We start from the raw sequence: 56,347 nt of genomic DNA on the forward strand, positions 1-56,347 counted from the left end.
GGATCAGAATCCGAACGCCGAGCCGCGCTACCCGCCTGGCTACACACCTACAATCATCACAGGCACCACTCCGCAGTCGGAGCCGCACCCATCAGCAGACTCAACAACCTGCCTGGACATCACACTTAACCGAGCTTTTCGGCAAGCTCCAGCCAGGCCATCTCCAACTCGTCAGCCTCAGCTTCGATGTTTGAGATTTCCGTCATCTTGTTGCCGAGCGCGACGTAGTCACCCTGGTCCATGTCAGCCAAACCCGCACGGGCCGTCTGTGCCTGTGTGCGCAACTTCTGGAAGCGACGCTCGAGCGACGCCATCTCTTTCTCCGCCTCGCGCGCTTCCTTGCCCGACAGCGCGGGCGTCGCGGGAGTCGTGACGGATGCGGATGCGGAACTACTGGTTCCGGAACCAGGGACGGCGGATCCAGCACGGTCTTCGGCAGCACGTAGCTTCAGATATTCGTCAACACCGTTGGGCAAGTGGCGCAGGCGCTGCCCGAGGATCGCATATTGCTGGTCGGTGACGCGCTCGAGGAAGTAGCGGTCGTGCGACACCACGATGAGGGTGCCGGGCCACGAGTCGAGCAGGTCTTCGAGCGCGGCGAGCATGTCGGTGTCGAGGTCGTTTGTCGGTTCGTCGAGGATCAGCACGTTCGGCTGGTCAAGCAGAATCAGCAGCAGCTGCAAGCGACGCTTCTGACCACCCGAAAGATCCTTTACCGGCGTCGACAGCTGGGCGCTCGAGAAGCCCATGCGCTCCAGCAACTGGCCGGGCGACAACTCGGTCGCCTTCGACCCGGTGCCGAACGTGTAGGTCGTCCGCAACCCCCTGATGATGACGCGCACCGGGTCGTTCAGGTGCGGGTCAAGCTCATCCATGCGCTGCGTGAGCGTGCGCACCTGTACCGTCTTGCCCCGCTTAACGGAACCTGCGGTCGGCTTCGTGGTTCCGGAAATCAGACCCAGCAGGGTCGACTTTCCGGCACCGTTGACACCGAGAATGCCGGTGCGTTCCCCCGGCGCGAGACGCCACTCGATGTCGCGCAGCACGGTCTTGTCGCCAAAGCTGACGCCGGCGTCGATCAGGTCAACGACGTCTTTGCCGAGTCGCGACACCGACAGCGACGCGAGTTCGGTCTTGTTACGAATCTCCGGCACATCGGCGATGAGCTCGTTGGCCGCATCGATGCGGAACTTCGGCTTCGACGTGCGCGCGGGTGCGCCGCGGCGCAGCCACGCGAGCTCCTTGCGGGCGAGGTTCTGACGCTTCGCCTCGACGGTCGCGGCCTGGCGGTCACGCTCGACGCGCTGCAAAATGTACGCCGCGTAGCCGCCCTCGAAGGGCTCGACAATGCGGTCGTGGACTTCCCACGTGTAGTTGGCAACCTCATCAAGGAACCAGCGGTCGTGCGTCACGATCAGCAGGCCACCAGAGTTCGCCGGCCAGCGACGCTTGAGGTGCTCGGCGAGCCACGCGATCGCTTCGACGTCGAGGTGGTTCGTGGGCTCATCGAGGAACATCACATCGTGGTCGCCACTAAGCAAGTGCGCCAGCGCGACACGACGACGCTGACCACCCGACAGATCGCCGATACGCGCGTTCCACTCAATTCCGCGCAGCAGGCCCGCGATGACATCGCGAATGCGGGCGTCACCGGCCCACTCGTATTCGGGGCGTTCGCCGACGACTGCGTTGCTCACGGTGTCGTCGTCGTCGAGCTCATCCTGCTGGGTGAGCACGCCAATACGTACGCCACCGCGAACGGTCACGCGGCCGCTGTCAGGCTCGAGAACGCCGGCGAGCATCGCCAGCAGGCTCGACTTACCGTCGCCGTTACGACCAACGATGCCGATACGGTCGCCTTCGTTGATGCCGAGGGTGACGGAGTCGAACACGACTTTGGTCGGGAATTCTAGGTGGAGGGCTTCAGCCCCAAGCAAGTGCGCCATCCCTCTCAGCTTATCGCCGAGACCTGAGCGAACCCCTCGCAGCTACACCGCCGAAATGATGCGTGCGCCCGGCACCGGGCCGTGCGCGTGGAAGCTGTCGTAACCCGCCGCGATCATCGCAACCTGAACGTCGAGCGCCGACTCCGGGTTCGCGCACAACAGCGCGATCGTCGGGCCCGAACCCGACACGATTCCAGCTAGCGCGCCCTCGTGCAGGCCCAGTTCAATCACGGCCGCCAGCTCGGGCCGCAGCATTAGCGCAGCCTGTTGCAGGTCGTTGTGTAGCGCATCGGCCAATCGCACCGGGTCGCCAGCACGCAACGCGTGAAACAGATCGGCATCTAGGTGTGGCTGCACCGGAACCACGGGAAGATCGGCGCGCAGGCGCTCACGAATCGCATCGAGTTCGCCATAGACGCGCGGCGTCGACAGCCCCTCATCATTCGTGACGAGCACCCAGTCGAACCGCCCCTGCGAAAGCATGGGGCTCAGTTCGTCACCACGCCCGGTTCCCATCGCCGTGCCGCCGTGCAGACTGAATGGCACATCCGCGCCGAGTTCTGCCGCGAGCGCGTGCAGTTCGGCGGGCGACAGGTTCGTGCCCCACAGTGCGTCGCACGCGACGAGCGCGGCTGCCGCGTCAGCGGAACCACCACCCATGCCACCAGCAACCGGAACGCCCTTGTGAATGCTGAGGTGCACGCCTTCGGTCACACCGGTGCGCTCCTGCAGCAGGAGCGCCGCCTTGTAAGCCAAATTCGATTCGTCCAGCGGCACGCCCGCGTAATCAACGGTTCCGCTCACCGACAGTGAGATGCCATCAGCCCGCGTCGCGGTGATCTCTTCGGTGAGCGAAAGCGCTTGAAAGGCGGTTGCGAGCTCGTGGTAGCCATCTTCCTGTAGCTCACCGACGGCAAGCACGAGGTTGACCTTGCCGGGCGCGCGAACGCGCACGGCTACGGGAGTCGGCTCGCTGGTCACAGGTCTGAAGACACCGCCCACTTGTTGACGTCGATCGAGTCGCTCAGTGCGTCAATCGCGGCGAGCTCGACGGCGTCAAACGGCGCACTGTCGAGAGCCTTGATGTTTTCGTCGAGCTGCGACGGACGCGACGCACCGATCAGCGCGGACGACACCACGGGGTTGCGCAGAACCCACTGCAGCGCCATCTGGGCGAGGCTCTGGCCGCGCTCCTGCGCGATGGCGTTGAGCGCGCGCAGCGCGTCGCGGCCCTCTTCGGAGATGTCGTCGGGCAGGGATCCGCGCTTCACGTTGCGGTCTGCCAGACCGGTACCAAGGTACTTGTCGGTGAGGTAGCCCTGCGCGAGCGGCGTGAAGGCGATGGCGCCCATGCCCTCGGCCTCAAGCGTCTCCGTGAGACCGCCCTCGACCCAGCGGTTCAAAATCGAGTACGACGGCTGGTGGATGACGAGGGGCGTGCCGAGCGAGCGGGCAACGGCCTTCGCCTCGGCCGTGCGCTCAGCGGAGTACGACGAAATACCGACGTACAGCGCCTTGCCCTGACGCACGAGTGTGTCGAGAGCACCAATGGTCTCTTCGACCGGGGTGTCCGGGTCAACGCGGTGCGAGTAGAAGATGTCGACGTAGTCGAGGCCCATGCGTGTCAGCGATGCCTCAGCGCTCGACAGAATGTACTTGCGCGAGCCAAAGTCGCCGTGCGGGCCCTGCCACATGTCCCAACCGGCCTTCGACGAAATGATGAGCTCGTCGCGGTACGGGGCGAAGTCTTCGCGCATCATGCGACCGAAATTGGTTTCTGCGGAACCATAGGGCGGGCCGTAGTTGTTGGCCAGGTCGAAGTGCAAAATACCGTTGTCGAACGCGTGGCGCAGCAGCGCGCGCTGGTTGTCGAACGGAACGTTGTCGCCGAAGTTCCACCACAGTCCGAGCGAAATCGGCGGCAAGTAGAGGCCACTGTTGCCGACACGGCGGTAGTCGGTGTTGTTGAAGCGCCCCTCGGCTGCGACGTATGGGCGGTGCGTGTCGGGCGTGCTCAGATTGAGGCGAGGATGCGTCATGTTCCCACCGTAGCGTGGGCGTCACTCAAGTGAAACGCGGCCGCGTCGTGTCGCTTCGTTCGCGTTACGCGATCGTGCGCGCGATGCGCAGATAGTCGTGCACCGTGAGCTGTTCACCACGAAGCGTCGGGTCAACGCCGGCGCGTTCGAGCACCTCGCTGGAAGCCGCAGCGGAACCACCGAGCAGTGACGAAAGCGCCTGACGGAGCATCTTGCGGCGCTGCTGGAATGCGGCATCAACGATCGTGAACGTTGCCTTGCGTTCCTCTTCGGTGCCGAGCGTGTCGCCCGAGCGCTGGAAGCCGACCAGCACCGAGTCAACGTTGGGTACCGGCCAGAACACCTGACGAGACACGTTGCCCGCGAGCTTCCAGTCGCCATACCAGGCGGCCTTGACGCTGGGCGAACCGTAGGTCTTTGACCCGGGAGGGGCCGCGAGCCGCTCGCCGACCTCGGCCTGCACCATCACAACACCACGGTCGAGTGTCGGGAACGTCTCCATGAAGTGCAGCAACACCGGAACCGACACGTTGTACGGCAGGTTTGCGACGAGCACGGTGGGCTCGCCCGGCAACGCGGTGACCTTGAGCGCATCGTTCTGGATGATCTGGAGGGCGCCTTCCGGCACCCGGTGCTCGGCAGCGGTCTGCGGTAAGCGCGCAGCGAGACGCGGGTCAATCTCGACGGCCGTCACTGTCGCGCCGGTTTCGAGAATCGCAAGGGTCAGCGAGCCCAGGCCCGGGCCGACCTCAACGACGCGTTCGCCGGCTTCGACTCGTGCAACCTGCACGATGCGTCGCACCGTATTGGCGTCAACCACGAAGTTCTGGCCCCACTTTTTCGTGGGGGTGACGTCAAGCTCGGCGGCGAGGCGACGGATTTCGGAAGCACCGAGAAGAGTGACGGTCATGGTTCCATTCTCGCGCATACCGCGCCCCTTCACTTTCAGGTGCTTTTCTCGGGCGTCACACGCAGACGAGAAGTTCAGAATCCATACAAACCGTCCGCACGTTCTCATAAGATCGACCGGTGGCTTCCCTCGGTGAAATGATTGCGCCCGCACGGCTCGGGCGGGACTTTCGCTGGCTTTTGGCGTCGTCGTGGACGAGCAACATCGGCGATGGCATCGCCCTCGCCGCCGCTCCCCTGCTGATCGCATCGATGACGTCGTCGCCGATTCTGGTGGCGTCAGGAGCAATCCTGCAGTTTCTCCCGTGGTTGCTCTTTGGCCTTCATGCGGGCGCGATCGCCGACCGTCTGAATCGCCGCATGCTCGTGATCGCCGGTAACGCGTTGCGTGGTGTCGTGATCCTCGGCCTCGTGATCTTCCTCATCACCGGCACCGCCAACATCGCGATCGTGCTGGCTGCCGCGTTCATCTACGGCACAGCAGAAGTCTTCGTTGATACCTCGGCGCAAACCCTGTTGCCGATGATGGTCAAGAGTGAAGACCTCGGCGTCGGTAATACGCGCCTGCAAGCCGGATACCTCGTCGCCAACCAGTTCGCGGGCCCGCCGCTGGGCGCCTTCCTGTTCGCGATCGGGTCGTTCTGGCCGTTCCTGTTGCAGGTGCTGTGCGTGTTGCTCGCCCTGACCCTCATTTCACGCATCACCGACACCAAGCCGACGCGCGACCCGGATAAACACCAGGCCGTTCATACCGACATCGCCGAAGGCTTGCGCTGGCTCGGCAAGAACAAGCCGGTACGCACACTCGTCATCATCATCCTGACGTTCAACGTGACGTGGGCTGCACCCTGGGGCGTGCTCGTGCTGTACGCGACCGAGCACCTCAATATGGGCGCCGTGGGATACGGCTTCCTTACTTCCGCTGCGGCGATTGGCGGCCTACTCGCGTCGCTCAGCTTCGGCTGGCTGGAAAAGCGCTTCTCGTTCGCGCTCCTGATGCGCATTTGCCTCACGTGCGAAGTGCTCATGCACCTGTCATTCGCGCTCACCACGAACGGCGTCGTCGCCCTCGTGATCATGTTCTTCTTTGGCGTCTATGCGTTCCTCTGGGGAACGATCTCCACCACCGTGCGCCAGCGCCTGGTTCCGCGTGAACTCCAGGGCCGCATCGCGTCCGTCAATATGGTCGGCGTGTTCGGCGGCCTCGTGATCGGGCAAGCCCTCGGCGGTGTGATCGCGCAGGTATGGGGCCCGACCGCACCGTGGTGGTTCGCGTTCGCTGGTGCCGCGATTACACTTGCGCTGGTGTGGAAGCCGATCTCCTCGATCATCGCCGCCCGCCCCGTCACCGATCACCCACAAGACGATGACCCCAACGTCGCACCAGGAGCACCGCTCGCCGTCTAGCGCGGCCGCGAGCGCCCGCCCGCCCGGCGAGTACGCGCACCGACCTATCGAATTCGGTTACTCGAACGAGCCGTAGACGCGCAAGGTATTTTCGGCGAGCTGCGCAGCCAACGCGTCGGCGTCCATGTTCAGCTCGGCTGCCATAAATCGCACCGTGATCGGAATCAGGTACGACGCATTCGGACGGCCGCGGAAGGGCATCGGCGTCAAGAACGGGGCGTCCGTCTCGACCAGAACCCGCTCGAGCGGTGTCACCTTGAGCGAATCGCGCAGGTTCTGCGCATTCTTGAACGTGATGTTGCCGGCGAACGATAGGTAGTACCCGGCGTCTGCGCACTCGAGAGCCATCGCCTCATCACCGGAATAGCAGTGAAAGACGGTGCGCTCCGGAGCTCCCACCCGAGTCAGGGTGTCAAGCACGGCATGGTGCGCGTCACGGTCGTGAATCTGCATCGCAATGTCGTGCTTCTTCGCGAGCGCAATGTGCGCCTCAAACGAGCGGAACTGCGCGGGCATACCGTCTTCATCGGTACGGAAGAAGTCGAGGCCCGTCTCACCAATCGCGCGCACGCGCGGCCGGGCGGCGAGCTCATCGATAACGGCAATCGCCTCATCAAGCTTGCCCGCCTGCTCGTACAGCGGTGCATCATTCGGGTGAATCGCCACGGCTGCCAGCACCCGCGGGTGCCGTTCGGCAGCGTCAGCGCACCACCGCGACGAATCAATATCGCCGCCCGCGTTGATCACCCCGATCACGCCGGCCGCGGCCGCACGCTCCATGTGCTCATCGAGCGACAGCGGCTCATCGCCGTCGAGAATCTCCAGGTGCGCATGGTTGTCGTATACACCCACACCTAATGGTTCCGGAATCTCCGGGTACCGCAGGTCGCGCCCATCGGCGCGACGCTGCGTTACGTATGAAGAGATTCCGTCACCGGTGCCGCCATTTCCAGCGGCGGCAGCTGCACTCACGCAGTGGCCTCCACGCGCGGGAACAGCGGCTCGAGTGCCTGCACCGAGGTTCCGGCAACCAGCTGACCCCAGGTTCCGGCTTCGCGCAGCGGCTGCTCCTGCAGCACGCCCAGCGAGTCGGCGGCACCGAGTGCGATCCACAGCTTTGCGGTCGACTTCGGCATCACTGGCGAAAGCAGCACGGCCAGCGCGCGCAGACCCTCAGCGGCCGTGTACAGCACGGCACCCAGGCGAGCGCGGTTAGCCTCGTCCTTTGCAAGCGCCCACGGTTCGTTTTCAGTGATGTAGCCGTTGAGAGCTTCAACGATGGTCCAGATGGAACCAATGGCTTCGTCAATACGGAAGCGCTCGATCGCCTCATCAGCGTTGGTCGCAGCGTCCGCAACGATCTTCTGAATCGCGAGGTCACTGTCGGTGTAGTCCGAAGCCGCCGGAATGACGCCGTCGAAGTACTTCTGAATCATCGCGACGGTGCGCGATGCGAGGTTACCGAAACCGTTCGCAAGCTCCGCCTGGTAGCGGGCGGACAGGTCTTCCCACGAGAACGAACCATCTTGGCCGAATGCGATGGCGGAGAGGAAGTAGAAGCGGTAGGCGTCAGAGCCGAAGACGTCGGTGATCTCGGTCGGTGCGATACCGGTGAGCTTCGACTTCGACATCTTCTCGCCGCCGACGAGGAGCCACCCATGTGCGAAGACGCCGCGCGGCACCTCGAGGCCCGCAGCCATCAGCATGGCCGGCCAAATCACCGCGTGGAAGCGCAGGATGTCTTTACCGACGACGTGGTAGGCGGGCCAGCGACGAGCAAACTGCTCTTCGTCTTCGCCGAAGCCGACGGCCGTGGCGTAATTGAGGAGCGCGTCAACCCACACGTAAATAACGTGCTGCTCGTCCCACGGCACCTTGATGCCCCAGTCGAACGCGGAACGCGAAATCGAGAGGTCTTTCAGACCCGAGCGCACGAACGAGACAACCTCGTTGCGGGCGGAGTCGGGGCGAATGAAGTCGGGCTCGTTCTTGTAGAGCTCAAGAAGCTTGTCTTGGAACTCGCTCAACTTGAAGAAGTAGTTCTTCTCCTGCAGCAGCTCGAGCGGCTTCGAGTGAATCGCGCACACCTTGAGACCCTCGAACGGGCCGGTGCCGTCGACAATTTCGCTGTCGGGCTTGAACTCTTCACAGCCAACGCAGTACAGCGCCTCGTACTCGCCCGCGTAAATGTAGCCGCGGTCGTAGATGGCCTGCACGAACTTCTGCACGCGGTCTTCGTGACGCGGCTGGGTCGTGCGGATGAAGTCGTCGTTCGCAACGTCGAGCGTCTCCAGCTGCGGGAACCACGCCTCAGTGACGAGACGGTCTACCCACTCCTGTGGCGTGACGTTGTTGGCTGCCGCAGCACGAAGCATCTTCTGCCCGTGCTCGTCGGTGCCGGTGAGCATCCAGGTGTCATCACCCGACTGACGGTGCCAGCGCGCGAGAGTGTCGACGGCGACCGTGGTGTATCCGTGCCCGATGTGCGGAACATCCGACGGGTAGTAGATCGGCGTGGTGATGTAAAAAGACGAGGAATCGCTCACCCCTTGATTCTAGGCAATTCGGCGGCGACGTTTTCCCGGTTACGAAATAGACGCGCTCTGGGTTACGAAATACCCGACCGCGCGGCGAGCACCGCCTGGTACAACTCCCGCGACGATGCGCCGGTTTGCTCCGCAACCTGCGCGCACGCTTGCTTGAGACGTTCGCCGCCGGCGACGAGCTGTTGCACTGCCGCGAGCGCGTCGTCGAACGGAACCACGACGGCGTCGGCTCCGGCGATGACGAGGCAGATTTCACCGCGCACGCCTTCGGCCGCCCACGCGGCAAGCTCGTCGAGCGTGCCGCGACGCACCTCTTCATGCAGTTTCGTGAGCTCTCGCGCCACAACGGCACGCCTGGTTCCGCCCAGTGCTTTCGAGGCATCCTTGAGGCTGTCGGCGAGGCGATTGGGTGAGTCGAAATAGACCATTGTGCGTTGTTCGCGGGCAACGGCCGTGAAGGTCGCGACGCGTTCCGACGATTTGCGCGGCAAAAAGCCTTCGAAGCTAAAGCGGTCGGTCGGCAGCCCGGAAACGGCGAGTGCGGTGATGACAGCGCTTGGCCCCGGAATAGCGGTCACAGTGACGTCTGCCTCAGCCGCGGCCACCACGAGCGCGTAGCCCGGGTCAGAGACCGTCGGCATGCCCGCTTCGGAAATCACCAGCACGTCACTTTCGCGTGCGCGCTCGACGACGTCAGCCGCCTTGTGCTTCTCGTTGTGGTCGTGCAGCGCGATCAGCTGGGGTCGGTTAGTGACGCCGAGCGCAGCCATCAGCTTTTGCGCCGTGCGGGTGTCTTCGGCCGCAATCACCTCGGCGTTCTCCAGCGCTTCGACCAGCCGGCGCGAGGCGTCAGCGAGATTTCCGATGGGAGTCGCAGCGAGAATGATCACGCTCTCAGCATATGCTGGGGCGGTGACGACCCCGGAGACAGGCGCCAACGCCACCGCAGACAAGCGCGCCATCGACACAGATGTCGACACCGCTGATGAGATGGTGGCATTGTTCAACCCGGCTGACGAAGCGCCGCAAACACGACGAAGCCGTCGCGAGCCGCGGTCCGCGCACGACGAGTTCCCCGACGAACCGCTGCCACGCACGCCCCTCAACTACCTGGTTCCGCTCGGTCTCGTCGCCTTAGCCGCCGCCACCCGCTTCATCGGACTCGACCACCCGCACACCCTCGTATTCGACGAGACGTACTACGTCAAAGACGCGTTCACGCTGTCGCAGCTCGGGTACGAAGGCAAGTGGGGCGATGATGCCAACGCCGGATTCGTCGCGGGTAAACCAGACTTCTCCACCGACGCCGCGTACGTCGTGCACCCGCCGCTCGGTAAGTGGATCATCGCGGCCGGTCTCGGCCTGTTCGGTGCTGACAACGGCTGGGGTTGGCGTGGCGCCGTTGCCCTCGCGGGCGTCATCACGGTGTTGCTGACGTACTTCCTCGCGAAGCGCCTCACCCGCTCCGTCCTGTGGGGCGGATTGGCCGGCTTCTTCGTCGCGATCGACGGCGTGGCGATCGTCATGAGCCGCATCGCGCTGCTCGATGGCATCCTGACGATGTTTATCGTGCTCGGCGTCTACTTCATCGCCCTCGATCGGCGATATCTCAAACAACTCGAGTACCCCGCACGCACGGCGATCGGCTCCATCTTGTGGAACCGCCCGTGGATCATTGCGGCGGGCGTCGCGTTTGGTGCTGCCTCAGCCGTCAAGTGGTCGGGTGCCTACGCACTAGCCGGTTTCGGCATCTACCTCGTCGTCACCGACGCGTTCGCCCGCTACCAAACGGGCGCCACCCGCTGGTGGTGGGGTTCGCTCTACCAGGGCGCGATTTCGTTCGTCTATCTCGTTCCCACGGCGATCCTCACCTACCTTGCGTCGTGGACAGGTTGGTTTGTCACGTCGGGCGGCTTCAACCGCGACCGGGAAGGCGGCGCCTTTGCGGCACTGCTGGACTACCACCGGCAAATGTTGGAGTTCCACAACGGCCTAAGCTCGAGCCACACCTACATGAGCCCGGCGTGGCAATGGCCGTTCCTGATTCGCCCGACAGCGATGTACTGGGAGTCCGAAGCCGAGGGCGTCGTACAGGCAATCACGCCGATTCCGAACCCGCTGCTGTGGTGGGCCGGTGTCATCGCCGTGTTCTACCTGCTCTACCGCTTCGCATACAAGCCGACGTGGTCAATCCCGATCGTCCTGACCGCCATTGCCGTCGCCTACTTGCCGTGGCTGGCGCTCCCCAACCGCACAATTTTCCAGTTCTACACCGTCGTGATGGTGCCGTTCCTGGCGATCGCGTTGGTGATGGCGATGAAACAACTCGCAGGCACGACGAAGGATCCGTCGCCGCCGACAAAGCGCTGGCGCATCGCGATCATCGTGTTCATCGCGGTCGCGACACTGCTGTCGATCTTCTTCTTCCCGTTGTGGACCGGCATGGAGATTTCACGCGACTTCTGGAAGATCCACATGTGGTTCCCGAGCTGGATCTAACCCAGTTCTGACACGTCTGTCACCGGGAGCGCGCACGCGAAGTTCTCGCACCGGTACAGGGCTTGCTGCTGCTTGCCTGCAAAGAGACCAAACCCCGCGTCGGCAAACGCCTGTGCCTGCTCGGCCGTGACGATCGCGGTGACGTCTGCGGTCATCCTGCGGGCCGCCACGGCGAGCGGAACCTCGGGGCTGGGCGCGATGACGACAAGTTGCGTCGCAGGGCGGCTGAGCAGAGCGGCCGCATAAAGCGTTGACCCGGCAGCGAGCGGTGACGCAGAAGCGCGCGGCCACCGTTGTCGCACGATGGTGCGAGCCAGTTCACGATACTCCTCCCCCGCTCCCAGAGTCGCAAGCTGAATCGCAGCCAACGCGAGCGCCGCGTGCGCGGACGGCTCATCGCCATCGCCGCTGTCAGGTGTTGGCGGTACGCCCAACCCCGTCAGCACCGCATCTGTCTGCGCGGCGCGTGGCGTGGTTCCGTCGCGGAGCCCATCGATAATGTCGCGCGCGGCCGTCGCATAGGCGACCGTGCCAGTCGCGGCGGCGAGTGCAAGGAGTCCTCCAGCGAGCTGTGCCAGGTCAGCCGTGGTGGCTGCCGCGCGTGAGGCGATGTCGCCGAGCGAAGCCCGAATCCACCCGGTTTCGGTACGGTTTTGGGCCATCACCGCGGCCGCGGCGTCTTCGGCCAGCTCGAGCCACTGCGGGTTGCCGGTGCGTTGGGTGAGTCGGGCAAGCGCCCCCATGGCGAGGCCGTTCCAGCCCGTGATGACCTTTTCATCAACGCGTGGAGCGTCGTACGCGCGGCGTTGCCCAGCGGTCAGCGCGTAGTACCCGCCCTCGCTGGGTTGGCCGTCGATGATCGATTCGGCGTCTTGTGCCGCACCGAATCCCCCCGACGGCTGCACGAGCACATCACGGAGGAATGCGGCGATGCGCTCAGCCGTCGCAACATCGTCTGCCGCGAGTGCAACGTCAATGAGCTGCGCATTGTCGACCAGCATGCGTTCGTAGTGCGGCGTCATCCAGTCCCGCTGCGTGGCGTAGCGAAAGAATCCGCCATCGACAGAATCGAACAGCTCCGAGCCCCGCATCGCTCGCAGCGTGAACGTGCCGACGTCGCGGGCACCCGGCGACACTTCGTCGACACCCGGGGCCAGCAGAAACTGCAGCGCGGTGGCAATCGGAAACTTCGGCCCCGTGGTTCCGAAGCCCCCATACTCGGCGTCTTCAGCGGCGATCAGGGCGCGCGCCGCCGCCGCGATGTCGGCGGGCGCAACCTCGACAGCGGCCGCCTGCTTACCCAGCTTTTCGAGCGCGGAGCGCACCGCGGTTCCGGTCTCTTCCAGCCCGGCACGCTTGTCTTGCCACGCCCGCGCAACGGCCAACAAGACATCAGGAAAAGCGGGCATACCCCCGCGAGGCTCCGGCGGCCAATAGGTGCCAGCGAAGAAGGCGGAACCATTGGGGAGCGCGAATACGTTGAGTGGCCACCCGAGATTGCTCGTAAAGGCCGAGGCTTGCGCCATGAACGCGGCGTCGACGTCTGGGTGCTCTTCGCGGTCAACCTTGATCGCAACGAAGTGGGCGTTCACAATCTCGGCGATGGCAGAGTCGGCGAAAGACTCTCGCGCCATCACGTGACACCAGTGACACGTGGAGTAGCCGATCGAGATCAGCACGGGCACGTCGCGTTCACGGGCGACGGCGAATGCTTCGTCTCCCCACGGGAACCACGCGACCGGCTGGTCAGCGTGGGAGCGCAAGTAGGGGCTTGCCGTGTCACCGAGGCGATTCATGGCTCCTATCTTCCTCCCCCGGGGAACGAAAAATCCCGGGGTCTGTGCGGCAAGCCACACCAGACCCCGGGACCGAGAAATTAGTTCACTTCGCGCGGGTCGGCCGAAACGCGGCCGTCATCGCCCTTGTCTGCCGAATCGATCGTCGCGATCTCGTCAGGCGTCAGTTCAAAGTCGAACACGTTGATGTTCTCCTGCAGACGCTCGGTGCGCACCGACTTCGGGAACACAATGTTGCCCTTCTGCAGGTGCCAGCGCAGCACAACCTGTGCCGCCGACTTACCGGTGCGTGCGGCAGCGTCTGAAACGCCAGCGATCTCAGTGAGGTCGTACTTGCCCTGGCCGAGCGGACCCCAGGCCTCGATCTTGATGTTGCGCTCAGCGCACCATGCCACGGTGTCGCGCTGCTGGTGCAGCGGGTGCAGCTCGATCTGGTTGACGGCCGGCAGCACGCCGACCTCCTTCTCGAGGCGCTCCAGGTATTCCACGATGTGGTTGGAGACACCGGCCGAGCGGGTCAGGCCACGATCGCGAATCGCAACAACCTTCTCCCAGGCGTGCACGTAGTTGTCGTGGGCCGGCGTCGGCCAGTGCACGAGGTACAGGTCAACAAAGTCAAGGCCCAGCTTCGTGAGGCTCTCATCGATCGCCTTGTCGGGCTCATCGCCGTCGTGACGGTCGTTCCACAGCTTCGTGGTGATGAACAGCTCGTTGCGCGCGATACCGCTCTTGGCGATGGCGGCACCAACGCCCTCTTCGTTGCCGTAGATGGCAGCGGTGTCAATGTGGCGGTAGCCAATCTCGAGTGCTTCGCTGACAGCGCGCTCGGCGTCTTCGGCCGGAACCTTAAAGACGCCGTAGCCGAGCTGAGGAATCTCGAGTCCGGAGTTCAGAGTGAGAGTGGGTACATTCGTCATTGCTCCATCGTGTCACCTTCTGACGACACTACGGGCAACAACGCCACATACCGTCGCGCGCTGTTAGGCGTGCGTTTGTTGCTCCCGCAGACGCGCAAGCACCATGGCCTTCAGCTCCTCCGGAGCTGCTTCCTTGCACGCACGAGCGACGACCTCGGTGAGGGTGCGGTTGACGAGGGCTTCGTCACGGCAGCTCTCGCAGTTGTCGAGGTGATCGCGAATGTCTGAAGCCTCGGTATTGCACACTTCATTGCGCAAGTACTCTTCGAGATCGCGCCGCGCCTTTTCGCATCCGCAGTCAGTCATTCTGTGCTCCTTGTTTTGCCGCGCTGATGCCTCGCTCCGCGGCGTAGTCGGCAAGCTGGTCTCTGAGCAGTTTTCGCCCGCGATGCAGGCGGCTCATCACCGTGCCGATGGGTGTCTTCATGATTTCGGCAATCTCTTGATAGGCGAAGCCTTCAACATCAGCCAGGTACACGGCCAACCGGAAGTCTTCTGGAAGAGATTGCAAAGCGTCTTTCACAATCGACGCGGGCATGTGGTCGATCGCTTCGGCCTCAGCGGAGCGTGAACTCATCGCCGTCGTCGACTCAGCGCCGCCCAGCTGCCAATCTTCGAGGTCGTCGATCGTGCCCTGATACGGCTCACGCTGCTTCTTGCGATACGTGTTGATATACGTGTTCGTCACAATGCGATACAGCCAGGCTTTGAGATTCGTGCCCTGCGTGAAGGAGGCCCAGGAGGCAAACGCCTTCACAAATGTCTCTTGCACGAGGTCAGCGGCATCTTGCGGGTTGCGGGTCATCCGCATCGCCGCGCCATACAACTGATCCATAAAGGGCAACGCCTGCTCTTCGAACTGGGTTCGAACATCGGCGGCCGAGTTCGGGGTGTTAGCTGACTCGTCCATTGCGAGCCAGTCTAGGTCGCTCGCGTGGTCAACCGCTGAGCGCATCAGCATGAGTGTGCTCACGCCTCTCCTCCCGGCCGTTGATCAATGACGTGTCTCTGAGGTCAACGCACCGCAGCCGAAAGTATTCCCCGAGCCGTGGTTCCGTTCTTCATGAGAAAACTCTCGCCGTCATAGAGGGGGCGTTGTCAGGGGTGCGGGCTAGGCTAGTGCCGATGAGTCAAGACACCGTAGTGAGCCCCGCCCCACCAGCGCGACGCACGTATGAGGCGCCGCGCTCTTATGAGCGCCTACGCGCCCACGTGGAGGTTCCGGGCTCAAAGTCCCTGACGAACCGCGAACTCGTTCTTGCCGCGCTGGCTGATGGCCCAAGCCGCATCATCGCGCCGCTGCACTCGCAAGATTCGGAGCGCATGATTAAGGCGCTGCGGGCACTCGGAACCACGGTTGAGTTTGTTGAGGGCACCGGCAGCTTCGGAGACGATCTCGTCATCACTCCCGCCAAGCCTCTCGCCGCCGGAACAACGGTTGACTGCGGCCAAGCGGGCACCGTCATGCGTTTTGTGACGCCGCTCGCGGGCCTCGCCGCTGGCGACGTTTTTGTCACCGCCGACGAGACGGCACTGCACCGCCCGATGGGTGAGATGATCAGCGCGCTGCGCGATTTGGGTGTCGACATCGATGACGGCGGCAATTGGTCGCTTCCGTTCACGGTGAAGGGGCACGGCCACATCCGCGGTGGCGAAGTGCACATCGATGCATCGCGCTCGAGCCAGTTCGTTTCCGGGTTGCTGCTGGTTGCTGCCCGCTTTGATGTCGGGCTTCACCTCACGCACACCGGCGAGCGTTTGCCGAGCGTGCCCCATATCGACATGACGATTGAGTCGCTGGCTCACCGCGGCGTACGGGTCGAAACTCCGAAGCCGGGTGAGTGGGTCGTGCCCGCCGGCACGATCCGAGGCAAAGACATCACGATCGAGCCCGACCTTTCCAACGCAGCGCCGTTCCTGTGTGCTGCGGTCGTCACCGGTGGTTCCGTTTCGGTGCCCCGCTGGCCGGTGCACTCGACGCAACCCGGCGCGATGCTGATGGAGATTCTCCCGCAGTTTGGCGCGCGCGTGAGCCGCCGCAGTGGCATTCTGACGGTCACCGGCACCGGCCAAATCAACGGCGTCGACCTCGACCTGTCGGCCGCAGGCGAGTTGGCACCCAACCTCGTGGGCCTGGCAACTCTCGCGAATTCACCGTCGACGTTCCGCGGCATCGGCCACATTCGCCAGCACGAGACCGACCGCATCGCGGCACTCATCAGCGAAATCGAGGCGCTCGGCGGCCGCGCTGAAGAGCTCGAAGACGGCATCCGCATCATTCCGCAGCCCCTGCACGGCGGGGTCTGGCGCGCACACCACGACCACCGCATGGCGACCACGGGCGCGCTCATCGGGCTCGCCGTCGACGGTGTCGTGATTGACGACATCACGACCACCGCAAAGACACTCCCGCAGTTCCGCGAACTGTGGGAGGGCATGCTCGCTGGCAACGGAGACCACGCAGCGTGAGCTGGCTCAGCGATTTCGACGACGAAGACGACGAGTTCGACGAGTCGCGCATTCGAGTCCGGCCGAACCCCAAGGCCAATCGCCCGCGCACCAAACGGCGCCCGGCGCACGCCGACGCTGAAATTGCGCGCGTGCTGGGCGTCGACCGCGGCCGCTACACGGTCATGGTCGGCGAAGACACCGACGATGAGCGCACCGTCATCGCCTCACGGGCCCGCGAACTCCGCGGTAAGGCCATCGTCACCGGTGACCGTGCCCGCGTCGTCGGCGATACGTCCGGCGACGAAGGAACACTGGCCCGCATCGTGGGCATCGAAGAGCGCTCCACGCTATTACGCCGTAGTGCCGATGACACCGACAACGTCGAGCGCGTTATCGTCGCCAACGCCGACCAAATGCTGGTGGTCGTGGCCGCCGCTGACCCGGAACCACGAGAGCGCCTCGTCGACCGATATCTGGTGGCAGCGCTGGACGCTGGTATTACCCCGCTGCTGGTGATCACCAAGACCGACCTGGCCGACCCAACGGAGTTCTTGAAGCACTTCGCCGGCATCGAGAATCTACAGGTCTTCCGCTCGGCCACCGGTGACGTGCCCATCGACGAGATTGGGCGTGCCCTGATCGGTAAAACCACGGTGCTCGTGGGCCACTCCGGCGTCGGCAAGTCAACACTTGTCAATGCACTCGTGCCCGGTGCTGGGCGCGCAACGGGCCACGTCAACGAAGTCACCGGCCGCGGCCGCCACACCTCGTCCTCCACCGTGTCGCTACGCTACGAATCTCCCGAGGGCCACGGGTGGGCGATCGATACCCCCGGTGTGCGCTCGTTCGGCCTCGGCCACGTGAACCCGGAGAACATTTTGCGCGCCTTCCGCGATCTGGATGAGCTCGCGGATGAGTGCCCCCGCGGGTGCACACACTTGGCCGATGCGGCCGACTGCGCACTCAACGAAGCCGCCGCCGCCGGCGAACTCAGTGAGGCAGGAATGGCGCGCGTTGACTCGCTGCACCGCCTGCTGGCGTCGTTCGAAGAACGCGCAAAACAGCAGCCCTGACGCGCGATTGCCCTGAGCACTCGCCAGCACCGTAGGGTGAAGAGTGTGACTCTGCGCCTCGAACCCGGTACCCGTGCCCCTCTGTTCACTCTGCCTGACCAAGACGGCCAGCCCGTCTCCCTCGCGGATTACCGCGGTCAGAAGGTCGTGCTGTACTTCTACCCGCAGGCGATGACCCCGGCGTGCACCACCCAGGCATGCGAATTCCGCGACAACTCCGCAGCGTTGGCTGCCGCAGGCTACGCAGTCATCGGCATCAGCCCGGACGAAGCCGAACGCCTCGGACGCGTCCGCGACCGCGATGCCCTGAACTTTCCGTTGCTTGCTGACCCCGAGCACACGGTACTCACCGAATACGGAACGTGGGGCGAGAAGATCAACTACGGCCGCACCTACGAGGGCGTCATTCGCTCAACGTTCGTCATTGACGAAGACGGCATCATCACGAACGCGCTGTACAACGTGAAGGCCACCGGCCATGTTGCGCGCGTCGTGAAGCTCCTGGGCCTCGCGGCGTAGCAAACGCAAAAGACCCGCGCACCGAGCTGTCTGCTCCGGTGCGCGGGTCGTTTCTGTTGCTGCGCGACTAGGCGTCGGCTGCCTGGTCGCCTTCAGCGGCCTCAGCAGCCTCAGCAGCGGCGCGTTCCTGGCGCTCGGCTACTGCCGTCTGCTTGGATGCTTTAGAAATGGCGACAAGAGCGATGATGGCGGGCACCGCAATCGCTGCCGCAATCGCCGGGTGGGCGTATTGTCCGGTGACGGCGCCGAGGGCAATGGCAAGCGCCATGAGCTGAGTGACAATGCCGCCGGATCGCGCCCAGGTCTGCTCCGTGAGCAGACCCCACGCGAAGGCCACCATGCCCGCACCAATAATGATCGTGAGCACGATGAGCGCGACAGCGCTCGTGATCGATGCCGTATTTCCCTTGGCAATTTCAACGACTTGAATTCCGGCAAGACTCAACACCACCAGCGCTTCCAGGGCCACAATGGTGGCAGCAATTCGTGATGCGATGCGGGATTTCATAAGTCTCCTGTCGGGGAGCGATGGCGTTAACCGAATAAGTAACCAGCGGATTCCAAGGTGTGAAGAAGAATTAACCCTTGATTCATCCGATGACCCGTGGGAAACTGGTTTAGCCGTGTGCTCCCACAGCGGCGTGGGGCGAGCATTTCAGCTCGCATTCTTCACACAGGGTATCCGAATAACCCCGGCACATCCCGAGCCTTCGCTCACACTCCCCCTTTGCAAGGAGCACTACCAAAATGGATTGGCGCGACAAATCAGCGTGTCTCACTGTCGACCCCGAACTCTTCTTCCCGGTTGGCAACACTGGCCCCGCGGTTGATCAGATCGAAAAGGCAAAGTCGGTGTGCGCTCGCTGCACCGTGACCGAAATCTGCCTGCAGTACGCACTCGAGACCGGCCAGGATTCTGGTGTCTGGGGTGGCCTGAGCGAAGACGAGCGCCGCGCGCTGAAGCGCCGCGCAGCACGCGCACGCCGCGCTTCCTAAGCTGAACAGCGAATGAGGGAGGGCGCCCAATCGGGTGCCCTCCCTCATTCGCTGTCTCCTGTACGCGGCGAAACCGTAAGCTACGCGTCGCGCCCCAAATGCAGAATCGGATAGGGCCTGCCATCATCACCAGTCTCACTCCGACTCACGATGACAAAGCCATGGTGCGTATAGAAACCGGNTCGCGCCCCAAATGCAGAATCGGATAGGGCCTGCCATCATCACCAGTCTCACTCCGACTCACGATGACAAAGCCATGGTGCGTATAGAAACCGGTGGCACCGGTGTTCTGCTCATTGACGTCAACGCGCGTGATGCCCTGCTCACGAATGGCCTTAGCCAGCAGAGCCGTACCCACACCGAGTCCGCGATGGTCAGCATCGACGAACAGCATTTCCAGGCTTGAACCCACGACTCCAGCGAAGCCCACCGCTGTGCCGTCAATCTCGGCGACGGTCAGGGTGACCGCGGGAAAGTAGTCAGACGCGAGCCTGCTCTCAATCGCGCGGAGATCTGCTGCCGATACGAAGTCGTGCGTCGCGTCGACGGCACTCCGCCAAATATCGACGAGTCGCTGATACTCCCCCGCCCCGGTGGTCGGGCGGATCGTCGGCTTCGTCACGCTAGTTGCTGGCGATCCAGCGCATCGGAATCTTGATCGTCACCTCGGTGCCCCCCTCATCTCCCGTGCGCCAGTCGATGGTTCCGCTCAGCTCACCCTGAATGAGGGTGCGCACAATCTGTGTGCCCAGACCTCGACCAACCGTGCCTTCGGGCAGGCCAGAGCCGGTGTCAATGACGCGCACAATGAGTTCGTCGCCGGTGCGCTCCGCGATGATTTCGACCTCGCCTTCGCGCCCGGCGAGGCCGTGTTCCACGGCGTTTGTGACGACTTCGGTGAGTGCTAGCGCGAGCGGCGTCGCGTACGCGCTCGGGAGGCGCCCAAACCGGCCCACCGACTTCGTGCGCGCCGAGGTTCCGGCACCAGCTGCCACTTCGGCGACCAGCTTGAGTACGCGCGCAAAGACCTCGTCAAAGTCAACGTTCTGCGTGAGGCCCTCGGAGAGCGTGTCGTGCACGATCGCGATCGACGCCACGCGACGCATCGCCTGGGTGAGGGCTTCGCGTGCTTCTTCGGAGTGCGTGCGGCGCGCCTGAATGCGCAGCAGCGACGACACCGTCTGCAGGTTGTTCTTCACGCGGTGGTGAATCTCGCGAATCGTGGCGTCTTTGGTGATGAGCTCTTGCTCTTGGTGACGCATCTCGGTGACATCTCGGCAGAGAATGATCGCGCCAGTGCGCGTGCCCTTTTTCTTGAGCGGAATCGCACGAAGTGACACCGTCACACCGCGAGCCTCAATGTCGGCACGCCACGGCGCGCGCCCGGTGACTACGACCGGAAGCGCCTCATCGACCTCACGCGAGCTGGGCACAATCTGGCTGACGACCTCGACGAGGGGCTCGCCCTCGAGCTCGTCATCGAAACCCATGCGGTTGAAGGCGGAAAGGGCGTTGGGGCTCGCAAAGGTTGCAATGCCATCAACGTCAAGGCGTACCAGACCGTCGGACGCACGCGGAGCACCGCGGCGAGGGGATGCCGGGGCATCCATGTCGGGGAAGTCTGCCGAGCCGATCATCTCGAAGAGCGCGTCGGCGCACGAGTTGAACGTGATTTGCTGGCGCGTCGGCGTACGTGCTTCGCCCAGGTTCGTGTGGCGCGTCAGCACGCCAATGACCCGCGGCGTATCGTCGCCCGCGGGGCGCTGGCGCACAATGGGTGCCGCCAACACGCGAGTGGGCATCTCTTCAAACCAGTCCGGAGCCGAGGAGTCAACGATCGCGCCCGACTGGAAGGCCTCGCGCACCTGCGTTGCCCATTGCGGACGCACGGTTTCGCCGACGATGTCGCGGTAGAACAGCGTGGCAGCACCACCCGGGCGGGTGTGGGCGACGGCGATGAATGAATCGTCGGCGGTCGGCACCCACAACACGATGTCGGCGATGGCGAGGTCGGCAAGAAGCTGGCCGTCACCGGCAAGGCGGTGCAGCCATTCTACATCGGCCTGATCGGCAAGGCCCTGGGCAAAAACGAGGTCGCTCAGTGTTGACACACGTTCAGCCTAGTTGGGCGGGCACGCCTGACACGCCAGTGGTTTCGTGATTAATCTTTGTGCGTCGCCATACCCGGCGCGGCGCCGATTTTTTTGGGGCCTCGGGCCTCGCCAGCACAGTGCCGGCGAGGCGGCGGATACCGGCGGCGAACGCTGACCGCGGCGCAATGTCGGTTATCGATCGGCTATGCAATGCGGCACCGTCAGCGATGTCGGCCTCGTGCGGCAAAAACAGAATCTCCTCGATACCGGAAAATCGCGCGAGCGTTCGCCGAATCTGGCCCTTCGCATCAAGGCCCAACGCCGACGACCGCACCCGATTGATCACGACGTGTATCGGGGTCGCCCCCACGATCGCGCGAAGTTCTTCGTACGCGCGGATGAACCGCGCGATACCGACGCCATCGGCTGTTGCCACGGCGACGATGTGGTCAGCCGACCGCAGCGCGGCAATCGTGGCCGCGTTGCGCCGCGGACCATCCAGATCGTTCATGACTTCGTTGTCGTCTTCGAGGCTCGCCGCCACGTCGACGACGATTGTTTCGGCCCACCCGCGCGCAATTTCCAGCGCACTCGTGACGCGCTCGGCGGAGAGCTCCGGCCAGCGACCGGGGCGATTGATACCGGTCAGCACGGCACACGTGCCATCGCTCAGCGACACCGATTGCGAAACGCGGCTCAGTTCCGCCGGATCAAGTGCGCGCCGCTCGGCTGATCGACAGGCAGACGCAAAGCCGGGCCCGTCATCGGTGAGCCCCAGCATCATCGCGAGCGCGGGCGCGTAACTGTCGGCATCGACAAGGGCGGTGACGTGATTGCCGCGAGCGCACTCCGCAGCGAGACTTGCAGCGAGTGTCGACCGCCCCGGAGCGCCGTGCGGACCCCACACCACGATCACACCGCCGTTTGTCACGGCTGCGCGCTGCGCAACCGTGTGGTGCACAATCGTGTCGGCTTCGAGCGTCGTCAGCGGGTCGAGCCCAAAAGACGCGGCCAGGCGGTGGCCTGCCGTATCCGTCGCATACGGCACGATGCGAACGCCCGCGCGGTCGCACGCGGCGACCAGCGCGGCGTTGAGCACGCCGGGATCACTGCGTACCACGATCAGGTCGACCCCGGTGAGGTCAGCCGCGACAAGTTGCGCGGGCGCCGTCTGGAAAACCTCTTCCGCACGGTTCGCGAAGCCGAGCGCGACAATCGACGCCAGTTCTTGTGGCAGCGCGAGCACAACGCGAGTCACTATCGCACTCCCCCGAGCGGAACCACCCACAGCGCTGCCTTGGACGCTTGCGCATCCAGTACCCCTGCCACATGGTTCCGGTTGACCACCAGCTCAAGTGTCACCGTGCCACCCGAGGCGAGCCCAGAGCTCTCTCGAATCGCGGCGACGGTTGCTGATTCAATCAGTACTTCGGCGTTGTCGTACTCGCGGTCTTTCACGGGAGACATCCACAGTTCAACCGAGCTGCCGATCGTGAGCGTGCTGGCCACATCAATCGGAGAGGTGATCACGACTGTCGTGACCTCGCTGCGTTCGCGCTCGATGACCGCGCCCGCGGGAATGAGCTCGCCAGCTGCCAGCGGGCGGGTCATCGTGGCGTTGTCAGGAAGCATGGTCAGGTAGGTGCCGCTTGCTTCCCCCAGTGCGACATCGACCCACCTCACATCATCGTCATCGATCGGCGCACCGGGAAGGAGCGTCGTATCCGCAACAGCCACGGGCGTTGTCGCCCGCGCTGCCGAAACAACCCACCAGACTCCGGCAATAGAAGCCGCGACCAGAACGAGACCAATCAGAAACCGGGCGTCTGCCCAGACGGCTCGGTGCGTACGCGTAGACATAGCGGTCATGGTGGCATGATGCGAGCGGTATTGTGCGAGGTTATCCACAGCACGGCAGAACCTTGCGCCAGATGTGCTCCAGAGGTTGATAATGGTGGCATGTCTGACACCAACGCACCCGAGCGTTATGTCTCTCTGGCCCAGATTGCTGAACTTCTCGACATCACTGTTGACGAGGTTCTGCAACTCGTTCACGAGGGGCGCCTTCGTGGTGTCCGCGTGGGCTCTCCCGCCCAATGGCGAGTGGCTGAAGCCAGTGTGAGTGATTACCTCAACGATCAACTCGAAGAGTCACGTCGCAGCGCACTCTGGCACCAATCCGTTAATGCCAGTTTTCCCGAGCTCTGGGGCGGCACCGAGGAGCGCCGTCAGCGGTAGCACCCGCTATCGAGGCGTCATACGCGCGCGACGATTGGGCCCGCTGCCACGATGGCGGCGAACGGAACCATGAGCACGTGTGTGACGTGGTCGTCACGTCGCGACGTGTGCGCGTCATGAAGCGCGAAATCGCAATGATCGTTGCCCGCACGATCAATGGTTCCGCTGGCTACCGTGCCATCGGTGAACTGGATGAGCACCGGCGTGCGTTTACGCGCCCAGCCACGCAGAACATACCCAAACGTGGCGCGGCCCTGGAGAGCGTCGGGCGGAACCGTCATAAGGCTCCGACGCAACGCCAGCGATGACAGCCGGATCGACCGCATGGCATCAAGGCGCACGCAGCGCATGGCGGAGGTCGCGGTATCAATGCCGCACCAATCGGCGCCCGTCGCCTGAATGGTTCCGCTGATCTGGTGCGGACCGGCGGTAGCGATCGCGATGGTGGCATGTTCAGCCGCGGCCGAACGCAATCGCGTCAGCAGATCGAGGCGGGCTTGCCGGAGGCGCTCGTTCTCTTGCGCAACGGCGGCTTGCTCGGCGGCGGCGTCGTCAGCAAACTGCCCCTCGAGCTCCGCAAAGTATGATTCCCAGTCCACGTGCCGAGCGTATCTCCCCCGCCGAGCGGCACATGAGAATTTTCCACAGATTCTTTCATGTTCCGTTTTCCCCTGTTCTGCTGTGGTTTGCTCTCTCGTACGTCCCCACGCAAAGGAGAACTCATGTCTGCACAAGCAGCGAGCACTGGGCCGCGCCGTCGCGGAAAGCACCTCAGTGAAGTCGACGTCACCGAGTACTTTGCGCCGCAGCCAACGTCCACAGCCGACCTGCCTGACCCGGAGCCCTTGCTACGCAACCTCACCATTGGGCTCATCGAGTGCCTTGCCGGGGTACGCGAAGTCGAGCAGCTCGCACGCTGGATGTCGCAAGAAGCGTTTCTCAGCGTCGCGCAGCGCGTATCGCTCGCGACCAGGGCACGCTCGGCAAAAGCGCGCCCTGCCGTGCGCCCCACATACCAAGTGTTGAGCGTGCACCATCAGGCACCCGCAGACGGTGTCGTCGAGGCGACCATCGTTGTCGGTATGCCGGCTCGCACACGCGCACTCGCGATCCGGCTCGAGGGCACCGATCACCGCTGGCGCGCGAGCTCTGTCGCCCTCCTCTAAGAGTCGGGCGACAGCGCCACGCGCTACTGCTTGTAGCTGGAGAGGAAGTTACCCATGCGTTCGACCGCTTCGGTCAGCACGCGCGCTTCGGGCAGCGTCACCAGGCGGAAGTGATCCGGTGCCGGCCAGTTAAAGCCGGTGCCCTGCACGACCAGAATGTGCTCGGCAACGAGCAAGTCGTAAATAAACTTCGCGTCATCACGAATTTCGTGCACCTCAGGGTCGAGGCGTGGGAAGGCGTAGAGCGCACCCTGCGGTTTCACGCAGGACACACCGGGGATGGACTGCAGACCCTCCCACGCGGCGTCGCGCTGCTCATGCAGGCGCCCCGTCGGCGCGATGAGCGCATCGATCGATTGCACCCCGTCAAGCGCCGCTTGCACGGCATGCTGGGCCGGAACATTCGGGCACAGCCGCGTCGAAGCCAGCAGCGTCACACCTTCCAAGAAGCCCTTCGCATGCTTTTTCGGCCCGGTGATGACGACCCAGCCGGCGCGGAAGCCAGCAACGCGGTAGGTCTTCGAGAGCCCGTTGAAGGTCATCACCAGCAAGTCGGGCGCGAGCGTCGCCGTTGAGATGTGCTCGGCGTCGTCAAACAGAATGCGGTCGTAGATCTCGTCGCTCAAAATGAGCAGTGAGTGCTCACGCGCGATCTCGACGAGGCCCTGGAGCACGTCGCGGGAGTACACCGCACCGGTCGGGTTGTTCGGGTTGATGATGACGATCGCCTTGGTGTTCGGCGTGATCTTGGAGCGGATGTCTTCGAGATCCGGGTTCCAGCCATTGTTCTCGTCACACAGGTAGTGCACCGGGGTTCCACCCGACAGCGACGTCATCGCCGTCCACAGCGGGTAGTCCGGTGCCGGGATCAAAACCTCATCGCCCTCATTCAGCAGGGCCTGCATCGTCATGGTGATGAGTTCGGATACACCGTTGCCGAGGTACACGTCGTCTGGGTCGATGTGGGGGAAGCCCGGAACCTGCTCGTACCGGTTGATGATGGCGCGGCGTGCAGAAAGAATGCCGCGGCTATCGCTGTAGCCATGTGCCGTCGGTACGGCCGCGATCATGTCACGGACGATCTGGTACGGAGCCTCGAACCCAAAGATGGCGGGGTTGCCGGTGTTGAGCTTCAACACCGCGTGCCCGGCCGCCTCCAGCCGCGACGCTTCCACCAACGCGTTGCCGCGAATTTCGTAGAGAACGTTCTGAAGCTTGGCTGATTGATCCAGCGGTCGAAGGGGGCTCATGAATAAACCCTAGTCCTGCCCGCGAGGTGCCTTTGACCACTACTGGATGGTTCCGTCCGGTTGTTACCGAGTGGCTATCGATAGCGGGGTGCGCTTCGAAGAGCGCGCAAACGCCAAAACCCCGCCTCAGACGAGACGGGGTTTTGGATCAAACCTGGTTACTTCTTCTTGGCCCGGCGAGCAGCGCGGTTTTGAGCCGCAGGTTGCTCGCTCGATTCGACCTTCTGACCGAAGGCTCCCCGCTCTTCTGCAGGTGCCTGGTTCTGTGCCTGCGCCTGACGCATGCGGTTGGTCGACGACTGCTGCATCTGCCCACGCTCGTTGCGAACCTCGACGTCGCCGTCTTCGCTCGGAGCCGAGTACTCCAGCTTCTGCGTGTCTTGCGTCGGAGCCATCAGGCCCTTGGCCTCAACCTGGGCGACTTCGCCACCCTCGGGCTGGCGGACCTCGACCTCAAGGTTGTACAGGTAGCCGACGGACTCTTCCTTGATCTGGCCCATCATGGACTGGAACATCTGGAAGCCTTCGCGCTGGTACTCGATGAGCGGGTCGCGCTGTGCCATCGCACGCAGGCCGATGCCGTCCTTCAGGTAGTCCATCTCGTAGAGGTGGTCGCGCCAGCGGCGGTCCAGCACCTGCAGCACCACGCGGCGCTCAAGCTCACGCGTCGCCGCTTCACCCAGCTGCTCCTCACGCGAAGAGTAGGCGATCTGAGCGTCGCTCAGCAGTTCGCGGCGCAGGCCCTCAGCCGTGACCTTACCCTTTGAACCGCCCGCTTCTGCCACGACCTCTTCGATCGTGACGCTCACCGGGTACAGCGTCTTCAGTTCGGTCCACAGTGCGTCGAAGTCCCAGCTCTCGGTGTGGCCCTCGCTGGTGTGGGAGTCGATCATCGCGCCGATCGAGTCTTCAATGAAGTGCCCGATGCGGTCTTGAATGTCATCGCCCTCAAGAATCTGACGACGGTCGGCGTAGATCGCCTCACGCTGACGGTTCAGCACGTCGTCATACTTCAGCACGTTCTTGCGGATCTCAGCGTTGCGCGCCTCGATCTGCGACTGCGCGCTGGCGATAGCGCGGGTCACAATGCCCGACTCGATCGCAACGTCTTCTGGCAGGTTCGTGCGTGCCAGCATTGTCTCGGCGAGACCGTTCTTGAACAGGCGCATCAGGTCATCGGTGAGGCTCAAGTAGAAGCGGCTCTCACCCGGGTCACCCTGTCGACCGGCACGACCACGCAGCTGGTTGTCGATACGGCGAGACTCGTGGCGCTCGGTGCCGAGCACGTACAGGCCGCCGGCCGCAACGACCTTCGCGCTCTCCACGTCAACCTGCTCACGCACGTCGGCGTAAACCGTGTCCCACTCGGCTTCGTACTCCTCCGGAGTCTCAACCGGGTCCAGGCCCTTCGCCTTCATCGCCTGCACGGCGAGGAATTCGGCGTTACCACCGAGCATGATGTCGGTACCACGACCAGCCATGTTGGTGGCAACCGTGACGGCACCGGCACGACCGGCGCGAGCAACGATCTCAGCTTCACGCGCGTGGTTCTTGGCGTTCAGAACCTCGTGCTTGATGCCCCTCTTCGCGAGCAGTCGCGACAGGTATTCGCTCTTGTCGACGCTCGTGGTTCCGACCAGAATCGGCTGGCCGCTCTCGTGGCGCTCGGCAATGTCTTCGACGACCTGCGCGAACTTCGCCTGCTCGTTCTGGTAAACCAGGTCGGCCTGGTCCTTACGGATCATGGGCTTGTTCGTCGGGATCGGAATCACACCGAGCTTGTACGTCGACATGAACTCAGCAGCCTCGGTGTCAGCCGTACCGGTCATGCCGGAGAGCTTGTTATAGAGGCGGAAGTAGTTCTGCAGCGTCACGGTGGCGAGAGTCTGGTTCTCGGCCTTAACCGGAACACCCTCCTTCGCCTCGATCGCCTGGTGGATGCCTTCGTTGTACCGACGGCCAACCAGAATACGACCGGTGTGCTCGTCAACGATCATGACCTCGTCGTTCATCACGACGTAGTCGGTGTCGCGCTTGAACAGCGCGAGCGCCTTGATCGAGTTGTTCAAGAACGAGATGAGGGGCGTATTCGCCGACTCGTACAGGTTGTCGATGCCGAGGTAGTCCTCAACCTTTTCAATGCCCGGTTCGAGCACACCAACGGTGCGCTTCTTCTCGTCGACTTCGTAGTCTTCGCCAGCCTCGAGCGTCTTCGCGATGCGAGCGAACTCGGTGAACCAGCGGTTAGCTTCACCTGACGACGGGCCCGAAATGATGAGCGGCGTACGCGCCTCATCAATAAGGATCGAGTCCACCTCATCGACGACGGCAAAGAAGTGACCGCGCTGCACCAGGTTGTCTTTCGACCACGCCATGTTGTCGCGCAAGTAGTCGAAGCCAAACTCATTGTTGGTTCCGTACGTGATGTCAGCGTTGTACTGCTCACGACGCACGTCGGGGGTCTGGCCCGCAACGATGACACCGGTCGTCATGCCGAGGGCGCGGAACACACGACCCATGATCTCGGACTGGTACGAAGCGAGGTAGTCGTTGGTGGTAATGACGTGCACGCCCTCGCCCGCAATGGCGTTGAGGTACGCGGGCAGCGTTGCCACGAGCGTCTTACCTTCACCGGTCTTCATTTCGGCGATGTTGCCGGCGTGGAGTGCTGCGCCACCGAGAATCTGAACGTCGTAGTGACGCTGGCCAAGGGTACGCTTTGCGGCTTCACGCACGGCGGCGAACGCCTCGGGCATGAGTTGGTCGAGCGTCTCACCCTTTTCGTAGCGGGCACGCAACTCGGCAGTTTCGCCGCGCAATTCTTCATCCGTCAGCTGCGCGTAGTCGTCTTCGAGCGCGTTAACAGCCTTGACCACCTGCTGCAAACGGCGAAGGATTCGACCTTCACCGGCACGAAGCAGTCTTTCAATCGGGTTGGCCACGGAGTGTTCTCCATCCATTGCGTCATGCGGGATATCCGCGAGTGTCGGGATGCCGACACCGAACCATGTTATCCGCCCGTGACCTTGACGCGTGCTGGATACGCTCAGAGCAGAGATTCCGGCACAGAAATTAATCCATCGTCCGGTATACATATAGATGAACCGGAGAAGGGCCGTGATGACGATCAAGCACAGTCTGCTGGCGATTCTCGCGCAATCGCCGTGCTACGGCAATCAACTGCGCACAGAATTCGAACGCCGCACCGCACGCATTTGGCCCGTCAACGTTGGACAGATCTACAACACGCTGGAGCGCCTGGAGCGCGATGGCTACGTCACGCGCGGCGCGACCGATGAGCGTGGGCACGTCATGTGGCACATTACCGACGCCGGACGCCGCGAGGCAGACAGCTGGCTCACCAGCGCGACCCCACGTGCCGACGCCCGTGACGACCTGACGGCGAAGATTTCCCTCGCCATTTCGTTGCCGGGCGTTGATGCCGACGCGCTCCTTGCTACCGAATTGCGCGCCGCGACCACCCGCCTGTCTGAAGCCACGCGAGTGCACGCTCAAGAAGACAACCCTCTCAGTGCGCTCGTTCATTTAGCCGCGGTGCACCGCGCGAACGCCGATGTGCAGTGGTTGCAAGCGGTGCAAGCTGCCGCGATGACAGTGGCAGCGGAACCATCGGCTGTTGATATGCAGCGCCCGCGTCGCGGACGCCCCAAGAAAGCGGTTGCCTAAACGCGCGTTCGCTAAACGCTAAGCCGAACCTCAGCCAGAGGTTGACGCGAATCCATATGATCGTTTCATGGCAGGATTCTGGGGCAAACGTCGTCGCGCCGAGCAAGAAGAGCAGCTCGCCGCCGATACCGAACTGAGCCGACGCGCCGAGGCCGCGATGATTGCAGTCGACGAGCGCATCCGCACCGCGGGCGACGAGGTCGGGTTCGCGCAGGCTGAGCTCGGCACCGAAGCGACGAAAGATCTGCGCGACGCGTTGTCTGCGGTGCGCTCGCACATGCAGGAAGCATTCTCGCTGCACCAGTTAAACCATGACCACATCCCGGACACCCCGGAAGAGTTGCGTACCCGCAACGCTCGCATCGTGCAGCTGTGCGATTGGGCAGACGACGTTCTGGATGAGCGCACCGCCGCGCTCGCCGACCGCATTGACCGAGTGCGACGCGCTCCCGAAGTGTTGGCCCGTGTCCAGACCGAGTCCAGCGCACTGGAGACGCGCATTCCCGCGGCCCGCGAGACGATTGCACGCCTCGCCGAACGCTACAACGAATCGGCCATGTCAAAGATCGCCGCGGGTGCCGATGAGGCCACCCAACTCATCGCTTTCGCGCGACACAGCGCCGATGTATCCGCGCGCCGCCGTGCGGCTGGCCAAAACGAAGAGGCGAACCTTGCGCTGGAAACCGCTATCGAGGCGGTTCGACGCGGTGGCACCGTTCTCGACGGCGTTGAAGACTACGAACTGCAGGCGCTGCGTGCTGAATCGACGCTCACTGACGTTGTTGCCGATTCTCGAGGCGACCTGATCGCGGCGCGTGATCTCGCGTCGACGCCAGCGGTTGCCGAGGCCATGACGGCGCTCGAAGCCGCGCTCGCGAAACTCCCACCCGCGGGCAGTAAGACCGACCCGTTCACGTCACTGACGACGCTGCGCGAAGCTAACCAGGCGCTCGATACCGTCGTAGCGAAGGCACGCGATCGTGCGGCTCGTCCGCTCCCCTCCATCGAGGCCGTACGCCACGCGGTTGATGACGCGGACCGCCAGATTGCCGTTGCCCGCAACGTGATCGCTGGCCATCGCGGTTGGATTGGCGCCGATGCACGCACGCGCTTGGCCGAAGCCGAACGCTTGCGCAGCGACATTGACCGGCTGATTGCGCCGGAAGACACCCGCGAAGAGGCACTGGCCGTCGCGCGCCGCACCGCGCAGCTCGCGAGCGAAGCGTTGCAGCTCGCGCAGCGTGACATTGACTCGTCGCGCCCACAGCAGAATAACTGGGGTGGCGGCGGCCGTAACCAGGGCGGCGGCATGAGCGACATGATGGGTGGTCTCATCGGTGGTGCCATCCTCGGCGGAATCTTGGGCGACATTTTCGATTAGCCCCGTGACAGAAAAAGGGTGGCCCTGGAACATGTTCCGGGGCCACCCTTTTGCGTAACTTACGACGCAGCGACCGTCTCCGGCGGTGCCTGCGTGGTGAGCGAGATCACACCGTAGTCCCAGCCCTTGCGGCGGTACACCACCGACGGGTGGTCGGTGCGAGCGTCGACAAACAGGAAGAAGTCGTGACCAACCAGCTCCATGCGGTCAACCGCCTCTTCAACCGACATCCACTCGGCTCCGAATTCCTTCGTACGGATGACGACGGGCGTGTAGTCCTCTTCATCCTCGTTGCCGGTGATGATCGGGATCTCCCCCGTCTTCACGGCACGCAACACGTCGGCCGAAGCGGGGCGAACGTCGATGCCGTGCAACGAGCCCGTTCCCTTGTCGAGGTGTGCACCACGGGCATCGTGGCGACCATCGAGGCGCTTGCGCTTTGCGCGGCGCACCTGCTCCATGAGCTTGTCGACGGCAAGATCAAGAGCGACAAACTTGTCTGCGTCTGTCGCCTCTGCCCGCACCAGCGGGCCGCGGCCAATAAGGGTGAGCTCGACCGTTTCGTCGTCCATTCGCCCCTGACGGTTGGAATGGTGAGTCACCTTGACATCGAGTCGTTCGGCCCGAGTGGCGAGCTTAGAAATGCGCTCCGCCTTCTCGTCAGCCACCGCACGAAAACGATCCGAAATCCCGACGCCTACGCCGACGATGTTCGTTTCCATGTCTGACCTCCTTGTCCGGTCCACCGGTTCAAGGGCGGACCTTGTCGCCTTTGTTCCCCTCACCGTAGTCTCCCGAAGCAGGCGTGTCACCACCATTCGGCCATTTATTTTTTACGAGTTCAGTGGGAGCCGTCGGGGCGTCGATAAAACGGTCATACTCGCCAGCACATCAAAGCCCGCCGACGTCAGTGTTCGCGCGGAATTCACGAGGGTTGCCCCGGTCGTCACGACGTCATCGACGACGATGACCGGCCCCAAAATTGGTGCCGTTCTGCGCACAGCGAACGCGCCCTGCGTGTTGCGCGCACGTTCATCGCGCCCCAGCTCTCGCTGATCACGCACCGCACTGGTCACGCGCAACGCTCGCCGAAACGGCAGGCCGGCAGCGCGCAACAACACCTCAACGGGGCGGTACCCGCGGCGGCGATCAGCAGCCGGCCGGGTGGGCACCGGTATGAGCGTCACGCGGGCAGTGCTGCCTGCGATGGCGGAACCATGGGCCGTCAGCAACAGCGGTGCGAGGTCGCGGGCCACACGCGTCACGCCGTCTTCTTTCAACGCGAGCATCACAGACGCCGTTTCGTCACCCCAGGCCGCCCCAGAAACACACATCAGACCGCCATCAAGCCGGCGGCGTTGCAGGAGCGGCACGGGTGCGCACGCGTCGCATACCGGCCCCGTCAAGTCACCGCACACGACACACGGGGAGCTAAAAACCAGCGCCAACGCCTGTTGCCACGCACGCTGCCAGGCCGTCATGTGTTCTCGCACCATGGCCCCCATCGTGCCGACGAGCACCCTGGTTCCACACTCCGCGCCCCAATGTGGGGACAGGTTTGTCGTGCCGCGTGGTGGGGAGGAAGCTAGCGCGTGACCGCCGGGCCCTGCTGACGAGCGAGCACGAGAATGCCGGAACCACCCAGTGTCCAGGTGTTGCCACGCGACGAATACAGCTTGCCTTCGCTCGTACGAATCCAGATCGTGGCAGGGTCGCTAGAGCCAGCAATATCGACGACGTCAGCCACAGCACGCGTGTTGGCCGCGGGGCCACTCAACGGTTGCACCGTGATGGTGGTGTCTGTCTCCCCTGCAACTACGAAGCCAACAGCCGCATCATCGACCCACGACAGGCTCTGCACCTCGGCGCTACGCAGGTCACGAATGCGGTGCCCCTTGCCGAGGTTCAAGACCGTGCCATCGGCGCTCCGGAGCACCGCGTAAACGAGAAGCTCGGTTTGTGAGCCGACGAGGCCGACAACGGCCAGGCGCGTGCCGTCACGCGACAGTTGCATGTGTGACACCTGGGTGAGTTCGGCCATCGCGCCCGGCAACTGTGTCGCACCGCCACCCGGCATCGTGATCGTCACGTCGCCCGGCGCGGTCGCTGGCACCGTCCAAATGTCGCCGAATGGTCCGATCGTCGGGTCGATGAGACCGGGGCGCACGTCGACCGTGACGCTCTCCGACATGGTGCTAGAGATACGCACCACTTCACCCGACTTCGACAGGGCGACACCATGCCCCGCGGCTTCACTCATTTCCCATGACGCGACGGGGAAGGCGAGGGCCGACTGTTCGAGATCATCGACCGCGTCAAGACCGTCTGGGGTGAAGAACCCAAAGCCTTCTTCGGTGCCAACCAAAGCGCGCAAGCTGACGGTGGTCGGCGTCGCCGATGCCATCGGCGCGGCCAGTTCCCGCGTCGAGCTCGACAGCACGATGTCGCGCACGTTTGCGCCGCTGAGGCTCTCGGTCAGCTGAAGCTTGAGCTTGCCGATCGTGTCAGCGTTCATGCTGTCGGCGCCACTCAGCGTGATGTTGGCGACGAAGTTCGCATCGATTGGAATCGAGGCCAGCGCGCGGGCGCCGTCAGGAACAGCCGTCGACACAGCTCCGGCAAGCCACGGGGACGGGCCTTCGAGCACACCGTTGACGATGTCTCGCGCCGCGGTGACGCGGGGGTACCAGCGGGTATCCGGAACCAGGAAGGACCATGTCGGGTCAAAGAACGCGAGGTCGTAATTGTCGAAAGCGGTATCGAATGAGAATCGGTCCAGGAGGACGCCATCGGGAGCCGCGGTAATGCGCCATTGCCCGTCGGGCTGCGTCTCCAGTTCATAGTCCAGTTGCATTTGTGCCGACTCCGACGCGGTGTAGACACCGGTGGCATCGACCGTGGCGACAGCAGTGACCATGATCGAGATCGTGGTGAATTCGGAGGCGTCTGGCACGACATCGGGGGTCGAATTGGGGTGCGGCTCCGGATCGACAACGGTGCGTCGTGACGCGGTATCAACCACCGTCCCGGCAGCAGGATCCCACTCGGTCGCGAACTCGTCGGAGAGGAACTGCTTCGCAGCCTTCCATCCGCCATCCGGCGCGATCGCAGCGTCCAGGAATCCCTGCACAATCTCTCGTGGTTCCGCTCCCGCTTGCGGTCCGCTGGGCGTAAATGCGAAGTCGACCGGCGGAATCTCACCGATCTCGAGCCCGACCGTGACCTCGCCTGATTTTTGGAAGCCGGTGCATCCGGTGAGTGCCAACAGCACGACGGTCAGGATTGCCACACCACGCCAGCGCGTCATGAGTTCTTCTCCTTCGCATCGGTCGTCATCATCACGTCAATGGGCTGTGTGAGCCCGAGTGCGCCCATCGGCGTCTCCGCATCGTCGCCCTCAACCGGGATTGGCGAGTTCAGCGTGTCAAGTGCACCGCCGACAACACGCGGCAACGTGAGCACGAAGTGGGAGCCATTGCCCGGCTCGCTCCACACCGTGAGCGTGCCGCCGTGCAATTTCGCATCGCCAAGCGCGATCGAGAGTCCGAGACCGGTGCCACCGATCGTCCGTTTACGGGACGGGTCGGCGCGCCAGAAGCGGTCGAAAACGTGTTCAATGTGCTCGGCCTTGATACCAAGGCCGAAGTCCCGCACACCGATCGCAACCGCCTGCTGATTGGAGTCCACCGTCACGACGACCGGCTTACCTTCGCCGTGCTCGATCGCATTACCGATAAGGTTGCGCACCACACGGCGCACGCGTCGCGCATCCATATCAACCGGCGAGTAGCCGCCCGGGGCGACGAGGCGGAGATTGGAACCATGCTGGTCTGCCAATTGCTGCATCGAGTCAATGACGTCTTCGGCAAGGTGCGCGAGGCTCGTCGGTTCGATTTCCAGCTGTACCGAACCCGCGTCGTACCAGCTGATCTCGAGCAGGTCGGTGAGAAGAACTTCAAAGCGTTCGACCTGTGCGTGCAACAGTTCGGCCGCGCGCTCGGTTGCCGGGTCCAGCGACGTTTTGTTGTCGTTAATCATGTCGGCGGCGAGGCGGATCGTGGTGAGTGGCGTGCGCAGCTCGTGCGACACATCAGAAACGAAACGTTGCTGCACGAGCGACAACGCGGCGAGCTCCTTGATCTGGCCTTCGAGCGAATCGGCCATCGCGTTGAACGAGCGTCCAAGCGTTGCGAGCTCGTCTTCACCATCGACAACGATGCGCACGCCCAGGTCGCCCCGCGCAAGCTGGGCACTTGTCTCCGCCGCCTCGCGAATCGGGGCCGTCACAGACCGCATCACGAACCAACTGATGAGACCGATGATGAACAACAGTGCAACGGCAGCGAGCCACAGCGTGCGCTGCACGAACAGCAGGGTCTGCTGCTCTTCATCGAGCGGGTAGGCCAGGTACAGCTCGTACAGGCCGACCTCGGGAAAACGCAGGCTTTGACCGATGATGATTCCTGGAACCAGCTCGCCAGACGGCAACGTAATTTCGACGGCCTGGAGCCATTGGCGCGAGCCCTGTTCGCGCACGCGCTCGCGGAGCCCTTCAGTGAGCATGCCCGCGTTCGCTTCAAACGGGCGCGTCACCCACGGCACCGGCGCGAGGCTCGACGAGGCTTCGGCGGGCGAGCGCACGATGCGCGCATAGTCGGTGCCGGCGAGCCCCGCGACGCGCGTCTGCACGCCACCCATGATTTCTTGCAGCTTGCCCGGGTCACCCTCGGGGTTTGCCGCGTCCAGCAGGTTCTGCGCTTCGGCGGCAGCCTGTAACGCCCCGTTCATGGCCTGGTCTTTGCGCGCCTCGTATAGGCGATCTTGAATCGCGAGGGCCATCCACACGCACGCAATAATGACGGCGAGCGCGGAGAGCACGACGGTGAGCACCGTCGTGCGAAACCGTACGGAGCCCTTCCACAGCGCCGACCAGGTTGCGGGAAGCGAACCCGCGGTGCGGGGTCGCTGAAGCCGCTGCGGTTTGGTCATGTCATACGACGGCGCCGGCGCGATAGCCCACGCCTCGCACCGTCGTCACGATCTTCGGGTTGTCCGGGTCGATTTCGACCTTGGCGCGCAGGCGCTGCACGTGCACGTTCACGAGGCGCGTGTCGGCCTTGTAATGGTAGCCCCAAACCTGCTCCAGCAGCATTTCACGCGAGAACACCTGCTGTGGCTTCGAAGCCAGTGCAACCAACAGTTCGAACTCGAGCGGGGTGAGGGCGATGGCTTCAGAACCACGGCGCACTTCGTGCGCGGCAACGTCGACGGTGAGGTCGCCGACGCGCAACACCTCGGTGACATCGGTAGCAACCGGACGCAGGCGCGTACGAATGCGCGCAACGAGCTCCTTCGGGTTGAAGGGCTTCACGATGTAGTCGTCGGCACCGGCCTCCAGACCAACAACGACGTCGCTGGTGTCGGCGCGTGCCGTCAGCATGATGATCGGCACGCCGCTCTCGGCGCGCACACGACGACAGACCTCGATGCCATCGATACCGGGCAGCATCACATCCAGCAGAATCAGATCGGGGCGTGACGAACGGAATGCATCAACAGCTTCGGCTCCGTCTGCGCAGAAAACCGTCTGAAAGCCTTCCGTACGCAGCACGATGCCGATCATCTCGGCAAGCGCCGTGTCGTCGTCAACGACGAGGATGCGTGAGGTCATAGTGATGAATCATCCTTCGATTCTGATCCAGGACATGGGTGTCCGACACATCAAGGTTAGTAGACGCCCGGAGATTATCGGCAGTGGTGTGACACGATGGAACGGATTCACCTAGGGAGCGTCATATGTCAGGAACCTTCGGATGGAGCCCAGCGTCACGTCAGGGCATCATTCCCCTTCGTCCGTTGACGTTTGGTGAGGTTCTCGGAAAGAGCTTCAGCGCGCTACGCCATAACCCTCGCGTTCTGCTCGGATTCGCCATCAGCGTGACCGTCGTCACGAGCCTCGCCACCTCCGCTGTCGTGATTTGGCTCACGGTCGCGCTGATCCAGCGACTCAACGCTTTTCCTCGCGACCAGTTCGGGTCTGACGAATACCTGGAGATTCTGTACGGGTCGATGGCCACGATCGGCGTGGTCAGCTTCGTGCTCGGTCTTCTCTCGATGCTGGTTGCCACCATCGTGCAGGCCGTTGTAGCCGCCGAGGTCGGTGGCGCGGTCGTCGCCGAACGCCAGTCGCTGGGTGAGATTTTGCGCCGCGTGAAGTCTGCGATCTGGCGCATTCTTGGCTTCTCAGCGTTGCTGGGCGCCGCGATCTTTGTTGCCGTTGCGCTCTGGGTGCTGGTACTCGTCACCCTGAACGGAGCTGAATGGGTCGCTCTCCTGCTGTTGCTGGGTGCGATTCCGACGGCCATCTGGATCGGCATGAAGCTCGCGCTGACGCCGGCGGTCATCGTGCTCGAGCGCACCGGCGTGTTCCGCAGCATGCGCCGTTCGTGGTCACTCACTCGCGGCTTCTTCTGGAAAGTTTTCGGAATCATTGTTCTGATCGGCCTCGTATTCGCCTTCGCCGGTCAGGCCGCTGGCACCGTGTTTGGCTGGCTCACGCAGCAGCTCGTTCCGGTGCTTGCCCCCACCGGTGACCAGATGGTCGACCTGCTCTCCGAGGCCATCGTTGGCAGCATCATCCCGACCGCCGTGATGACGATCGTGAGTGCGATCGGGACCGTGGTTTCAGCGACCGGTGTCGCGATCGCCTACGTTGACGTGCGCATGCGCAAAGAAGGCTTGAGCATCGACCTGCAGAACTACATGGACAACCGCGATGCGGGTCGCGCAACGGTCGAAAACCCCTACGCCTTCAGCCCCGGTCACGTGCCGACGATGGCCGGCTACGGCCAGGGCTGGTACGGCCAGAACCCCGCAGCGCCCGGCGGCTACGGCCAGCCTTCATACCCCCAGCCCGGTTACGGCCAACCCGGCTACGGCCAACCCGGCTACGGTCAACCCGGCTACGGGCAGCCTGCCTACGGCCAGCCGGCCCCGTCGACTCCGCCCGCCTATACCGCTCCAGGCGGGCCCACGCCAGGCGCACCCGGCCCGTACACGGCACCGGGAGCTCCCGCCGCCAACGAGTTTGTGGTTCCGTCACAGCCGCCAGCAACTCCCGGGTACAGCGCACCCCAGCCGTTCTTCCCGGTGATTGACCCGGACGCGCCGCGACAGGAAGGCACTCGCTGACGTGAGGCATCTCTGGGCGATCGCTTGGCCCGACCCCGACGAGGCTCAAGAGCTCATCGACAAAGAGTTGAGCGACCCGCGCTATCAAGTGCCGGAGCCAACCTGGTGGGACAAGCTCGTCAAGGGCGTTGTGGATTTCTTTCAAGACCTGCTGTCGTCGGTGACGAGCAACGTCACCGGCCCTTACATCGTGTGGATTGTGGCGGCCGTCTTCGTAGTGCTCGTTATCGCCGCGTTTCTGATTTGGGGTCGTCCCCGATTCGCGATTACGTCGCGCGCCACCCCTGATGCCCTGTTCGGCGACGACGATGGCCGTAGCGCTGCTGAGCTTCGAGACGCGGCAGACGCCGCGGCTCGCGCCGGCGAGTGGAACCAGGCAATTATTCTGCGCATGCGGGCACTGGCGCGAGGGCTCGATGAACGCGGCATTGTCGTTCTCGACCCCGGCGCCACCGTGCAGCAGTTTGCGCATGAAGCGGCACGAAGCTTTCCTGGGCACACCGCGGTGGTCGGCACTGCGGCGCGGGTTTTCGACAACGTTCGCTACGTGCGCATCGAAGGCACGCAGGCCGACTACGAGGGCCTTGCGGGGCTGGACGCTGAACTGCAGCGCACACGGCCCGCAGCGCTCAGCGCACTGCCGGGAATGGCGGTGTCGCCATGACGTTGCCCTCCCCCGTCGTTGCACCCACGATCACGCCGCTTGCAATGGAGCCCCGCGCGCAGGGGCGCCGACGACGAATTCTGTTTTGGGTGGCAGCTGCCCTGATTGCGGTCATTCTGGGCAGCGTCATTGCCTTGACGCGCCCCTCACTCGATGACGCCATCAAGCCGGGTCTTGCCCCCGACAGCACCGCGCCCGACGGTGCCGGCGCCGTCACCGAGGTTCTCAAAGATCACGCGATTGACCTGAAGCGCACCGAGTCTCGCACCTTCGCTACGAAAGAATCTGTGGGTGCCACCCTCGTGGTTCCGGCGACCCCCGCGCTCTCTGACGATGCTTTCGGCACGCTCATCGCGAGCGCCGACATTGTGGTGTTGATTTCGCCGACGAGCACGCAACTCGACACCGCGCTGTCAGGCACGCGTGCGGGTTTCAGTGGCGAAGCGGTGAAGCCCGGGTGCTCGGCCCCCCTCGTGAGCGGCCTTGGTGCCGCCACCATCAGTGGTCTCTTTGCCGCGCCGGACGCGACCGCCTGCTACGAAGACGGTAACGGTGCGGGCCTGCTCATCGCGGAGCGCGGCGCGCAAACGATCTATGTTCTTGACGGTACGTCCGTCATGTCCAACGAAGCCGTCGGTGAGGAGCACAACGCCGGCCTGGCGCTGCGACTCCTCGCCCAGCGCGACACCCTCGTTTGGTACGTCGCGACCCCGGGAGACACCGACTTAGAACCCGGCGAGGGCGCGACGCTGGGCGAACTGACACCGAACTGGGTGACGCCGGTCATCGTGCTCGGCATCATCGTCGCACTGGCCGCGATTGCGTGGCGTGGCCGTCGGTTTGGCCCGCTGGTGGCGGAACGACTTCCGGTCACCGTCAAGATTTCGGAAACCCTCGAAGGCCGAGCGAAGCTCTACGCGCGTGGACGCGACACCGCGCACGCCGCACGTGTTTTGCGTACGGCGACAACACGAACCCTCGCTCGAAAACTCGGCCTCGCATCCTCAGCCCCGCCAGCGCGCGTTGCTTCTGCTGCCGCGAGCATGCTCGCGATGAACCCGCAGCAGCTCGAAAACCTCCTGGCCGGCCCCGCCCCCGCGAGCGATGCCGCCCTGCAAGATCTCAGCGACCATCTCATTCACCTGGAAGCCGCCGTGACCGCGGCCTTCCGCACCGAAAGGACCTCCTCGTGAGCATGAATGCGAATCCTGCCCCGTCGAATCCTGCTCCGGCAGATCCGGCGCGCGACGCGATCGCCCGTGTGCGCAATGAAGTTGCGAAGGCGGTGGTGGGGCAAGACGGAACCATCACCGGCATGCTGATTGCGCTGTTGGCTCGCGGGCACGTGCTGCTCGAAGGTGTTCCCGGTGTCGCCAAGACGCTCACGGTGCGATCGTTCGCGACGGCCCTTGGCCTCGACACGAAGCGCATCCAGTTCACGCCCGACCTGATGCCCGGTGATGTCAGCGGCTCGCTCATTTATGACGCGAAGAGCGGCGAATTTGAGTTTCGTGAGGGCCCGGTGTTCACGAACATTCTGCTTGCCGACGAAATCAACCGCACGCCCCCGAAGACGCAGTCCGCGCTCCTCGAGGCGATGGAAGAACGCCAGGTTTCAACGGACGGTGTGAGCCGCAAGCTGCCCGACCCGTTCTTGGTGGCGGCTACGCAAAACCCGATCGAGCAGGAGGGCACCTACACGTTGCCAGAAGCTCAGCTCGACCGCTTCCTGATGAAGCTCATCGTTGAGGTGCCGCAGCGTGATGCCGAGGTCGCGGTGCTCCGCAAGCACGCCGCGGGCTTCACCCCGACAAAGCTCGCTGATGCTGGCCTGCAGGCCGTGATCACTCCCGAGGAGATTTTCGCTGCGCAACAGGCCGCTGCCGGCGTGCATGCCACCGAGGACCTGCTCGCCTACATCGTTGATCTCGCTCGCGCGACGCGTCTCAGCCCCTCGGTGCAGGTGGGCGTGAGTCCGCGTGCCTCGACCGCGCTGCTGGCTGCGGCCAAGGCTTGGGCATGGCTCAGCGGCTACCCGGCCATCACCCCTGACCATGTTCAGGCGATGGTGGTTCCGGTGTGGCGTCACCGCATCAAGCTGCGCCCCGAGGCCGAAATCGAAGCCGTCACCGCTGACAGTGTGCTCGCCAGCGTGTTGCAGCAGACGCGAGTGCCGTTTTAAACATGTACGTCACCGGCCGCTTTCCCCTGCTCGTCGCCCTCGGCGTCGTACCCGTCATGGTGCTCGCCGTGGCGGGAATTTCGCCGTGGGCGGTACTCGTGGCCTGGCTGGTGTTCTCGCTCGTGGTGGCGACTGGGGATGCGTGGCGTGCGGTGAGCCCTGCCGCGTTGACACTCGTGCGCGACGGTGCCACCCGGTCGCGTCTCGGCGACGCAGTACAGACCGGAATCTGGATCACGAATACCCACGCGCGCGCCGCGCACCTCACCGTGCGCGACGCATGGCAGCCCACGGCGGGCGCCCCGCTCGAGCGCGCCTCGGCTAACATTCCGGGCGGTGAGCGACGCCGCATCTCGGTGCCGTTGTTACCACGACGTCGGGGCGAATTGCAGAGCCCGTTTGTCGCGGTGCGCAGCGCCGGACCACTGGGCGTTGCCGGCCGTCAATCCCTCATCAAGAACGTCGGTACGCTCCGCGTGTTGCCGCCGTTCACGTCTCGTCGTCATCTCGCCTCTCGCGTCGCACGATTGAAGGAGCTGGACGGCAACACCTCGCTCCAGGTGCGTGGTCAGGGCACGGAGTTCGACTCGCTACGCGAGTATGTGCGTGGCGATGACGTGCGCTCGATTGACTGGCGTGCCACGGCCCGCTCGTCAACCACGATGCTGCGCACGTGGCGCCCGGAGCGCGACCGCCATGTTGTGATTCTCATCGACACGGGTCGCACGTCAGCGGCACGCGTAGGCGACGGAACCAGGCTGGATGCGTTTTTAGAGGCAGCGCTGTTGCTGACGGCGCTGGCGCAGCGCGCTGGCGACCACGTGCACGTCGTGATGTTTGATCGCGTTGTTCGCGCCCGTGTCAGCGGCGTCGATGGCCCCCGCCTGCTGCCAGCGATCGTTGACGCTATGGCGCCGGTCGAACCACAACTGCTCGACACGAACTGGGATGCTGCGTTTGCAGAAATCCGCACCCTCACGACCCGACCGTCGCTCGTCGTTCTGTTGACAGCGCAAGACTCCCCGGATGCTTCCCGAGCGTTCCTCGGCTCTCTACAGCCGGTGACGGCACGCTCCCGGGTGATCGTTGGTTCCGCCACCGACACAGCCCTCGACGACATCACCCAACAGCGCGCGCACATTGACGAGGTCTATCGCGCTGCGGCTGCCGAACAGACCGCCGCCGAAGCGCGTGCCGTTGCCTTGGCGATGGAGCGCGCCGGGGCTGAGGCCATCACCGATACGCCGGAAGACCTGCCGCCGCGTGTTGCCGACCGTTACTTGGCGCTGAAGCGATTGGGTCGGTTGTAGCCATCATCTGCTTGGTTCCTTTTTATGAATCATTCATATTTAGTGGTAAAGTGGGTGCCATGCACACCCATGCGACTCCGGCACCCGCCGAAGAAGCGTTGCGCCGCGCCGACTTACGCGTAACCGCACAGCGCGTTGCGATTTATCGCGCGCTTGCCGCCCATCCCCACTCCAGCGCAGATGTCGTCTTCGCGCAGGTTCGCGAAACCGTGCCCGGCATCGCACTCCCCTCGGTACACAACGTGCTCGGCGACCTGGTCTCTGCCGGCATCGTGCGCCGCGTCAGCCTCCCCGATAGCGACCGCGCCCTGTACGAGCTCGCCGAGCCTGCCGACAACCACCACCACGTGCAGTGCGTCATGTGTGGTTCCGTGCAAGACGTCGAATGCGCCGTCGGCCACGCCCCCTGTCTTACCCCGTCCGATAACCACGGAATGCGCGTGCTGGAAGCAACCGTGACATTCCGCGCCATCTGCTCCGACTGCGAAAGGAAACAGCAGCAAGAATGACTGACAACTTCACCACCACACAGACCGGTACCCCGGTCGCCAGCGATGAGTTCTCGCTCACCGTTGGTTCTAACGGTGTCACCGCTCTCCACGACCGCTACCTGGTTGAGAAGCTCGCTTCGTTCAACCGCGAGCGCACCCCGGAGCGCAACCCCCACGCCAAGGGTGGCGGCGCTTTCGGTGAGTTCGAGGTCACCGAAGACGTCTCGAAGTACACGCGCGCCGCTATCTTCCAGCCGGGAGCAAAGGCTGAAACGCTTATCCGTTTCTCGTCAGTTGCCGGTGAGCAGGGTTCGCCAGACACGTGGCGCGATGTTCGTGGCTTCTCGCTGCGTTTCTACACGACGGAGGGCAACCTCGACATCGTCGGTAACAACACCCCGACCTTCTTCATCCGTGATGGCATCAAGTTCCCTGATTTCATCCACTCGCAGAAGCGCCTGGGCGCTTCGGGCCTGCGTGACGCTGACATGCAGTGGGACTTCTGGACCCTCTCCCCCGAGTCGGCACACCAGGTGACCTACCTTATGGGCGACCGCGGTCTGTCGAACTCGTGGCGCGAACTCAACGGCTATGGCTCGCACACGTACCAGTGGATCAACGCCGAAGGCGAGCGCTTTTGGGTCAAGTACCACTTCCTCTCCCACCAGGGCGTCGTTCGCATGGACCCGGCTGAGGCCGAGCGTATCGCCGGTGTTGACGCTGACTATTACCGTCGCGACCTGTACAACGCGATCGAAGAGGGCAACTTCCCGAAGTGGGACATGTACGTGCAGATCATGCCGTACGCGGAAGCCAAGGATTACCGCTTCAACCCGTTCGACCTCACCAAGACCTGGTCGAAGAAGGACTATCCGCGTATTAAGGTCGGTACCTTCACGCTGAACCGCAACCCGAAGAACTTCTTCGCGGAGATCGAGCAGGCGGCGTTCTCGCCGGGCAACCAGGTTCCTGGCACCGACATTTCGCCCGACAAGATGCTGATGGCTCGCGTCTTCTCCTACCCGGACGCTCAGCGCCACCGCATTGGCACGAACTACAACCAGCTGCCGGTTAACCAGCCGCACGCTACCGAGGTTCGCAACTACATGCACCAGGGCAACATGCAGTTCTTGTACAACGACGCAGACGCACGCGTCTACGCGCCGAACTCCTATGGCGGCCCGGCGGCCGAGCCCGCTCGCGCTGGTGAGGGCAGCTGGGAGAACGACGGCGAACTCGTGCGTTCGGCTTACGCCCTGCACGCTGAAGACGATGACTTCGGTCAGGCCGGCACGCTGTACCGCGACGTGTTCAACGACGAAGAGAAGGCTCGCTTCCTCGACACGCTTGTCGGACAGTACGGCGGCCTCACGGTTGACCGCATCAAGGAGCGCTTCCTGCAGTACTGGGCGAACGTTGACGCCGACCTGGCAGACAAGATTCGCGCACGCGTGGGTGCATAACCCTTCGCGGTAGCAACGGGCTCGGCATGGTGACATGCTGAGCCCGTTCTGTTTGTTCGCGATCCTTTCCCTCTGAGACAACCGTGACCGGTAACATCGCCGCATCACATTCATCCCAGACCAGATCGGGAAACATCATGAGCACACCGAAAGCCACCGAGCCGACCACCGGCTCCAAACTTGCTGCTGAAGCGGTCGGCACCTTCCTCCTCGTGTTCTCCATCATGGGCACAGGCGTATTCGGAGCCTTCTTCTTGGTTCCGGATGCCGCTCCAGCCGGCGGAGTCATCCCCATTGCCGTCGCCCTCGGCCTGGGCGTCGCCCTCGTCATCGGCGTCTACGCATTCGGCCCCATCTCCGGCGGCCACTTCAACCCGGCCGTGACGATCGGCCTGGCCGCCGCGGGGCGCTTTGAATGGCGCAACGTCGCCGGGTACCTCGTTGCACAAGTGGTCGGCGGATTGCTCGCGACGACGGCCGCCATGGCCATCGGTGTCTTCGGCCCCGATGGCTGGATTGCGGCGGCGCAAGCCAGCGGATTCGGCTCGAACGGTTACGGCGAGCTCTCCCCCGGCGGATTCGGCCTGGTCGCTGCCATGATCACCGAAGTTATTGTCACCGCGATCTTCGTGTGGGTGATTATCAGCGTGACCCACCCCGATCGCCCCACCCCGTTTGCGGGTCTTGCCATTGGTTCCGCGCTGTTCCTGCTGATCCTCATCGCGATCCCCGTCGACAACGCGTCGATCAATCCGGCTCGTTCGCTGGCAACCGCGCTGTACGGTGGTTCCGACTTCCTGATGCAGGTGTGGGTGTTTATCGTGTTCCCGCTGGTCGGCGCGCTGATCGCAGGCTTCAGCTACAAGGCACTGTTCGACAACGTCAAGCGCTAACCCGCAATAGCGAATCCCCACGCACGGGGTGTGCGTGGGGATAAGAAACCGAACGCTCGGATTCGCGGGAGTCACATCGAGTGTCGCGGCCAGCGATGGGTCTGCCTTTTCGATATCGACCGTAACGAGTGCCGGACCGTTTTCTTTTGCCGTCGGTGACCAGTTCGCAATGTCGACGGTTCGCCAATTTCTCGAGGTCAGCACGTACTCAACGGCGGCCGCGAGATTCGTGCGCCAAAGACCATCTTCAGCCTCAACGACAACGTCGTTCCCACGTCGATAAGCGCGACAATCTCATCAATTTCTTGCGCTCGTCCGTATGTCAAAGGGACGTCGCTGTCGATGCCGCTGTCAACGCCGAAGCAGGATGGTTTCGATTCTCGGGCTGCGAGACCCAGAACGGAATATGTCGTGGATGCCATGGCTCACTATTTGTCGAAAAGCACGGGCGGATGCATGTCGCACTTTCGACTGTAGCGGATTATTCACGGCGCTTATTTTCACCCGGCCACGAGTTGTGTGCTACCGCGCTCATGCTCGGTGAGGTCACCGTCTTCTCCCGCGCGGACCGCGCGTCGCCCGAACCACAGCATGTAGAACAAGAAGATGCCGAGCGCGACCGCGCCGATACCGATCTTGACCGCCCATGGCCACGACTGCTGCCCGGTGACAAAGCCTTCAACCAGGCCGGAGAGTGCCAGGCCCAGAATGAGGCCGACAACGACGGTTGCCAGTGAGCGGCCCGCCTGGGCGAGCGACTCTAGACGCGTCATCCGCCCAGGGGCGACCCACGCCCAAAAGATGTGCAGGCCGGCCGCGATCGCCACAAAAATACACGTCAGTTCTAGCAGGCCGTGCGGCAAAATGTGCAGCAAGAACACATCACCGCGGTCAAACTCCATCAGCACCGCGGCCGATTGGCCGAGGCCGACAGCATTTTGCATGAGCGCCGCCACCGGGTAGATCCCGGTAATGCCGAGCGCAATCACCTGGGCTGAAATCCACGCGTTGTTTGTCCACACCATGCCAGCGAATGAGGCCGCCGGGTTGTAATACTCGGTGAAGTCGTTCTCGGCGTACGCCCGCAGCGCCGCGTTGTCACCGAGCGCCGCGATGAGTGCCCGGTCCGTCGAAATCCAGAACGCCACGAGAGACGCGATCGCGACGAACGCGACGGCCACCGCGAGCGTCGTCCACCGCAAGCGGTACAGGGCGGCGGGCAACTGCAGCATAAAGAACCGAGGAACCTGGCGCATGACGTTGTCCGGTGCACCCGTGAGGCGTGCGCGGGCATTGTTCAGCAGGGTCGACAGGTAGTCGCTCAGTAGCGTGCGCCCCGCACTCGTCTTCGCATCAGCCAGGTCGGCCGAGGCGGCGCGGTACCTGGAGATCAGTTCGTCGACCTCGTCACCGGTCAGATGCTTGGCGCGCGCCAACGCCGCGAGACGATCCCACTCCCCCGCTCGCGCCGCGCGCAGTGCATCCAGGTCCATTTGATTTACTGTACTCATGCCAACTGTGAGCACCGCGAATCTGCAGGACGAAGTCCTCACCGGCGAGGCTGTCGCCCTCGACCTGCAGCCGTTGGGCCTCGTCGCTCGCGCCGTCGGCGCAGCCATCGATGTGTTCCTGATGGCCCTCGAGTTTCTCGCGATTGCGATGCTGCTGCAGTGGCTCACCAACGAAGGCATCCTCGACGAGCAAACGTTTCGTATGGCGTTGATCATGGCCTTCGCCTTGATCGCCGTCGTCATCCCGACTGCGGTGGAAACGCTGAGTCACGGCCGCAGTGTCGGCAAGCTCGTCATGGGTGGCCGCATCGTGCGCGCAGATGGCGGAACCATTGGCTTTCGTCACGCATTTCTGCGTGCGTTGGTGGGTGTCGTTGAGATTGTGATGACCTTCGGAACCATGGCACTGCTGGTCGGTATCTTCACGCCGCGAGCGCAACGCCTCGGCGATCTCGCCGCCGGAACGTACTGTGAACGCGTCCGTGCCCCTAAGGTTCCGTCCGCCGACATCATGTTGCCGCCGCAGCTAAACGAGTGGGCGCTGGTTGCTGATGTTTCGCGCATGCCTGACCGACTCTCCCGCAAACTGTGGCAGTTTTGCCATGAATCGGCGGTCATTGACCCCGCTTTTCGCCACCGCCTTGCGAGCGACCTGCTCGCCGAGGCGTGGGACTACGTTCACCCCATGCCTCCGGGTGATCCGGTCACCGCGGTGACCGGAATCATGGTGATTCGGCGTGATCGGGAGCTCCGCGCCCTGCAGGCACGTAACTCCCGTTCGGGCACACTGCTCGCGGGCACAGCGTCCCGGGCATCGTGAGCCTCCTCTGACACCACCATGGTGTCTGGCTCGACGCTAACGGGATTCATAGGTGCGGCACAGCTCTGCGCGGCGGGTTCAGGGACGGATGGGGGTCATCCCTGAGTACGTGCGGGGTGCACCCTCAGCGCACTACGACTGCAGCGTTTCATGACGCACAATCAGCCAGCCCTTCGGCACCGACAGGCGCTCGTAGTGCTGTAGGCACAGGTCGTGCGCGTGCGGGTTGCCAGCCGGGCCCAGCGGGCCCACAGCCGCCATCTGGTCGGAATAGTCATACGTCAGCGTCGCGATCGCTTCGCGCGAGCACCCCACCTTGGAACACAACCTGGCCTTCATGATGCCCCCACATTAGCGAACGCTCATGCACGGGCCGAGCCTGCGGGTCGGCGTTCCGCAAAACGCGACGCGTAGGATGGAGACATGACTGGTGACGCCGATCCGACGCCCGCGCGCTCGCGCTCACGTCACGGCCGCCACGGTCGGGCTGGTCGCTCGCAGCTGACACGCCCGCCGCTCCCCCAGCTCGAGAGTCGCATAGACCGCTTTGACGTCATCGTCGCGACGACAAGCGAGTATTTGCGGGGCGCTCATGAGGCGCTGCGCGACGTGCGCTTCGAGATCGGAACCATTCCGTTCGACGCCCAGCGCGAAATGCCGCGTTGGTCAGTTTTCCGCGAAGAAAAGCGGGTGGTGCTGTTTCGGGTTCCGCTCGAGCGCCTCGACAAATGGCACCGCGACGATGAATGGCACGGCCGCATGATCGTCGAATCGGCCGTCATCTACGCTGCCGCCGAGTACCTCGGCAAGGAGCCGTGGGAGCTCGCACCCGACCGTCGCCGGTAGGGCGATGCACATTGTCCGCCCGCCCCGCGAGCAAGCGAGACCCAACGTGCCATCGCCGGTAGCTCTCGCGCCTAGTGCCGCACGACGACCGGCTGGGCCGCAGCGTCAGCAGGCCACACCGGATAGGTTGCGATGGCGTTGTCTCCGGCGTAGCTGATCGCGGCGTGGACCGTGCCCTCGTCAACGGTGATCGTGCCGTTGGTCGCAGGGTTCACGGCCACCGTCATCGATGTGCCCACTGCGATCGTGTACGCCATATCGCCTGCTGGCGAATCCACACGCACCGTGGCTTCGGCGTCGCCGGAGTTCGCGAGCGTCAGAGAGGGCGTCGCGCCATCGGAAACCGCGAACGGCGTATCACCAGCGCTCAGCGCGGGAGCTGCCGTGGCCCAGGCAAAGTCAGCGCCGGCTTCAAAGCCCGTCGTCGACCAAACACCGGCGACAACCGGGTGTAGCGCAGTGACGGTCATGACGTACGTGCCCGCGGGTAGTGGCGGCACCTCGACGTCGGCAGGAATTCCGCCCTCAAGCGCCATCGTCGTCAGGTACGCGTCGGTTGACGCACCCACCGCACGGAAAGATACCGTCGCCGTCGTCCTCTCCGTGGGCGACAACAGGCGCGCGTGCTGAAATTCCATTACTCCGGCACCAGCATCTGACACCACGATGCCCGGCACAACCTGCAGGGTTTCGGCACGGGCAACCGCACTCTGCACGTCGATACCGCCCGTCGACAGGGTGCGCACGAGGCCCGACTGCAGGTTGGCCAGCACGGGGGTATCGTGCGCGTCGATGCGCAGTACCGGCCCCAGTTCGTCGCCAGCAAACGCCGCGACATCGACAGCGACCGTCGACTTCGCCGCCACGACAATGCCCGTCGAACCCGGCACCGTTTGTGGGCCAGCGACGCCGTAAACCGTGATGTCAACCGTCGCCGTCACTTCACCCGGGTTTGTCAGCGTGACGATCCCCGTGGTTCCGGTCGTCGTATCCGCGCCCACGAGCCAGGACTGCATGCTCGCAGGCTGGCAACCGTACGCGGCAAAGCCGGTGAGATCTGGCGTAGCGATTGTGACGGAGCCCGCCGCTGCTGCCGCAACCCGCTCGCCATCGACCGGATCGATAGCAAACATGGTCGAGGTGACGTCAGGAACGTTCGTGACAGCGACGGTCTCCTCGCGCAGCCCGACATTCTCAGTCGTGACAAAAGCGACCGTCTCCGCGATCGACAACGACTGCGCGTCAGTGGCGTCGCGCCCGAGCGCGAGCAGTGGTCCGGAGCATCCCAGGAGCGTTGTACCGGCGGCCGGTTGCGCGGTGACGGCTGGCCTACTCGCCTCGGTGGCACCGACCGGAACCAGCACGGCGGCGGCGACGCCGACAGTTGCGCCCGCGACAATTAGCAGGCCGCCGACAAGCCGGGCGCTCAGGTGGAGTGCGCTCGTGCGCTGCGTGCTCATAGGTGCTCCTCTCCGCGCGCGTCAACGATACGTGGCTTGCGGCGTGAAGCGCGCACCGACGTGGGCGTCGGAATGGCCAGCAACAGCGCGATCAACGTGACGATGCCCGCGGCAATCGCCATCGTGCGCACGTACTGTGTGTCAGCGGCGGTGAATTCGGCTCGCGGTGCAGGCTCACCGTCGTAGCGCCACAGCGCACCCTTACCGGTCTCCCCCACCCGCGTGAGGCCAGACAGCACGTTGAGCGAAGCAATCGCCGACTCACGTGCTGCCTGCGCTCGCGGTTCGTCCGTGGTGAGCGCCACCAGCACATACTGCATACCGAGCTCACCAACGGCGTCAGCCGAGGTTCCGGCACCCGGGGTCACGAGTGCGGCAACTTCGGTGGCCAACGCCTCGTCGGCCTCGGTCACCGTCGTGCGCGTATTCACAAGCGTTGATTGCGCGCCGAGGGCATTGGTTCCTCCCCACACCACGCGGGTCAGGAATGATCCGTCACCCTGCGGAACCAACACGAGCGTTCCGAGGTCCGGGTTTTCGCGGGCCTCAGCGGCGACAAACGCGGGCAGCGTCGTGTCGCGCCCCGGCGTCAACGCGGCCTCGCCACGAGCCGGTGCCGTCAGCAGCGGAACCGCGGCGACGGCGATCAAGATCGTTGTGATTGTCGCAATGGTTGAGGTCACACCACGCTTCATGCGGGCGCTGTCAAGCGTCACCAGCGCGGCAAGAACCAGGCTCAGCCACGCAGCCGACAGCAACGCGCCGGGCCAGATGGCCACGGCTTCAGCGTCGTGGAACGACAGCGCAATACGAGAAACGATCAAGGCAGCTGCGGTAGCGCCGGCCGCCACGAGCACGAGGGCCGAGCCGACTCGCCACCGGGCCAAGAACGGTGCGACAACAGCAAGGACGAGAACCGGAACCACGAGAAGCGCGGCAAACGGAGCCCACGATTCGAGGCCCCACGTCTGCAGAAAACGCGCCCAACCCGCGGGATCAGCATCGGGGAATCCGGCCGCCAACAACAGACTCCCCAGCCAGGAGCTGTCGGCACGGTCGCCGCCGAAGACGGGCCCCGGGTCGACGATCGTGGCGAGCGGGTTACCCAGGGTCCAGTTGCGCCACGCGAGGGGCACAAACCACACCAGGGTGGGCACGATGACCCAGAGGAAGCGTACGGCGCTGCGCACCCAGCCGAAGCTTGTAAAGACAACGGCCGCGACAACCGCCGCGACAACGAGGAAAAGCCCAAGCGATGGCGAGCACGCCGCGATCGCGGCGAGAATTAGAGATGCCGCTCCGGCCGCTCCCCAGGAGCGGTGGGCAGCCATCAGAGCGTACGCGAGCCAGGGCAACAGCAGGTGCACGAGCACCGCCGTGGGGCGGGGCGTCATGAGTGCGGAGAGGAAGACCGGTGACAGCGCCCAGGCGAGTGCACCGACGATGCGCAGGCCCGAGCGCTCGGTCACACGCGTTGCGGCAAACCAACCGCCGATGACCGCGAGTGGAAGCGCAAGCACCCAGAGAGCAACAAATGTCACACCCGGTGCGGCCGGCCACAGGCTGCCGATGAGGGCCACCACCGTCGCGAAGGGGTCTGCGGGGCCGGGGCCGTCGAGTCCGACGCCGGCGTAACCAAACTGCGTGTCAGCCCACAGCTGAGTGACGGTGTCACGCAGCGGCAACAGGGCGCCACCCGCGATCGTCGGCCAGGCCAACAGCGCGGGAAAGAGAACGATGGAAACGACGAGTGCGCCGAGCGCAACCCACGCGCCACCACCGGAGAAAAAGCGGAGGTCGCCTTTGACCGTGGTGTTGTCTTCGGTTGCCTCTTGGCGTTCTGCGGCCTTCACCTGGCGTGGCGTCAGTCGCAACGGCGCGACGCGCTTAAAGCCAGCACGCGTGCCGGCAAGCGCACGACGCGAGCGCGCAATCGCACCCCACCGCAGCCCGGCCGCCAAGGTGCCGCCCCACTCCGGGATCACCCGGTCGGGTTGCTTGTTCAACAGGTGCTGGAACGTGCGACCGAGCGCCAGGAACGGAAAACTCAGCATGTGCAGCACGACGGCCCACGCGGGTGCGTACGTGAGGCGACGGTGCAACTGCGCCACGCGTGTGACGTAGTGAATGCGACGGCGGTCGCGTGCCTTGCGCGGTGCAGGGAGCCCCGCAACACCGTCACCGTAGACCGCGACGACAGCCGGCGGCGCTAAATCGACGCGGTGCTTTCGCAGGCGCGCACGAACACCAATATCGAGGCCCTCATCGCCGCCCGCGAGTGCGGGGTCTGGGAGGAGATCTTTGACCTCATCGGCGCGAATCAGCATGCCGCGAATATCGGCGCCAAGGAGGTCTTCCGTGCCGTCGTGTTGGCCCTGGTCGATCTGGCCAACACCGATCACCACGGCACGACCGTACTCGGTCATCGAGACGCCGACCGATTCAATGATCGCGGGCTCATTGGCGCGCACCAGTTTCGGTGCAACGACGGCGACCGAAAGCGAAGTCTCGAGACGCGCGGCGAGATGCTGCAGCGCGTCGGGCGCCGGAACCGTGTCTTGCGCGAGTAGCCACAGGGCGCGACCCTCGGCAATGCGGCGCGAAGCGAGGCCGATCGCGGCAGCGAATCCGGTCGTTGCGGGGGCAGCGATGATGCTTTCCGCACCAGAGGCGTTGAGCACCGCGGTGATGTCTGTGTGCGAGCCACACTGCACGACGGTGAGCGCGTCAACCGGCTGGGTTTGCTCGGCAATTGCCGCGAGCGTTTCTTTCAGGTGCGCGAGAGTCTCGGTGCGGGTGTCGGCACGGACAACGAGAACGGCGTGAATGGGGGCGGGCATAGCAGTGCCAGCCTAAGCAGGAATCGCGAATGAGAGCGGCGCACGCGCCGGACACGCCGGAGCGAGCGCCGCAAACTCAGACTGCTCGGCGCTTGAGCTTTCGACGTTCGCGCTCGCTCAAGCCGCCCCAGATTCCGAATCGCTCGTCGTTCTGAAGGGCGTACTCGAGGCATTCGGAGCGCACATCGCACGTCGAGCAGATACGCTTCGCGTCACGCGTGGATCCGCCCTTCTCCGGGAAGAATCCCTCGGGGTCGGTCTGCGCACACAGCGCATCCGTTTGCCAAGCGAGAGCGTTATCGTCGTCTTCGGATGGTTTGCGAACGCCCGGAACACCGAGGTGAACCGGGTCAACGAACCAGTTGTCGGGAACGCCTGAACGGTAAGCCGTCATGTGCTCTCCCTTTCTTTTCCCCCGGACACAGGATGCCGTGCCCTACCTAATTACACCCGTGTCATTCGTGTGGGTCAAGTCGCAGATAGTAAACCCTCAACCAGTTCTTTAACCTTCATGTGGAAAACGCGGCGTGTCGCGGGCAAAACATACAAAACTCCCGCGGAACTCCGGGCGCGTTCGGCTGTTCCCTCACCGAACTTCGATGCCTGAACGATAGATTGTTTGATCATGGCCACGATCTCGCGTCACCCCGTAGGAGCCCCTCCCCAGGCGCCCCTGCGCGAATCGACGCGCCGACTATTACTGCGAGCGCACGCGATCTTCGTGCTCTTCACGTTCTTTGCGCTGCCATTCTGGAATCACCTGCTCGGAACCATGGGGGCGGCTGGTGTCGTCATTCTCATGACGTTGGGCACGCTGGGGTGGTGGATCCCGCTCCTCGTCGCGCAGCACAAGACCAACCCGTTCCCTTGGCGACGATTGCCGTGGACAGCGCTGGGCTTCGTGCTGTGGGCAACGATTTCCATCACGTGGTCGGCGTGGCCGGGGTCAAGCGCGCTGACCGTTACCGGGCTCCTCATCGTCACGCTGCACGCACTGTTCTTGGTGCACGTATTGAGTTGGCGCGAGCTCATGCGCGTTATTGCGTCGGCCCTGAAGTGGGTTGTGGGCCTGTCACTGGTCTTCGAGCTCTTCGTCTCTCTCGTGATCCAGCACCCGGTCTTCCCGTTCTTCGTCGAACCGCCCGAAGGCAAGGTCGACCCACAGTGGTACTGGTCGCGCAACAACCTGTTTGACTTTGACGGTCGCATTCAGGGCATCCTGGGCAACGCCAACCTGCTCGGCATTCTGTGCCTCATCGCGATTGTGGTCTTCACGATCCGCGTGTTGTCGAATGCTCCGCGTCGCAGCTGGCAAATCGCGTGGATCATTGTCGCCGCCTACCTGATGTACCGCGCCGGCTCCGCCACGGTGTTCATGTGTGCTGCTGGCATGGTTGCCGTTCTGGTGTGCGTTCTGGTCATGCGACGTACGACCAAGCCCTCACAGCGGTCGCTTGCCTACTTTGTCTTCGCAGGTGTTGGTTCCACTGCAGCACTTTTGCTGCTGGTGTTCCGTGACACCGTCTTCGGGCTTCTCGGGCGTAGTGACAACCTCACCGGCCGCGCAGACATCTGGGCCGCGATCGGTGAGCGGATCGCCCAGCGCCCCGTCGTCGGTTGGGGGCACGCGAGCCCCTGGCCGCCCTTCGACACTGAAATCTCGGCCGGGCTCGTTGACCACGGGCAGGTCGTGATGCAGGCCCACAACATGTGGATTGACGTCATCTACCAGTTGGGCTGGATCGGTTGCGCGATCTTGATCGTGGCACTGCTCGCCCTCATTTGGCGCGCCTGGTTCTTCGCCGTCGACCGCCCCCGCTGGGATCTCGACGCGAAGCGGCCGTTCGCCGTCATCAGCATCTTCCCCGTGCTCATGGTTGCGCTCCTGCTCGTGCAGGGCATCACGGAGTCGGCCCCGCTCATGCTGTGGGGGTGGCTCATGATCGTGATGCTGAGCTTCAAGATCAAGTCGGCACCCATTGTGGGCGTGGGCACCGCTGAGCAATCGGCGGCACTCGAGCTCGGTGACGCGCCCCCAACCCGCCGACACCTCACACACCGATGAGTGTCGCTCGTACCGTCGCAGAAACGCTGGACTCGGCGGCTTTCGCCCGTGCCTACGCGCTAACGGCGTTCACGACGGCCTTCGCGGGCCCCCTGATTGAAAACCTGGTCGGCTCCGCCGTCCTCACCACCATCATGGTGGGGCTCGTCATCATCGGTGCCGCCGTGCTCTTCGTGCGGCGGGCAGAACTCACGTGGATTCGGTTCATCCCCTCGAGCATCGCCCTGATCTTGCTCTGGACATTCTTGTCATTCGCGTGGACATCAGATCAGCGGTGGACGTGGCTCGGCATGTGGGGCGCCGCCGGTTACGCCTTCCTCGCCATTGTGATCGCACACACTCGCGACTCACTCCAGACGGTGCGCGCGATCGGCGACGTCTTGCGCGTGCTTCTGGCGCTGTCAATCGTCGTCGAACTGCTCAGCGGCGTGATTTTTGACACCCCGTTTGCCTTCCTTGGCGTGCTGGGCAACCTCACCGCTGGTGGCCCGGTACAGGGTATTTTTGAGACCCGCAACATGCTGGGCCTGGTGAGCGTGATCGCCCTCGTGACATTCGTCGTCGAAATGCAGACGCAGTCGGTCGAGAAGCCGCGCGCAATTGTCAGCATCGCGATGGCACTCGCGCTGATCGGCCTGTCGCTCTCCCCCACCGCGATCGTATTGGTCGGCGTGGTCGCCGTCAGTGCCATCGCCCTCGCCATCGTGCGTGCAACTTCACCCGAGCGCCGCACGGCCGTGCAAATCACGCTGGCGAGCCTCGCGGTCGGCGCGATCACCGTCGGCCTCATCTTCCGCCATCAGATCATTCGTTGGCTGGGCGCGGGCACCGACATTGCCATGCGCGCAGACCTGTGGAACGCGCTCCTTGACTACAGCCGCCTGCGCCCGTGGCAAGGCTGGGGCTATTTTGGCCCGTGGGCGCCCAACGAATTTCCGTTCTGGTCCATCAATGATCGCTCCGGCGGCGACATTCACCTCAGCGCCCTGAACGCGTTCTTTGACGTTCTCATACAGCTCGGCATCGTGGGCCTCGTGCTGTTCCTGTTCGCCGCGGGCCTCGCCCTCACTCGAAGCTGGCTCATCGCGACGCAACGCAAATCGATCCTGTACGCGTGGACCCCGCTCGTGCTGATTACGCTCCTCGCCAATTCGATGCTGGAGAGCACGGTGCTCTCGAGCATCGGCTTCATGCTGTTCGTGCTGTGCGCCACGCGCGCCGGCCAAGTGAAGTCGTGGCGAGAACTGTTGGATGCGCCGCGCCCTCAGAGTCCACCCAACCAGCCAGGGTAGGCTCGAAGGCGTTCCTCTCCCCTCCATCCCCTGGGAATCATGTCTGCTGCATTCGAACCGGCGTCGGCAACGATCGTTGTCGTCACGTACAACCGCTCGCACCTGCTGACGCGTCTTCTCGACTCCGTCATCGCGATGGATCCAAAGCCTGGCCACGTTGTTGTCATCGACAACGCGTCGACCGACAACACCACTGAGCTGGTGGAGAGTTACCGCGAAAGGCTCGGAACCACGCTGGTGTACCAGCGCATGGAGACGAACACGGGTGGTTCCGGTGGCTTCAGCGAAGGCATGCGCGTCGCGTATGAGCTCGGTTCTGAGTGGATCTGGATGATGGACGACGATGTCGAACTCGTCGACGATGGCCTCGCCAAAATGGGCAAGTGGGCTCCCCGATTCAAGAGCA

At 63.8% G+C, this 56,347-nt stretch carries 52 protein-coding genes and 1 pseudogene (1 of these 53 cut by a window edge); 24 read left to right on the forward strand and 29 right to left on the reverse strand.

Translation table 11 applies throughout. The features are described 5' to 3' along the window. Positions 1 to 129, forward strand: a pseudogene (locus ACQUSY_RS07375) (IS481 family transposase); the annotation flags it as partial. On the opposite strand, the gene ACQUSY_RS07380 reads toward ACQUSY_RS07375, so the two are convergent. The 4 genes from ACQUSY_RS07380 to rsmA all read right to left on the reverse strand — a co-directional run bounded on the left by ACQUSY_RS07380 (position 126) and on the right by rsmA (position 4,895). Then, on the reverse strand, positions 126 to 1,946 hold the full coding sequence (locus tag ACQUSY_RS07380; protein ID WP_428903843.1) for an ABC-F family ATP-binding cassette domain-containing protein: 1,821 nt from the start codon (positions 1,944 to 1,946) through the stop codon (positions 126 to 128). The pseudogene ACQUSY_RS07375 and the gene ACQUSY_RS07380 sit on opposite strands and share 4 nt — an antisense overlap. Positions 1,947 to 1,988: 42 nt before the next feature. Continuing rightward, the gene (locus ACQUSY_RS07385; protein WP_428903844.1) at positions 1,989 to 2,927 is read right to left on the reverse strand and encodes a 4-(cytidine 5'-diphospho)-2-C-methyl-D-erythritol kinase; all 939 of its coding nucleotides are present in this window, start codon (positions 2,925 to 2,927) and stop codon (positions 1,989 to 1,991) included. Next, positions 2,924 to 3,985, reverse strand: a complete 1,062-nt coding sequence (locus tag ACQUSY_RS07390; RefSeq protein WP_428903845.1) for an aldo/keto reductase — start codon at positions 3,983 to 3,985, stop codon at positions 2,924 to 2,926. The genes ACQUSY_RS07385 and ACQUSY_RS07390 overlap by 4 nt, the downstream gene beginning before the upstream one ends. 64 nt (positions 3,986 to 4,049) lie before the next feature. Beyond that, positions 4,050 to 4,895, reverse strand: coding sequence for a 16S rRNA (adenine(1518)-N(6)/adenine(1519)-N(6))-dimethyltransferase RsmA (gene rsmA / locus ACQUSY_RS07395; protein ID WP_428903846.1), 846 nt, complete (start codon positions 4,893 to 4,895; stop codon positions 4,050 to 4,052). 119 nt (positions 4,896 to 5,014) lie between these two features. Here rsmA and ACQUSY_RS07400 point away from each other — a divergent pair, with 119 nt between their 5' ends. Further along, positions 5,015 to 6,301, forward strand: coding sequence for an MFS transporter (locus ACQUSY_RS07400; protein WP_428903847.1), 1,287 nt, complete (start codon positions 5,015 to 5,017; stop codon positions 6,299 to 6,301). A 57-nt stretch (positions 6,302 to 6,358) separates the two neighbouring features. Here ACQUSY_RS07400 and ACQUSY_RS07405 read toward each other — a convergent pair whose 3' ends face one another. The 3 genes from ACQUSY_RS07405 to rsmI form a co-directional block, all read right to left on the reverse strand. Beyond that, on the reverse strand, positions 6,359 to 7,273 hold the full coding sequence (locus ACQUSY_RS07405; protein ID WP_428903848.1) for a TatD family hydrolase: 915 nt from the start codon (positions 7,271 to 7,273) through the stop codon (positions 6,359 to 6,361). Continuing rightward, positions 7,270 to 8,847: a methionine--tRNA ligase gene (gene metG / locus ACQUSY_RS07410; RefSeq protein ID WP_428903849.1), complete on the reverse strand. Its 1,578-nt coding sequence runs from the start codon at positions 8,845 to 8,847 to the stop codon at positions 7,270 to 7,272. The genes ACQUSY_RS07405 and metG overlap by 4 nt, the downstream gene beginning before the upstream one ends. Before the next feature lie 62 nt (positions 8,848 to 8,909). Continuing rightward, entirely contained in the window at positions 8,910 to 9,737 is an 828-nt protein-coding gene (gene rsmI / locus ACQUSY_RS07415; RefSeq protein WP_428903850.1) for a 16S rRNA (cytidine(1402)-2'-O)-methyltransferase, read from the reverse strand. A gap of 22 nt (positions 9,738 to 9,759) precedes the next feature. Here rsmI and ACQUSY_RS07420 point away from each other — a divergent pair, with 22 nt between their 5' ends. Continuing rightward, entirely contained in the window at positions 9,760 to 11,346 is a 1,587-nt protein-coding gene (locus ACQUSY_RS07420; RefSeq protein WP_428903851.1) for a dolichyl-phosphate-mannose--protein mannosyltransferase, read from the forward strand. Here the strand turns inward: ACQUSY_RS07420 and ACQUSY_RS07425 are convergent. From ACQUSY_RS07425 to ACQUSY_RS07440, 4 genes are all read right to left on the reverse strand, one after another. Then, positions 11,343 to 13,142 (reverse strand): thioredoxin domain-containing protein, encoded by a 1,800-nt coding sequence (locus tag ACQUSY_RS07425; RefSeq protein WP_428903852.1) that lies wholly within the window; start codon positions 13,140 to 13,142, stop codon positions 11,343 to 11,345. The genes ACQUSY_RS07420 and ACQUSY_RS07425 overlap by 4 nt on opposite strands. Positions 13,143 to 13,222: 80 nt before the next feature. Next, entirely contained in the window at positions 13,223 to 14,059 is an 837-nt protein-coding gene (locus tag ACQUSY_RS07430; RefSeq protein ID WP_428903853.1) for an aldo/keto reductase, read from the reverse strand. A gap of 63 nt (positions 14,060 to 14,122) precedes the next feature. Then, positions 14,123 to 14,365 carry a zf-HC2 domain-containing protein gene (locus tag ACQUSY_RS07435; protein ID WP_428903854.1) on the reverse strand — a complete coding sequence of 81 codons (243 nt, stop codon included), beginning with the start codon at positions 14,363 to 14,365 and terminating at the stop codon, positions 14,123 to 14,125. Then, positions 14,358 to 14,969 carry a sigma-70 family RNA polymerase sigma factor gene (locus tag ACQUSY_RS07440; protein ID WP_428903925.1) on the reverse strand — a complete coding sequence of 204 codons (612 nt, stop codon included), beginning with the start codon at positions 14,967 to 14,969 and terminating at the stop codon, positions 14,358 to 14,360. The genes ACQUSY_RS07435 and ACQUSY_RS07440 overlap by 8 nt, the downstream gene beginning before the upstream one ends. A 215-nt stretch (positions 14,970 to 15,184) precedes the next feature. Here ACQUSY_RS07440 and aroA point away from each other — a divergent pair, with 215 nt between their 5' ends. The 3 genes from aroA to bcp are packed head-to-tail and all read left to right on the forward strand — an operon-like array spanning position 15,185 to position 18,102. Continuing rightward, positions 15,185 to 16,528: a 3-phosphoshikimate 1-carboxyvinyltransferase gene (gene aroA / locus ACQUSY_RS07445; protein WP_428903855.1), complete on the forward strand. Its 1,344-nt coding sequence runs from the start codon at positions 15,185 to 15,187 to the stop codon at positions 16,526 to 16,528. After that, positions 16,525 to 17,583, forward strand: coding sequence for a ribosome small subunit-dependent GTPase A (gene rsgA / locus ACQUSY_RS07450; RefSeq protein WP_428903856.1), 1,059 nt, complete (start codon positions 16,525 to 16,527; stop codon positions 17,581 to 17,583). The genes aroA and rsgA overlap by 4 nt, the downstream gene beginning before the upstream one ends. A 45-nt stretch (positions 17,584 to 17,628) precedes the next feature. Next, positions 17,629 to 18,102 (forward strand): thioredoxin-dependent thiol peroxidase, encoded by a 474-nt coding sequence (gene bcp, locus ACQUSY_RS07455; RefSeq protein WP_428903857.1) that lies wholly within the window; start codon positions 17,629 to 17,631, stop codon positions 18,100 to 18,102. A 67-nt stretch (positions 18,103 to 18,169) separates the two neighbouring features. On the opposite strand, the gene ACQUSY_RS07460 is transcribed toward bcp, so the two are convergent. Further along, complete coding sequence (locus ACQUSY_RS07460; RefSeq protein WP_428903858.1) at positions 18,170 to 18,610, reverse strand: histidine kinase; 441 nt, start codon at positions 18,608 to 18,610, stop codon at positions 18,170 to 18,172. A 239-nt stretch (positions 18,611 to 18,849) separates the two neighbouring features. On the opposite strand from ACQUSY_RS07460, the gene ACQUSY_RS07465 reads away from it, so the two are divergent. After that, positions 18,850 to 19,098 carry a WhiB family transcriptional regulator gene (locus tag ACQUSY_RS07465; RefSeq protein WP_121060093.1) on the forward strand — a complete coding sequence of 83 codons (249 nt, stop codon included), beginning with the start codon at positions 18,850 to 18,852 and terminating at the stop codon, positions 19,096 to 19,098. 145 nt (positions 19,099 to 19,243) lie between these two features. Here ACQUSY_RS07465 and ACQUSY_RS07470 read toward each other — a convergent pair whose 3' ends face one another. The 4 genes from ACQUSY_RS07470 to ACQUSY_RS07485 are packed head-to-tail and all read right to left on the reverse strand — an operon-like array spanning position 19,244 to position 23,060. After that, the gene (locus tag ACQUSY_RS07470; RefSeq protein ID WP_428903859.1) at positions 19,244 to 19,720 is read right to left on the reverse strand and encodes a GNAT family N-acetyltransferase; all 477 of its coding nucleotides are present in this window, start codon (positions 19,718 to 19,720) and stop codon (positions 19,244 to 19,246) included. Position 19,721: 1 nt separating this feature from the next. Further along, positions 19,722 to 21,209: a sensor histidine kinase gene (locus ACQUSY_RS07475; protein WP_428903860.1), complete on the reverse strand. Its 1,488-nt coding sequence runs from the start codon at positions 21,207 to 21,209 to the stop codon at positions 19,722 to 19,724. 4 nt (positions 21,210 to 21,213) lie between these two features. Further along, positions 21,214 to 22,449: a CpaE/TadZ family protein gene (locus ACQUSY_RS07480; protein WP_428903861.1), complete on the reverse strand. Its 1,236-nt coding sequence runs from the start codon at positions 22,447 to 22,449 to the stop codon at positions 21,214 to 21,216. After that, positions 22,449 to 23,060: an SAF domain-containing protein gene (locus ACQUSY_RS07485; protein WP_428903862.1), complete on the reverse strand. Its 612-nt coding sequence runs from the start codon at positions 23,058 to 23,060 to the stop codon at positions 22,449 to 22,451. The genes ACQUSY_RS07480 and ACQUSY_RS07485 overlap by 1 nt, the downstream gene beginning before the upstream one ends. Before the next feature lie 90 nt (positions 23,061 to 23,150). Here ACQUSY_RS07485 and ACQUSY_RS07490 point away from each other — a divergent pair, with 90 nt between their 5' ends. Then, positions 23,151 to 23,429 (forward strand): helix-turn-helix domain-containing protein, encoded by a 279-nt coding sequence (locus ACQUSY_RS07490; protein WP_428903863.1) that lies wholly within the window; start codon positions 23,151 to 23,153, stop codon positions 23,427 to 23,429. A gap of 17 nt (positions 23,430 to 23,446) precedes the next feature. Here ACQUSY_RS07490 and ACQUSY_RS07495 read toward each other — a convergent pair whose 3' ends face one another. Continuing rightward, positions 23,447 to 24,028 carry a hypothetical protein gene (locus ACQUSY_RS07495; RefSeq protein WP_428903864.1) on the reverse strand — a complete coding sequence of 194 codons (582 nt, stop codon included), beginning with the start codon at positions 24,026 to 24,028 and terminating at the stop codon, positions 23,447 to 23,449. A gap of 123 nt (positions 24,029 to 24,151) precedes the next feature. Here ACQUSY_RS07495 and ACQUSY_RS07500 point away from each other — a divergent pair, with 123 nt between their 5' ends. Further along, positions 24,152 to 24,595 (forward strand): Rv3235 family protein, encoded by a 444-nt coding sequence (locus tag ACQUSY_RS07500; RefSeq protein WP_428903865.1) that lies wholly within the window; start codon positions 24,152 to 24,154, stop codon positions 24,593 to 24,595. A gap of 23 nt (positions 24,596 to 24,618) precedes the next feature. Here the strand turns inward: ACQUSY_RS07500 and ACQUSY_RS07505 are convergent, their stop codons facing one another. Both ACQUSY_RS07505 and secA read right to left on the reverse strand, forming a co-directional pair. Further along, the gene (locus ACQUSY_RS07505) at positions 24,619 to 25,845 is read right to left on the reverse strand and encodes a pyridoxal phosphate-dependent aminotransferase (RefSeq protein WP_428903866.1); all 1,227 of its coding nucleotides are present in this window, start codon (positions 25,843 to 25,845) and stop codon (positions 24,619 to 24,621) included. A 158-nt stretch (positions 25,846 to 26,003) separates the two neighbouring features. Next, positions 26,004 to 28,805, reverse strand: coding sequence for a preprotein translocase subunit SecA (gene secA / locus ACQUSY_RS07510; RefSeq protein WP_428903867.1), 2,802 nt, complete (start codon positions 28,803 to 28,805; stop codon positions 26,004 to 26,006). Between the two features lie 160 nt (positions 28,806 to 28,965). Here secA and ACQUSY_RS07515 point away from each other — a divergent pair, with 160 nt between their 5' ends. Further along, positions 28,966 to 29,532 (forward strand): PadR family transcriptional regulator, encoded by a 567-nt coding sequence (locus ACQUSY_RS07515; RefSeq protein ID WP_428903868.1) that lies wholly within the window; start codon positions 28,966 to 28,968, stop codon positions 29,530 to 29,532. A gap of 67 nt (positions 29,533 to 29,599) precedes the next feature. After that, positions 29,600 to 30,913, forward strand: a complete 1,314-nt coding sequence (locus ACQUSY_RS07520) for a coiled-coil domain-containing protein (RefSeq protein WP_428903869.1) — start codon at positions 29,600 to 29,602, stop codon at positions 30,911 to 30,913. A 59-nt stretch (positions 30,914 to 30,972) separates the two neighbouring features. Here ACQUSY_RS07520 and hpf read toward each other — a convergent pair whose 3' ends face one another. The 5 genes from hpf to mtrA form a co-directional block, all read right to left on the reverse strand. Beyond that, complete coding sequence (gene hpf / locus ACQUSY_RS07525; RefSeq protein ID WP_428903870.1) at positions 30,973 to 31,635, reverse strand: ribosome hibernation-promoting factor, HPF/YfiA family; 663 nt, start codon at positions 31,633 to 31,635, stop codon at positions 30,973 to 30,975. 111 nt (positions 31,636 to 31,746) lie between these two features. Next, positions 31,747 to 32,409, reverse strand: a complete 663-nt coding sequence (locus tag ACQUSY_RS07530; protein WP_428903871.1) for a ComF family protein — start codon at positions 32,407 to 32,409, stop codon at positions 31,747 to 31,749. An 89-nt stretch (positions 32,410 to 32,498) separates the two neighbouring features. Next, entirely contained in the window at positions 32,499 to 34,220 is a 1,722-nt protein-coding gene (locus ACQUSY_RS07535; protein WP_428903872.1) for an LpqB family beta-propeller domain-containing protein, read from the reverse strand. Then, positions 34,217 to 35,902, reverse strand: a complete 1,686-nt coding sequence (gene mtrB / locus ACQUSY_RS07540; RefSeq protein ID WP_428903873.1) for an MtrAB system histidine kinase MtrB — start codon at positions 35,900 to 35,902, stop codon at positions 34,217 to 34,219. Before mtrB ends, ACQUSY_RS07535 begins: the two co-directional genes overlap by 4 nt. A gap of 1 nt (position 35,903) precedes the next feature. Beyond that, complete coding sequence (mtrA, locus tag ACQUSY_RS07545) at positions 35,904 to 36,584, reverse strand: MtrAB system response regulator MtrA (RefSeq protein WP_428903874.1); 681 nt, start codon at positions 36,582 to 36,584, stop codon at positions 35,904 to 35,906. A 125-nt stretch (positions 36,585 to 36,709) separates the two neighbouring features. On the opposite strand from mtrA, the gene ACQUSY_RS07550 reads away from it, so the two are divergent. From ACQUSY_RS07550 to ACQUSY_RS07585, 8 genes are all read left to right on the forward strand, one after another. Next, positions 36,710 to 38,104 carry a glycerophosphoryl diester phosphodiesterase membrane domain-containing protein gene (locus ACQUSY_RS07550; protein ID WP_428903875.1) on the forward strand — a complete coding sequence of 465 codons (1,395 nt, stop codon included), beginning with the start codon at positions 36,710 to 36,712 and terminating at the stop codon, positions 38,102 to 38,104. A 1-nt stretch (position 38,105) separates the two neighbouring features. Then, complete coding sequence (locus ACQUSY_RS07555) at positions 38,106 to 38,768, forward strand: DUF4129 domain-containing protein (RefSeq protein WP_428903876.1); 663 nt, start codon at positions 38,106 to 38,108, stop codon at positions 38,766 to 38,768. Next, positions 38,765 to 39,961: a DUF4350 domain-containing protein gene (locus tag ACQUSY_RS07560; protein WP_428903877.1), complete on the forward strand. Its 1,197-nt coding sequence runs from the start codon at positions 38,765 to 38,767 to the stop codon at positions 39,959 to 39,961. Before ACQUSY_RS07555 ends, ACQUSY_RS07560 begins: the two co-directional genes overlap by 4 nt. A gap of 2 nt (positions 39,962 to 39,963) precedes the next feature. After that, positions 39,964 to 40,950, forward strand: a complete 987-nt coding sequence (locus ACQUSY_RS07565) for an AAA family ATPase (protein WP_428903926.1) — start codon at positions 39,964 to 39,966, stop codon at positions 40,948 to 40,950. A 2-nt stretch (positions 40,951 to 40,952) separates the two neighbouring features. Continuing rightward, positions 40,953 to 42,260 carry a DUF58 domain-containing protein gene (locus ACQUSY_RS07570; RefSeq protein ID WP_428903878.1) on the forward strand — a complete coding sequence of 436 codons (1,308 nt, stop codon included), beginning with the start codon at positions 40,953 to 40,955 and terminating at the stop codon, positions 42,258 to 42,260. A gap of 59 nt (positions 42,261 to 42,319) precedes the next feature. Next, entirely contained in the window at positions 42,320 to 42,769 is a 450-nt protein-coding gene (locus ACQUSY_RS07575) for a Fur family transcriptional regulator (RefSeq protein ID WP_428903879.1), read from the forward strand. Then, on the forward strand, positions 42,766 to 44,214 hold the full coding sequence (locus tag ACQUSY_RS07580; protein WP_428903880.1) for a catalase: 1,449 nt from the start codon (positions 42,766 to 42,768) through the stop codon (positions 44,212 to 44,214). The genes ACQUSY_RS07575 and ACQUSY_RS07580 overlap by 4 nt, the downstream gene beginning before the upstream one ends. 137 nt (positions 44,215 to 44,351) lie before the next feature. Next, on the forward strand, positions 44,352 to 45,107 hold the full coding sequence (locus ACQUSY_RS07585; protein ID WP_428903881.1) for an aquaporin: 756 nt from the start codon (positions 44,352 to 44,354) through the stop codon (positions 45,105 to 45,107). A 500-nt stretch (positions 45,108 to 45,607) separates the two neighbouring features. Here ACQUSY_RS07585 and ACQUSY_RS07590 read toward each other — a convergent pair whose 3' ends face one another. After that, positions 45,608 to 46,600 carry a stage II sporulation protein M gene (locus ACQUSY_RS07590; protein WP_428903927.1) on the reverse strand — a complete coding sequence of 331 codons (993 nt, stop codon included), beginning with the start codon at positions 46,598 to 46,600 and terminating at the stop codon, positions 45,608 to 45,610. Between the two features lie 16 nt (positions 46,601 to 46,616). Here ACQUSY_RS07590 and ACQUSY_RS07595 point away from each other — a divergent pair, with 16 nt between their 5' ends. Further along, the gene (locus tag ACQUSY_RS07595) at positions 46,617 to 47,438 is read left to right on the forward strand and encodes an RDD family protein (protein ID WP_428903882.1); all 822 of its coding nucleotides are present in this window, start codon (positions 46,617 to 46,619) and stop codon (positions 47,436 to 47,438) included. Positions 47,439 to 47,570: 132 nt separating this feature from the next. Here ACQUSY_RS07595 and ACQUSY_RS07600 read toward each other — a convergent pair whose 3' ends face one another. Continuing rightward, positions 47,571 to 47,777, reverse strand: coding sequence for a DUF3499 family protein (locus ACQUSY_RS07600; RefSeq protein WP_428903883.1), 207 nt, complete (start codon positions 47,775 to 47,777; stop codon positions 47,571 to 47,573). A gap of 84 nt (positions 47,778 to 47,861) precedes the next feature. Here ACQUSY_RS07600 and ACQUSY_RS07605 point away from each other — a divergent pair, with 84 nt between their 5' ends. Continuing rightward, on the forward strand, positions 47,862 to 48,284 hold the full coding sequence (locus tag ACQUSY_RS07605) for a hypothetical protein (RefSeq protein ID WP_428903884.1): 423 nt from the start codon (positions 47,862 to 47,864) through the stop codon (positions 48,282 to 48,284). A 71-nt stretch (positions 48,285 to 48,355) separates the two neighbouring features. On the opposite strand, the gene ACQUSY_RS07610 is transcribed toward ACQUSY_RS07605, so the two are convergent. From ACQUSY_RS07610 to ACQUSY_RS07620, 3 genes are all read right to left on the reverse strand, one after another. Next, positions 48,356 to 49,744: a DUF5719 family protein gene (locus ACQUSY_RS07610; RefSeq protein ID WP_428903885.1), complete on the reverse strand. Its 1,389-nt coding sequence runs from the start codon at positions 49,742 to 49,744 to the stop codon at positions 48,356 to 48,358. After that, entirely contained in the window at positions 49,741 to 52,584 is a 2,844-nt protein-coding gene (locus ACQUSY_RS07615; RefSeq protein ID WP_428903886.1) for a glycosyltransferase, read from the reverse strand. Before ACQUSY_RS07615 ends, ACQUSY_RS07610 begins: the two co-directional genes overlap by 4 nt. Before the next feature lie 76 nt (positions 52,585 to 52,660). Further along, positions 52,661 to 52,978, reverse strand: a complete 318-nt coding sequence (locus ACQUSY_RS07620; protein ID WP_428903887.1) for a WhiB family transcriptional regulator — start codon at positions 52,976 to 52,978, stop codon at positions 52,661 to 52,663. Between the two features lie 231 nt (positions 52,979 to 53,209). Here ACQUSY_RS07620 and ACQUSY_RS07625 point away from each other — a divergent pair, with 231 nt between their 5' ends. The 3 genes in view from ACQUSY_RS07625 to ACQUSY_RS07635 are tightly spaced (at most 39 nt apart) and all read left to right on the forward strand, a layout consistent with a single transcriptional unit that may run on beyond the window. Further along, positions 53,210 to 54,649 (forward strand): O-antigen ligase family protein, encoded by a 1,440-nt coding sequence (locus ACQUSY_RS07625; RefSeq protein WP_428903888.1) that lies wholly within the window; start codon positions 53,210 to 53,212, stop codon positions 54,647 to 54,649. Then, entirely contained in the window at positions 54,646 to 55,941 is a 1,296-nt protein-coding gene (locus ACQUSY_RS07630; RefSeq protein ID WP_428903889.1) for an O-antigen ligase family protein, read from the forward strand. Before ACQUSY_RS07625 ends, ACQUSY_RS07630 begins: the two co-directional genes overlap by 4 nt. Positions 55,942 to 55,980: 39 nt before the next feature. Then, positions 55,981 to 56,347 carry the start of a glycosyltransferase family 2 protein gene (locus ACQUSY_RS07635; RefSeq protein ID WP_428903890.1) on the forward strand. 605 nt of this gene lie beyond the right edge of the window, so the window shows 367 of its 972 coding nt (coding positions 1–367); its start codon is at positions 55,981 to 55,983; the stop codon falls past the right edge of the window.

The organism is Microbacterium daqui, from assembly GCF_050408675.1.
Taxonomy (GTDB): domain Bacteria; phylum Actinomycetota; class Actinomycetes; order Actinomycetales; family Microbacteriaceae; genus Microbacterium.

What these genes read in the sequence shown, in the direction of transcription:
- ACQUSY_RS07580 (WP_428903880.1), top strand. Translation starts at nt 42,766, where the DNA reads ATGACTGACAACTTCACCACCACACAGACCGGTACCCCGGTCGCCAGC.
- ACQUSY_RS07465 (WP_121060093.1), top strand. Translation starts at nt 18,850, where the DNA reads ATGGATTGGCGCGACAAATCAGCGTGTCTCACTGTCGACCCCGAACTC.
- rsmA (WP_428903846.1), bottom strand. Translation starts at nt 4,895, where the DNA reads ATGACCGTCACTCTTCTCGGTGCTTCCGAAATCCGTCGCCTCGCCGCC.
- ACQUSY_RS07590 (WP_428903927.1), bottom strand. Translation starts at nt 46,600, where the DNA reads ATGGACCTGGATGCACTGCGCGCGGCGCGAGCGGGGGAGTGGGATCGT.
- ACQUSY_RS07630 (WP_428903889.1), top strand. Translation starts at nt 54,646, where the DNA reads ATGAGTGTCGCTCGTACCGTCGCAGAAACGCTGGACTCGGCGGCTTTC.
- ACQUSY_RS07625 (WP_428903888.1), top strand. Translation starts at nt 53,210, where the DNA reads ATGGCCACGATCTCGCGTCACCCCGTAGGAGCCCCTCCCCAGGCGCCC.
- ACQUSY_RS07550 (WP_428903875.1), top strand. Translation starts at nt 36,710, where the DNA reads ATGTCAGGAACCTTCGGATGGAGCCCAGCGTCACGTCAGGGCATCATT.
- hpf (WP_428903870.1), bottom strand. Translation starts at nt 31,635, where the DNA reads ATGGAAACGAACATCGTCGGCGTAGGCGTCGGGATTTCGGATCGTTTT.
- ACQUSY_RS07515 (WP_428903868.1), top strand. Translation starts at nt 28,966, where the DNA reads ATGACGATCAAGCACAGTCTGCTGGCGATTCTCGCGCAATCGCCGTGC.
- ACQUSY_RS07530 (WP_428903871.1), bottom strand. Translation starts at nt 32,409, where the DNA reads ATGGTGCGAGAACACATGACGGCCTGGCAGCGTGCGTGGCAACAGGCG.
- secA (WP_428903867.1), bottom strand. Translation starts at nt 28,805, where the DNA reads ATGGATGGAGAACACTCCGTGGCCAACCCGATTGAAAGACTGCTTCGT.
- mtrA (WP_428903874.1), bottom strand. Translation starts at nt 36,584, where the DNA reads ATGACCTCACGCATCCTCGTCGTTGACGACGACACGGCGCTTGCCGAG.
- ACQUSY_RS07435 (WP_428903854.1), bottom strand. Translation starts at nt 14,365, where the DNA reads ATGACTGACTGCGGATGCGAAAAGGCGCGGCGCGATCTCGAAGAGTAC.
- ACQUSY_RS07390 (WP_428903845.1), bottom strand. Translation starts at nt 3,985, where the DNA reads ATGACGCATCCTCGCCTCAATCTGAGCACGCCCGACACGCACCGCCCA.
- ACQUSY_RS07610 (WP_428903885.1), bottom strand. Translation starts at nt 49,744, where the DNA reads ATGAGCACGCAGCGCACGAGCGCACTCCACCTGAGCGCCCGGCTTGTC.
- ACQUSY_RS07485 (WP_428903862.1), bottom strand. Translation starts at nt 23,060, where the DNA reads ATGACCGCTATGTCTACGCGTACGCACCGAGCCGTCTGGGCAGACGCC.
- aroA (WP_428903855.1), top strand. Translation starts at nt 15,185, where the DNA reads ATGAGTCAAGACACCGTAGTGAGCCCCGCCCCACCAGCGCGACGCACG.
- ACQUSY_RS07430 (WP_428903853.1), bottom strand. Translation starts at nt 14,059, where the DNA reads ATGACGAATGTACCCACTCTCACTCTGAACTCCGGACTCGAGATTCCT.
- ACQUSY_RS07605 (WP_428903884.1), top strand. Translation starts at nt 47,862, where the DNA reads ATGACTGGTGACGCCGATCCGACGCCCGCGCGCTCGCGCTCACGTCAC.
- ACQUSY_RS07505 (WP_428903866.1), bottom strand. Translation starts at nt 25,845, where the DNA reads ATGAGCCCCCTTCGACCGCTGGATCAATCAGCCAAGCTTCAGAACGTT.
- ACQUSY_RS07500 (WP_428903865.1), top strand. Translation starts at nt 24,152, where the DNA reads ATGTCTGCACAAGCAGCGAGCACTGGGCCGCGCCGTCGCGGAAAGCAC.
- ACQUSY_RS07585 (WP_428903881.1), top strand. Translation starts at nt 44,352, where the DNA reads ATGAGCACACCGAAAGCCACCGAGCCGACCACCGGCTCCAAACTTGCT.
- ACQUSY_RS07620 (WP_428903887.1), bottom strand. Translation starts at nt 52,978, where the DNA reads ATGACGGCTTACCGTTCAGGCGTTCCCGACAACTGGTTCGTTGACCCG.
- ACQUSY_RS07460 (WP_428903858.1), bottom strand. Translation starts at nt 18,610, where the DNA reads ATGAAATCCCGCATCGCATCACGAATTGCTGCCACCATTGTGGCCCTG.
- ACQUSY_RS07440 (WP_428903925.1), bottom strand. Translation starts at nt 14,969, where the DNA reads ATGGACGAGTCAGCTAACACCCCGAACTCGGCCGCCGATGTTCGAACC.
- mtrB (WP_428903873.1), bottom strand. Translation starts at nt 35,902, where the DNA reads ATGACCAAACCGCAGCGGCTTCAGCGACCCCGCACCGCGGGTTCGCTT.
- ACQUSY_RS07615 (WP_428903886.1), bottom strand. Translation starts at nt 52,584, where the DNA reads ATGCCCGCCCCCATTCACGCCGTTCTCGTTGTCCGTGCCGACACCCGC.
- ACQUSY_RS07490 (WP_428903863.1), top strand. Translation starts at nt 23,151, where the DNA reads ATGTCTGACACCAACGCACCCGAGCGTTATGTCTCTCTGGCCCAGATT.
- ACQUSY_RS07560 (WP_428903877.1), top strand. Translation starts at nt 38,765, where the DNA reads ATGACGTTGCCCTCCCCCGTCGTTGCACCCACGATCACGCCGCTTGCA.
- ACQUSY_RS07520 (WP_428903869.1), top strand. Translation starts at nt 29,600, where the DNA reads ATGGCAGGATTCTGGGGCAAACGTCGTCGCGCCGAGCAAGAAGAGCAG.
- ACQUSY_RS07425 (WP_428903852.1), bottom strand. Translation starts at nt 13,142, where the DNA reads ATGAATCGCCTCGGTGACACGGCAAGCCCCTACTTGCGCTCCCACGCT.
- ACQUSY_RS07600 (WP_428903883.1), bottom strand. Translation starts at nt 47,777, where the DNA reads ATGAAGGCCAGGTTGTGTTCCAAGGTGGGGTGCTCGCGCGAAGCGATC.
- ACQUSY_RS07380 (WP_428903843.1), bottom strand. Translation starts at nt 1,946, where the DNA reads ATGGCGCACTTGCTTGGGGCTGAAGCCCTCCACCTAGAATTCCCGACC.
- ACQUSY_RS07575 (WP_428903879.1), top strand. Translation starts at nt 42,320, where the DNA reads ATGCACACCCATGCGACTCCGGCACCCGCCGAAGAAGCGTTGCGCCGC.
- ACQUSY_RS07565 (WP_428903926.1), top strand. Translation starts at nt 39,964, where the DNA reads ATGAATGCGAATCCTGCCCCGTCGAATCCTGCTCCGGCAGATCCGGCG.
- ACQUSY_RS07595 (WP_428903882.1), top strand. Translation starts at nt 46,617, where the DNA reads ATGCCAACTGTGAGCACCGCGAATCTGCAGGACGAAGTCCTCACCGGC.
- ACQUSY_RS07570 (WP_428903878.1), top strand. Translation starts at nt 40,953, where the DNA reads ATGTACGTCACCGGCCGCTTTCCCCTGCTCGTCGCCCTCGGCGTCGTA.
- ACQUSY_RS07535 (WP_428903872.1), bottom strand. Translation starts at nt 34,220, where the DNA reads ATGACGCGCTGGCGTGGTGTGGCAATCCTGACCGTCGTGCTGTTGGCA.